The following is a 55,201-nucleotide window of genomic DNA, read 5'->3' on the forward strand; positions in this document are numbered from 1 at the left end:
CGTACGCTGCCGGATGCCGGCAGCGTCAGCGCCTACCAGCAAGCTTATGAGCGTTATCAACAGCACGTGGCATCCCTTTAAGAGCGAACGAATATGTATTTGGTATGTGGCGAAGCGCTGTTTGATTTTTTCAGCGAGGACGATGCCAGCGGCAAGGCGTCGAGGGTCAATTACAAGGCAATCGCTGGCGGCTCGCCGTTCAACGTTGCCGTCGGTTTGCGTCGCCTGGGCATCGATGCGGGCTTTTTCGCCGGTATCTCCGACGACTACCTGGGCCGACGCCTGTTGCAAGTGCTGAAGGACGAAGGCGTGCGCGAGGATTTCCTGCTGGAGTTCGCCGCGCCCACCACCCTGGCAATGGTCGCCGTGGGGGCCAATGGCTCACCCCAGTACAGCTTTCGCGGTGAGGATTGCGCCGACCGCCAGCTGCAACTTGAACACCTGCCGGTTCTGGGCGACGAGGTGCGTGGCGTGCACATCGGGTCGTTCTCACTGGTGGTGCAGCCGATTGGCGACACCTTGCTGGCCCTGGTCCGCCGGGAAAGTGGCAAGCGCCTGATCAGCCTCGACCCCAACGTGCGCCTTAACCCGCAGCCGAACATTGAGCTGTGGCGCGAGCGGGTGGCCGAGTTGGTCAAGCACGCCGACCTGATCAAGGTCAGCGATGAAGACCTGCACCTGCTCTACCCTGGCCAGGCACCGGAAAGCATTCTGCAAGGCTGGTTGCAGCACCGTTGCCAGTTGGTGTTTCTGACCCGTGGCGGCGACGGCGCAACCGTGTTCAGCCGTCAGCATGGCAGTTGGTCCGCGCCCGCCATCAAGGTGGTGATGGCCGATACCGTAGGGGCCGGGGACACTTTCCAGGCTGCCTTGATTGCCTGGCTCACGGAACACCAACTGGACTCCGTCGAGGGCCTGCAACAGCTGTCCCGCGAGCAGATCAGCGGCATGCTCACCTTCGCCATCCGCGCGGCGGCGCTGACCTGCAGCAAGACCGGCCCGGACTTGCCCTACCGTCATCAGCTGGACTGAAAAGCGTCCCGCAAAAACCAATGTGCCATCATGAAAGCCACGTATTACGTGGCTTTCAGCCCTGCTGCCACCGGTCCAAAAAATCTGCACTGTGTCAAAAACTGTACTAGACCGAAAGGCACGTGCAGTTTTTATAACAAAAGCAGGACAGATCCATGGGCAATAGACGGACCTTTCGCAATCGCGCCGTTTTGACTGTCGGCATCCTCTCACTGCATTACATCACGCCCCAACAAGCCCACGCGGCTTGCGTGCTCACCCCGGGCCCGGGCAACGACACCTATACCTGCGACAGCGGCAGCAGCGCCGGCCTCACCGACCTGCTGGGCAACAACACCCTGATTCTGCCGGCAGGCGGCTCCGGCACCATCAATGGCGGCGTCACCTTTGGCGCAGGCCGGGACGCGGTGCAAATCCGCTCGGGGCTGATTACCGGCGCGGTCCAGCAAGGCGCCGGCATCGACGATTTCGTGATGAGTGGCGGGCAGATCCAGTCTCTTGCCCAGGGCGATGGCCGTGACACCTTTTTCATGAGCGGCGGCACCATCGTCGGCGCGTTTGAAGACGGCGACGTCGCGCAACAGACCGGTGGCACCATCGGCCGGGTCGACATGAAGCTGGACAACAACATTTATGACATGTCCGGCGGGGCGATCCTCGGCAACCTGGTGACCGGTTTCGGCACCGACACCATCATTGTTTCCGGCGGATCCATTGGCGGCAATGTCAGTACCAGCGGCGGTGATGACAGCATTAGCGTGAGTGGCGGCGTGATCAATGGCGAGATCCGCGCCAGTGTCGGCAATGACACCTTCAATTGGGTCAATGGCGGCCAGATCAAATCGGCCGTGTTGATGGGCGATGGCAACGACACCGCCCTGCTCAGTGGCCTCAACGAAACCCTGCTCGGCACCACGCCCTCGATTGACGGCGGCCTGGGCAACGACCAGTTGACCTTCGACAACACCACGTCCAGCACCGCCGCGCGTTATATCGGTTGGGAGACGGTGAACCTCAACAACAACTCGCGGTTTGACCTCGCCGGGGACTTTTTCCTCGGCGACAGTGCCAGCAATACCGGCACGTTCAATATTGACGGCAGCAGCACGCTGGGCGTGACCCAAGGCAGTATCCGCCCCTACACCGCAGGCGCGCTGGCGACCCTCAATAACGCTGGCACGCTCGACATGACCAGCCGCAGCAACAGCGCCACGGATACGTTGACGGTGTATGGCAATTACGTCGGCAACAATGGCCAGCTGTGGCTGCAGTCGGTGCTCGGTGACGACAGCTCCGCCAGCGACAAGCTGGTGGTGTCTGACGGGACCATCAGCGGCCATACGCAAATGACCGTGAGCAACCTGGGAGGCCTGGGCGGCCTCACGCAAAACAACGGGATCGAGGTGGTGCAGGCCCTCAACGGCGCCACCAGCAGCACCGACGCCTTTGCCCTGAAAGGCTCGGTGTCGGCCGGGGCCTATGAATACCTGCTGTTCAAGGGTGGCGTCACCGCAGGCACGGAAAACAACTGGTACCTGCGCTCGTCAGTGGTCGCCGTGCAACCACCGGCGGTTCCCCCGGTACCGCCGACGCCTCCGGTGGTGGTGCCGGTGCCTCCCATCCCGCCCGTGCCGCCGGTGGTTGCCCCGGATGAACCCCCCGTCGAACCGCCGACATCACAGCCTGTTGCGCCGGTCGAGCCCCCTGCTCCGCCGCCCAGCCAGGTCGCGGCGGCCAACTCGCCCGAGTCGGCGGCGAGCAATCCGGTGTTGCCCACCGCCATCGCCGGTGCCGAGGCGATCCCGCTGTATCGCCTCGAAGTGCCGGTGTACTCGGTCGTCGTCCCGGCCGCTCAATTAATGACGCTGCAAGCCCTGGGCACCTTCCATGACCGCCAGGGCGAACAGAGCCTGCTCGGCGAGACCGGAGCCGTACCCGCAGGCTGGGGCCGCGCCTATGGCAGTGACTTCAACAAAAGCTGGACCGGCACGGTGTCGCCGAGTTTCGACGGTTCCATCAAAGGCTATCAGGTGGGCCATGACCTCTACGCCTCCGAGACCAGCGGCGGCCAGACTCAACGCTTCGGCCTGTTCATCGGCCAAAGCCGCCTGCAAGGTGACATCAAAGGCTTCGCGATGGGGTTTGAAGACACCCGCTCCGGACGAGTGAAGCTGGATGGCGATAACTTCGGTGCCTACTGGACTCTGACAGACCCCAAAGGCTGGTACGTGGATCTGGTCGCCATGGGCACGCGCTTTGACGGTGACAGCAAATCCGAGCGTGACGTGAAGATCGACAACAAGGGCCATGCACTGGCGTTGTCGGCCGAGGCCGGTTATCCCATTGCCGTGTCCGATCACTGGGTGGTGGAACCGCAGGTGCAGGTGATCAACCAACACATTGATATGGACAACCAGCACGACGGCATTTCCAAGGTCTCATTCGACTCCCAGGACTACTGGACCGGCCGCCTGGGTGCACGCCTGAAGGGGCGTTACCTGGTGCAGAACACCCCCATCGAGCCGTATCTGCGAGTCAACGCCTGGCGCACCTTTGGCGGCAGCGACACGGTGACCTACGACGATGTCGACCGGATTAAAACCGATCACAAGTCATCCACTGCCGACCTGGGCGTAGGGGTTGTCGCCAAGTTGTCGTCCACCGTCAGCGTGTACCTGGCGGCGGACTACAACACCCAACTGGACAGCAATGCGTTTGAAGGCGTCAGCGGCAATGCCGGGGTGCGGGTCAGTTGGTAGGGGTGGACTCTTTCGGGCAGGTCACTGCCCGGGCCACGATGGCACCCACCACAGCCCCGACGATAGGAGCGACCCAGAACATCCACAACTGCATGACGTACTCGCCCCCGGCAAACAACGCCGGCCCGGTGCTGCGTGCCGGGTTGACCGAGGTGTTGGTCACAGGAATGGCCACCAGGTGGATCAGGGTCAGGGTCAGGCCAATCGCAATCGGCGCAAACCCCGCAGCCGAACCGGGACCGGTGACGCGCATGATGATGAACACAAAAAAGAACGTCGCCACTGCCTCAACCACCAGCGCAGCCAGCAAGCTGTATTGCCCCGGGCTCAACTGGCCATAACCGTTGGCGGCGAAAGCGCCTATTTCGAAGCCTGGCCGACCGCTGGCAATCAGCGCCAACACGGCGGCAGCGACAATTGCGCCCGCGACCTGGGCAATGATGTACGGCACCACATCGACGCCCGGCACGCGGCGGCCGACCCACAGGCCGATGGTCACCGCCGGGTTGAAGTGCGCGCCCGAAATGCCGCCCACCGCGTATGCCATGGTCAGCACCGTAAGGCCAAAGGCCAGGGCCACACCGGCAAAACCAATACCCAACTCCGGAAACGCCGCGGCGAGTATCGCGCTGCCACAGCCACCGAACGTCAGCCAGAACGTACCCAAAAACTCTGCTGCGATTTTCTTTTGCAAACCCTACTCCACCTGATGCCAACGCCATCCGATTGATGGACCCGGTGGCGACGGTAGCAAGAGGGATTAACCGGCTCGTATCAGACTTTTCCGGTTAATGGAGCGACATGGCTAACGTATAGAAGATGAAGCTTTTGTCAGTAAAGCCTCAATTAATCCATGGTTAATCCGCCGGGACGAGAGTTGAATCGACCGCACTCGCACGGCTCCGGCCGTTGCCCAGGGCGGCCGCGGCTTGTCACGTTGATAGGCTCGCGAACGACTTGCGGAGAAACACCATGAAACTGCGTACGTTAATGCTCGGTGGCGCCTTTGCCCTGACAGCTGTAACGGGGATGGCGCAGGCTGATACAGCCCCTGTCATCACGCCCTATCACTACGGCGAGAAGATGGATGTGCAGAAGGTACTTGCCATGCACGAAACCGATACCAATGTCTGCAAAGTGATCAACGCTGATATCAAGTACCTGGACAGTGCCGGGAAAGTCCAGGACGTGAGCTATCGCAAAATGTCGGAAGCCTGTGACTTCCAGAACTGAGCCAGAGGCAGCCAATAGTGGGCCTGGCGTTTATCCAGGCCCGCAAGTCTTCACTGACTGAAACTCGGCCGTGCGTTTATTTAATAGAAGGGACGCGCTCCGGCTCTCTTGAGTGCCGGGGTATGGGTGTGTTTGAGGTCTTCGCGCAACTCGGTAATCAAGTTGCAGATCGCCCGACTGCTGTCGAGCTTGTTGGCGCAAATGCCGGTGACCACTAGGTCTACCCGGTCATGGTCGATCTCGTGATAAACCTTGACCGTCAGCGAGGCGTCTGAGGCCTTGGTGACTTCACAACGTTTAGGCAGGAAACTTCCTTCAATAATGCCGCGTAGTTCCAGATCCGAAAGCATGGCCGACCTCTCCTTTTATGAGATTGCCAATCGATTGTTATCAATATTCCTACTGCCGGCGTCCGCGGTGACACGTTCGCCTTTTGCGCCTTACCAGCCCTGGAAGGCGGCTTCACTTACCCAGCCTACTAGGCTCGTTCGAAACGCGTTGGATCCTTTCCTCATAAGCGACAGCGTTACTTATATAAGTTACGTGGCAGACCGCCATTAACCCATCCGTTCGAGGTGTCAGTGGCCGTATGTGTTGCTCATTCAGAGTTGTAACAAGATCTTATTAAGCATTAAACATGCCGCCGGGCGCACCCGGTTGCGTCCCAGCAAGATCACGGCTTGCGGATAAAAAACATCCCGCCGTTTCATGCATCCTGCAAGAAGCTCCATTGGGTTTCATGCAAATTGAAAGGCTGCGACTTATAAGTGCCTGCACCGCACTTTCGCCTGCCTTTTAAAGGGCTATCCAAACGAGTGACCAGCACTCAATTAAACATTCGTTAGGTTAAACGTTTAACCCGCCTGCGCCGCCACTCGTTCTGCAACATGTCGCAAACTATCGAAGTTGATATTGGCTCCCGAATTGATCGCCACCCATGTTTGGCCCTGGATACCGGTCTTCGCGACATGCTTGCAGATACCGGCCACGGCCAGCGCGCCGGAAGGCTCGGTGATCGAGCGGGTATCGTCGTAGATCAGCTTGATGGCGCCGCACAGTTCGTCATTGCTGACGGTGATCACCTCATCAACGTGGTGCCGACAGATTTCAAAACCGTAGGCGCCCATCTGGGCGACGGCGGTGCCATCGGCAAAGCTGTCGACACTCGGCAACACCACACGCTCGCCGGCACGCAAGGCCGCCAGCAGGCAACTGGAGCCTTCGGGCTCGACACCGATGATGCGCACTTCCGGGCGCAGGTATTTGACGTAGGCGGCGATGCCCGCGATCAGGCCGCCACCGCCCACCGGAACAAAGATCGCGTCCAGCGCGCCCTGCTGCTGGCGCAATATTTCCATGGCCACGGTGCCCTGCCCGGCAATCACCTCCGGGTCGTCAAATGGCGAGACAAAGGTGCTGCCCGTGGCCTCAGCCAACTGCAACGCATGGGCCAACGCAAAGGGAAAACTTTCCCCGTGCAACACCGCCTCGCCGCCTCGGGAACGCACACCCAGTACTTTCAGCTCCGGGGTGCTGCACGGCATGACGATGGTCGCCTTGATCCCCAGTTCCCGTGCCGCCAGCGCGACTCCCTGGGCATGATTGCCTGCCGAGGCGGTGACCACACCCCGGGCTTTCTGCTCGGCGCTGAGTTGCACCAGCTTGTTGTAGGCGCCGCGAATCTTGAAGGAAAAGGTCGGTTGCAGGTCCTCACGCTTGAGCAGGATCTGATTGCCCAGCAGCGCCGACAGCGCTGGCGCCGCCTGCAACGGCGTGCGCACCGCCAGGTCGTAGACCGGGGCAGCGAGGATCTTCTTCACGTAGTGCTCAAGCAGCCCCGAGTCGTGGGTGTGGCGCGCCGGGCGGGTACTCATGGATGTCTCCTGGGTGTTTACAGGGCCCTGGAGACGGAAAAACAAAACCCGCCTCTAGGGCGGGTTTGGGTACAGCCGTGCGCTATCCCGCCAAATGAGGAATGGCGGTAATAATGCTTGGCTGGCAACGAAAGGTTTGAAATGTCATGAATCAAAATTAACCGGGGCCACCGGGCAAGTCAATGGCGAAACGCCAGGCTTTACTCGAAGCATACGAAACGTATACGATTTGTATATCCACCCTGCACAGTGAAGCTCATGGGCATAGTCAAGATCACCGACCAATTGCACGAACAACTCCGCCTGGCCAGCGCCACCATGGACCGCTCCATCAACGCTCAGGCCGAGTTCTGGATCAAGATCGGCCTGCTAGCGGAACTCAATCCGCACCTCGCCTATAACGACCTGATCAACAAACTGCTGCTGGACAAGCCAGACCTGATCCGGGGGCGCAGCCAATGATCAAGACCGCCGACCAACTCGTGCTCATGCGCGAAGCCGGCCGCCTGTTGGCCAAGGTATTCACCCTGCTCGATGGCTATGTCGCCGCCGGCCAGTCGACGCTTGAGATCGACAGCGCCGTGGAAGCCTTCATTCGTAACGACCTGCAGTCGCGGCCGGCGAGTCTGGGCCAGTACGACTACCCCTTCTGCATCAACACCTCGATCAACGAGGTAGTGTGCCACGGCATGCCGAGTGCCAAGGACCTGCTCAAGGACGGCGATATCGTCAACATCGACATAACCCTGGAAAAAGGCGGCTATATCGCCGACTCCAGCAAGATGTACATGATTGGCAACGTCGCGCCCAAGGCCCGGCGCCTGGTGGAAATGACCTTTGAAGCCATGTGGGCCGGCATCCGCCAGGTCAAGCCCGGCGCACGCCTGGGGGATATCGGCTACGCCATCCAGAGCCATGCCCAGAGCAACGGCTACAGCGTGGTGCGCGAATACTGCGGGCACGGCATTGGCCGCGAGATGCACGAAGACCCGCAGATCCTGCACTTCGGCCGCCCCGGTACCGGGATGGAACTGCGCGAAGGCATGGTGTTTACCATTGAGCCGATGCTCAACCAGGGCAGCGCCAAGGTGCGCAGCTTGAAGGATGGCTGGACGGTGGTGACGCGGGATAACAGCTTGTCGGCGCAGTGGGAACATACCGTGGCGGTGACGCGGGACGGATTTGAGGTGTTGACGTTGCAAAATTCGGCTGACACCTGACCTTGGGCAGATGGGCCATTGTGGTGAGGGGGCTTGTCCCCCGTTGGAGTGCGCAGCGCTCCCGATTTACGGGGCTGCTGCGCAGCCCAACGGGGGACAAGCCCCCTCACCACAAATAACTTCCCGAATAGAGTCACACCGCCTTGTCGCCATTCCCCGCAATCCGCTTCAACCCCAACACCATCAGCCCCGCCCCCAAGCCCATCGCCGCCATAAACAACGGATACGAAATCCACCACGGCGTGCCCGCCGTCATCATGCTGAACTCCGACATCCCGCCCACGCTGGCGATCAGGTTCAACGGCAGGAACACCACGTTGATCAACGTCAGCTTGCGCAGCAGGTTATTCATGCTGTTGTTCATCAGGTTGCCCCGGGCATCGATCAGCCCGGAGAACACGTTGGAGTAAATCTCCGCCTGCTTGTAGCACTGGTTGTTCTCGATGATCAGGTCATCGATCAGGCCCAGTGTTTCAGCGCTGAAATGTTCCTTCTCCCCATGGTTGCGCAGACGCGTCAGTACCGCGCCGTTGCTGTGCAGGGCGTTGATGTAATAGATCAGGCTTTCGCTGAGGTTGAACATTTGCATCAGATGGCGGTTGCTCATCGACGCGTTGAACTGCTGCTGCAATTCCCGGGCGACCATCTTGATCACCTTGAGGTGGCCCAGGTAGTGATGGATGTTGTTGAGCAGCAGGTCCAGCAACACATCCAGCGGCGTGCGCAATGGCCGGCGCGCCCCCAGCCCGGAAAGCTGGCTGTCGTCGGTGGCGATCACCAGCAGTTGGTCCCCGGAAAACAGCAAGCCGCAGGACGACACTTCAAACACCAGGTTGCCGCCGCCGGAGTAGTTCTCCGGGCGCTTCCAGATCAGGAACAGGTTATCGGGGTGGAACTCGATGCGGGACACTTCGTCCGGGTCCAGCGCCGAGGCCAGGGCATGTTCATCGAGCTTGTAGCAGTCGCGCAGGTACTTGCGCTCGTGGGGGTCCGGATTGCTGAACAGCAGTACATTCGCGTCATCCCCCAGGCTGTTGTACAACTTGCCATCGGCTAATTCAAAGCGCTGCATCATCGCGCGTCACCACACCTGGCCTTGACGCTTCAGCTCCAGGCGTCGCACAAACTCCTCCAGTACCAGGGAATACAAATCGTCTTGCAGGTAGGCGTCTTCGATGCCGGCGTCCATGTTGGGGTTGTCGTTGACCTCGATCACCACCACTTTGTCGCCGGATTGCTTGAGGTCCACGCCGTACAGGCCGTCGCCGATCAGGTTGGCGGTTTTGACCGCCAGTTCCACCACGGCCTTGGGCGCCTCGTGGACCGCCAGGGTGCGGCATTCGCCGTTGATGTCCTGGCCGATGGCCTTGTGGTTGTAGATCTGCCAATGGCCCTTGGACATGAAGTACTGGCAGGCAAAGATCGGTTTGCGGTTGAGAACGCCGATGCGCCAGTCGTACTCGGTGTAGAAAAATTCCTGGGCCAGCAACAACACGGAATGTTCGAACAGTTCGGCGGTGGCGGTCAGCAGCGCTTGCTGGCTTTCGACCTTGATCACCCCGCGAGAGAAACACCCGTCGGGGATCTTCAGCACCAGCGGGAAGCCGAGGCGCTCGCCCACCCGTTCGAAATCTTCGGGTCGCTCCTTGTAGAGAATTTCCGTGGCGGGCATGCCCAGTTGGTGGCTTTTGAGCAGGTCGGTGAGGTAGACCTTGTTGGTGCAGCGCAGGATCGACGCCGGGTCGTCCATCACCACCAGCCCTTCGCTCTCGGCCTTTTTGGCGAAGCGGTAGGTGTGGTTGTCAACGCTGGTGGTCTCGCGGATCAGCAAGGCGTCGTATTCGGCCAGTCGGGCGTAGTCCTTGCGCTCGATCAGTTCCACATCGATGCCCAGCCCCTTGCCAACCCGCACGAAATTTTCCAGGGCGCGGGCGTTGGACGGCGGCAATTGTTCCTGCGGATCGTGCAGGATTGCCAGGTCATAGCGGGCCAATCGTCGGGAGCGCGGTTGACGCCAGATCTTGCGGCTGAAGTTATCCAGCGCATTCGCAAATTGATCTTCCTGGTCATCACGCAACTTATGCAGCACGCCGGATTTTATGCCTTCGATGTGCCAGCCGTTATTCTTGCGGAACTCAACTAACAGGATCGGACAGGGAAACGCTTCAAACAACTGGCGGGCCAAATCCTGCAAGGGTTCAATATTGGTTCGGCCAAAATAAAGTGTCAGGGTAAAGCCTTCGGTGTTGCTGTAGAGATGATGACTCAAGGCTTTATCGAGGGTTTTATCCAGGTCATCCAGGGCCAGGCCGTAGAGGGATTTCCTGGTCAGTTCGCTGATGGTGCGCACCGACGGAATCACCTTGTGCCCCCGCGCCTCGGCCAGCAGCGAGCAGTAGTAGCCGTGGCCGAGGTACTTGTAGCTGCGGCACAGGTTGATCACCTGCACCCGCTTGCCCGTCTCGTTTTCCCGGGTTTGCTCAAGGTATTCCTGGGCGGTGACGATGTCTTCGCTGGGGAAGTACGACGCCCAGTCTTCCTTGCGTTCGACAATGATCACGACTTGACTTGCACTCTTGGGAGGGCTGGAAAAATAACCGCTGGAAGTTATTGTCGCCGCCACTGTTTGCTCGGATACTTCACGCCAATGACCTTGTACCGCTGACATATTGATTGATCCGCTTTAGAGAACTAGACCTTTTCTATTAAGCACGATCTTTTAGAGAAGTCCCGTTTCGTTACGCAACTTTTACGGCGGTCACATGGCTCTTTCCTTTCGCGTTGCAACACCCGATGACGTGCCTGCATTGGTGGCATTGGAACAGCACTGTTTCACCACGGATCGGCTCTCCACCCGCAGCTTCCAGTGGATGGTCAGCCGCGCCCACGGGCACCTGTTGGTGGCGGAAAAACACGGCGATTTGCTCGGCTACGCCCTGGTGCTGTTCCACCGGGGCACCTCCCTGGCGCGCCTGTATTCCATCGCCATCGCCGAGTCCTCACGCGGCCTGGGGTTGGGCAAGCAATTGCTGACGCGCATTGAAGCTTGCGCCGTGGAACATGACTGCGCCTACCTGCGCCTGGAGGTGCGCACCGACAACCCCGGCGCCATTGCCCTGTACGAGCGCAATGGCTACCGGCGCTTTGCCTTGATCAACGACTATTACGAAGACCACGCCCCTGCCCTGCGCCTGGAAAAACGCATCCTCCAGCACCAGGACGCGCGGGCCTTGAGCGTGCCCTATTACCAGCAGACCACCGACTTCACCTGTGGCGCCGCGAGCCTGCTGATGGCCATGGGCGCCCTGGAACCTGCGCGTGTGGCCCAGCGCCGCGAAGAACTGCAGATCTGGCGCGAGGCAACCACCGTATTCATGACCGCAGGCCATGGCGGTTGCAGCCCGCAAGGCCTGGCACTGGCCGCCTGGCGCCGGGGCTTTCGGGTGCGCATGCAGGTGAATGTGCGCGGGCCGTTATTTCTCGATGGTGTTCGCGACCAGCATAAAAAAGACGTCATGCGCCTGGTGCATGAGGCCTTCGAGGAAGAGTTGGCATTGAGTGATGTTGAGCAAGTGCTCGGCGGCCCGCTGGATTTGCCCCAGGTGCTGCGCGACGGCGGGCAACCGCTGGTGCTGATCAGCAGCTACCGGCTGACCCGCTCCAAGTCGCCCCACTGGGTGATCGTCACCGACTGCGACGAAGACTTTGTGTACCTGCACGACCCGGACGTCGACCACAGCCAGCATCGCCACCCCATGGACTGCCAGCATTTGCCGGTCAGCCATGGGGAGTTCGAGCGAATGTGCCGTTTCGGCAACAGCAAATTGCGCGCGGCGGTGGTGGTGTTCAGGCGACTTGCCTGATCCCGGCCTTGGCTTCCAGTTCGCGCACCAGCGGCAGCACGCGCTGGCCGAAGTACTCGACTTCTTCCTGGAAGTGCAGGAAGCCGGCCAGTACCAGGTCCACGCCCACGGCCTTCAAGGCGACGATGCGCTCGGCGATCTGTTGCGGGGTGCCGATCAGGTTGGTCTTGAAGCCGTCGTTGTATTGCACCAGGTCTTCAAAGGTGGACTTGGCCCAGTTGCCCTCGCCTTCCGGTGAAGCCTTGCCTGCCTGTTTCGCCGCGTCGCCAAACGCATTCACGGCTTCCGGGTCGGCCTGCTCGATGATTTGCGCGAGCACGGCGCGGGCTTCTTCCTCGGTGTCACGGGCGATCACAAACGCGTTGACGCCGACTTTCACCGAGTGATTGTTGGCTGCCGCCTTGGCACGAATATCATCGACCTGGGCCTTGATGCCTTCCGGGGTGTTGCCATTGGTGAAGTACCAATCCGACACCCGCGCCGCCATGTCCCGCGCCGCCCGCGAACTGCCGCCCTGGAAGATTTCCGGGTGCGGTTCGCCCAGAGGTTTGGGTTTGAGGCTGTAGTTGTTGAACCGGTAGAAGTCGCCCTTGAAGGTGAAATTGTCCTGGGTCCAGATGCCTTTCAGGGCGCGGATGAATTCCTCGGAACGCCGATAACGCTCGTCGTGCTCCAGCCAGTGTTCGCCAATGGCCTGGAACTCGCCCTTGAACCAGCCGCTGACGATATTCACCGCAACGCGGCCATTGGTGAGTTGGTCGATGGTTGCCAATTGCTTGGCCGCCAGGGCCGGTTGCCATGGGCCAGGCAGGATCGCGGCAATCACCTTGAGTTTGGTGGTGGCCGCCAGCAACGCATGGCTGAACGCGACGGACTCATGCTGGTATTCGGCGCCGTAACCGGCAGTGAAACGAATCTGCGTGAGGGCGTATTCAAAGCCGGCTTCTTCGGCCAGTTGCGCCAGCTTGCGGTTGTAGTCGATGCCCCAATGGGTGCGCTGTTCGATCTTGCTGACCACCAGCCCTCCGCTGACGTTGGGCACCCAGTAGGCAAATTTGACGGCTTGCTGACTCATTGGACTGTACCTCGCGGATTGGCATGTACGAGGTGTGGAGCAGCAAGTGTGCCAGTGACCGTGAGAGGCCCGCGCGACAGGCCTCCGAGCCCGGAAACAGACGAAAAGCAGCCTGCTCCGAGCTGTCACCGATTGCAGCGGTTTGTCGATTTGCTGTTGCAGGGCCAACAGTTGAATCGGCACCCGCCCCGTAAATACGCGCCTTCGCGCCCGGCATGGACCGTGCAATAGCTCACCTATCTCACTGCCCAGGAACCGTCCCCATGACCGAACATCACGTGATCAATCCGCTGTCCACCGGCGTCGATTATCAAGCCTTGGCCGAGCGCTTCCGGCCGATTTTCCAGCGCATCGCCGAGGGTGTCGTAGAGCGCGAACACACCCGCGCACTGCCCCATGAGCCCATCCAGTGGCTCAAGCAAGCCGGCTTCGGTGCCGTGCGTGTGCCGGTGGAATACGGCGGCGGTGGTGCCTCGCTGCCGCAGTTGTTTGAACTGCTGATCGAACTGGCCGAAGCCGACTCCAACGTGCCCCAGGCCCTGCGCGGGCATTTCGCGTTTGCCGAAGACCGCCTGAACGCCGCACCCGGCGCGGCGCGGGACATCTGGTTCAAGCGCTTTGTCGACGGCGACATCGTCGGCTGTGCCTGGACCGAAATCGGCAGCGTGGCCATCGGCGATGTCGTCACCAAGGTCAGTCCGGACGGCGATAAATGGAAACTCAACGGTGAAAAATTCTATAGCACCGGCAGCCTGTTTTCCGACTGGATCGACGTGTACGCCCAACGCAGCGACACCGGCGGCGACGTGATTGCTGCCACCCGCACCCATCAGCCAGGCGTGGTGCAAAGCGATGACTGGGACGGCTTTGGCCAGCGCACCACCGGCAGCGGCACCTCACGCTTTACCGATGCGGTCGTGGAGGCTGAAAACGTCATAGACTTTGCCACCCGCTTCAAATACCAGACCGCGTTTTATCAACTGGTGCTGCTCGCCACCCTGGCCGGCATCGGCCGCGCGGCCCTCAAGGATGTGGCGCATCAGGTGCGCAGCCGCAAGCGCATCTACAGCCACGGCAATGCGGCCCATGTGAGCCAGGATGCGCAAATTCAGCAGGTGGTGGGTGAAGTCGCGGCGCTGGTGTATGCCGCCGAAGCCAGTGCACTGAAGGCTACCCTCCCGGCGCAACGGGCTTACGTGGCAAGGTTCGGCGGGGATGACGCGGTGGAGCGCGAAGCCAATGTGGCCGCTGAAATCGAATCAGCCACGGCGCAGGTGGTGGTCTCGGAACTGATCCAGCGCGCCACCACTGAGCTGTTCAACGCGCTGGGCGCCTCAAATGTGCGCCAGGGCAAAGCCCTCGACCGGCACTGGCGCAACGCCCGCACGGTGTCGTCCCACAACCCGGTGATCTACAAGGCGCGAATCGTTGGCGACTGGGTGATCAACGGCACCGAGCCGCCGTTTGTGTGGCAGATCGGCAATGGCCCGGCGCGTTAAAACGTCAGCTTGAAGCCAATCATCACCAGCATGAACGCCAGGCAAGGACGCAGTATCCCGTCCGGAACCTTGCCGGCCATGTGGCTGCCGACATAAATCCCCGGCAGCGATCCCAGCAACAGGAAGCCCAGCAGCGTCCAGTCCATGTTGCCCATGCTCGCGTGGCCGAGGCCCGCGACCAGGGTCAGCGGCACGGCGTGGGCGATTTCCGTGCCCACCAGGCGCTTGGTGGCCAGGAACGGGTACAGGATAAACAGCGCCACGGTGCCCAGGGCGCCGGCGCCGATGGAGGTCAGGGCCACCATGGTGCCGAGGATCGCGCCGGTGATGATGGTCAGTGCATTGAGGTTGCGCGGCGCCATCTTGTAGTCGTCGCCGGCATGCCGCTGGGCGAAGGCCAACAGCTTGTTCTTGAACAGGATTGCCGTGGCCGTCAGCAGCAACACCACGCCCAGGGACTGCTTGATCACCGCGTTCAGGGCGGCGGGATCAGTGTCCAGGCTCTTGAGGAACCACAAGGTCAGCAACACGGCAGGCACACTGCCCAGGGTCAGCCAGCCGGTGATGGTCCAGTCGATGTTGCGATTCTTGCTGTGAACCAGCACCCCACCGGACTTGGTGATGGCGGCGTACAACAGGTCGGTGCCCACGGCGGTGGCCGGGTTGATGCCGAACCACAGCAGGATCGGCGTCATCAACGAGCCACCGCCTACACCGGTCATTCCCACGATAAATCCAACTATCAGGCCAGCAATCGAGAAACCAAAATTACCTACATCCATTACCACTACCTGCGGCCTTATAAAATTCTGGCCGCAGCATAGCGATTTTTCTTATAACCACTTATATCAAAACGATCTGACTTTATTCCTTTCCTGTCAGCCGCTGGCTGCGATAGGCCTGAGTCTGGTACGGGAATGCCACCGTCTCACGGCCGCGCAACGCTGGATGCGTGTTGATCAGCGACTGCAACTGCTCAGTGACAAGCGCCTTTTCCGCCGGCGGCAATGCGGCGATAAAGCTCACCGAAAGGAAGCGATCCATGATCACTTCCTGGGGGCTGCCGACATGGCTGTAAGGGAAGCAGGTCATTTCGGGGGCGGAAAAATACTCGCCGGTGAACGCCTCGCGCCAACGCCCGGTGTGAAAACGCGGGGTGTCGCCCTCGTAGGGCGTGATGATTTCGGTGATCGCCGCGACCCAGTCCACGGATTCGTCCCGCACGTTCCAGATCAAGCCCAGACGGCCATCCGGCTTCAGCACCCGGTGAATTTCCGCCAGCGCGGCGTGCGTGGAGAACCAGTGGAACGCCTGGGCGCACACCAGCGCATCGGCAGTGGCCGCTTCAAGAGGAATGGCCTCGGCGGTGCCTGACAGCAGGCGCACATCGGGCAGCTGTTTCTTCAACTGCGCGCCCATCGCCTCTACCGGCTCGACCGCGATCAACGTTGGCGCCACGCTGCTGAGCAGCCGGGTGAACTTGCCGGTGCCGGCGCCCAGGTCGATGACCGTGGAGTGCGGGTTGATCTGCAGTGCGTCGGTGAGCCAGCCCGTGAGTTGTCGTGGGTAGTCCGGCCGGCCTTGAGCGTACGTAACGGCCTGGGTAGAGAATCCCTGTTGAGCAGACTTGTGAACACCGGTCATCGTCAATCTCTCCTCTGGTAGTGCGGGGGCCACAGTGTGCGCCCTTGCCGATTTATTTTCTAATCGCTGCATCCGTTTGCGCGTGTCGCGGGTAGTACCGGTAGCAGCGCCTTGCTGCCCTTATGGAGAGACACCCATGAACGCCAAAGCCTTGTTCTGCCTGACCTGCCTGTTCGCCGCTGCACCGGGCGCCTTTGCCCAGACCGGTTTACCCGACAGCATCAAAGTGCCGGACGGTCACAAGGTGGCAATGGAAACCACCGGGGTCGGCGAAATCACCTATGAATGCCGAGACAAGGCCAACGCAGCCGGCCAGACCGAATGGTTCTTTGTCGGGCCCAAGGCCGTGCTCAATGACCGGAGCGGCCAGCAGGTCGGCAGCTACTTCGGCCCGCCCGCCACCTGGCAGGCCAAGGACGGTTCGAAAGTCACTGGTACGCAGTTGGCCGTTGCGCCGTCCAGCCCCGGCAACCTGCCCTATCAACTGGTCAAGGCCAACCCCGCCGAAGGCAAGGGCGCGATGAGTGGTGTCGCGTACATTCAACGGGTAGCCCTCAAGGGCGGCGTGGCGCCGAGCACCGAATGCACGACGGCCAACAAGGGCAAGCAGGAAGTGGTGAAGTACCAGGCCGACTACATCTTCTGGGCGGCCAACTGACCAAAGTCGTCTACGCTGCTGCGAAAGCGCCCCGGGCTCACCACCGGGGCATCCACCTGGAAGCCTTGTCCTTGCCTGACGCCGTTTTTGACTATGAAACCTGCCTGCTGGCCTGCGCCCGGGGCGAACAACCGGCCTTGCGCCGCCTGTATCAGCAGGAAAGCAGCCGGCTGCTCGGGGTCGCGTTGCGCATCGTGCGCGACAAGGCCGTGGCCGAAGACATCGTGCATGACGCCTTTATCAGGATATGGAACGGTGCTGCCGGTTTTGACCCGCAAAAAGGCTCTGCCCGTGGCTGGGTATACAGCGTGACCCGGCACCTGGCGCTTAACGCCGTGCGCAGTACTGGCCGCGAAGTGCCCCTCGGCGAAGAACATGAAACGGGCGAGCACACCGACACCTTCGAGTATCAGGCACGCTCGGGGCGAATCTACAGCTGCCTCGAACAACTGGACCCGGCCCGCCGCAACTGCATCCTGCATGCGTATGTAGACGGTTATTCCCACAGCGAAATCGCGCACAAACTCGGCACCCCGCTGGGCACCGTGAAAGCGTGGATCAAACGCAGCCTCGCGGCATTGCGTGAGTGCATGGCATGAACAGCATCGACGAACTGGCCAGCGAATACGTGCTGGGCACCCTGCCCGCCGAGCAACGCGCCGAGGTAGAAGAACGTCTGGTAACCGACGCCGCGTTGCGCAGCGCGGTGGACGCCTGGGAACAGCGTTTGCTGCCGTTGACCGAACAGGTCGAGCCCGAGACACCTTCGGTGTATTTATGGCGACGCATCGAGCGCAGCCTGGGGCATTCAGCCCTTCAGGACTCACCCGTTTCGTGGTGGAACAAGCTCGCCCTGTGGCGTGGGCTGGCGGGGGCAGGCATCGCGGCGAGCCTTGTTCTGGCGACGCTGCTGCTGACCCGTACGGCGGCCATCAACCCGACCGCCTATGTGGTGGTACTGGTCACCCCGCAAAACCAGGCACCGGGCTGGGTGATTCAGGCGAGTCATGATCAGGAAATCCAGCTGATTCCCCTGGGCATCATGGAAGTACCGGCAGACAAGACCTTGCAGTTCTGGACCAAGGGCGAAGACTGGCAAGGCCCGGTGTCGCTGGGGTTGGTCAAGCCGGGACAATCGCTGTCGGTGCCCCTCGACAAACTGCCGCCGCTGGCCCCCAACCAGTTGTTTGAGCTGACCCTGGAAAACCCCGGCGGATCGAAAACCGGCAAGCCGACAGGTCCGATTCAGGCAATCGGCCGGGCCGTTAAAGTAATCTGAACGTAATGCAATGTTGTGAAACGCCCGTTCGCGTATTTGCATTACACCTCGGGGCTATAACGTCATCATTGCGCTATAGAATCGGCGTCGAAAACCCGGCTCACTGGACCCTCCATGCCCTCAAAGACCCGTTCGCTGCTGATTCTCGCCCTCGTCGTCATCTTCACCGGCATCGGTGCCGGCCTGGGCGGCATGCTCCTGGCCTTGCTGCTGCACGGCATCCAGCACTTGGCGTACGGTTACAGCCTCGACAGCCTGATCAGCCATGAAACCTTTTTGCTCGGCGTCACCGCCGCCTCGCCTGAGCGCCGGGTGTGGGTGCTGATCACCTGCGGCCTGGTAGCGGGCGTGGGTTGGTGGCTGATCTACCGCTATGGCCGCCCGTTGGTGAGCATCAAGCAAGCGGTTTCGGCGGACGCGCCGATCATGCCACCCAAGACCACCCTCGCCCACGCCGTGCTGCAAATCATCACCGTGGCCCTCGGCTCGCCCCTGGGCCGTGAAGTGGCGCCCCGGGAAGTCGGCGCGCTGGCTGCCACCTGGTTGTCACAGCGGGCACGCCTGGCACCGGACATGCACCGGTTGATCGTTGCCTGCGGCGCGGGCGCCGGGTTGGCGGCGGTGTACAACGTGCCGCTGGGGGGCGCGGTGTTTGTGCTCGAAGTGCTGGTGGGTGTGTTCAGTTGGCCGGCGGCGGTAATTGCGTTGGCCACCTCGGCCATCGGCGCCTCGATAGCCTGGATCGGCCTGGGGGCGGAGTCGCAATACGTGGTGCCGCACTTCGTGCTCAGCCCTGGCCTGATCGCCTGGGCGCTGGCCTGCGGGCCGGTGTTTGGGCTGGCTGCCTACGGCTTCACCCGCCTGACCGGCACTGCCCGCAACCATGCGGCCCGGGGCTGGCGCCTGCCGGTGCTGTCGCTGATCAACTTCACCATCATCGGGGGCCTGGCGATTTTCCTGCCGCAAATCCTCGGCAACGGCAAGGGCCCGGCGCAGTTGGGCTTCGACAATGAGCTGACCATCGGCCTCGCCGCCGTGCTGCTGGTGGTCAAGGTGCTGATCACCGCCAGCAGCCTGCGGGCCGGTGCCGAAGGCGGTTTGCTGACCCCGGCGCTGGCCAACGGCGCCCTGCTCGCGATCATCCTCGGCGGCGCCTGGAGCCTGCTGTGGCCCGGCGTGCCGCTGGGGGCGTTCGCAATCATTGGCGCGGCGGCGTTCCTGGCATCGAGCATGAGCATGCCGTTGACGGCGATCGTGCTGGTGGCGGAATTCACCCGCATCGACCACGACTTCCTGGTGCCGATCATCCTCGCGGTCGCGGGTTCGATGTGCATGAGCAAGCTGTGCGTCATGTGGGAAAAGCGTTGAAGAAGCTGGATTAAAACCCCGACACGCGCCATCCTCCGCGCTTTAAGCCGCCCCATCAGCGGCGTTCCACGCACAAAGGATATGCCCATGCACGACCAACCCCTCGCTCCCGCCGATTTCGAGTTCATCGACGAAACCCTGCTCAAGTACGGCGACGACCATTCGGTGCTGAACCTGGCCGAGCTCGACGGCTACTTCACGGCCCTGGTCTCAAGCCCCGCGCAGGTGGATGTGGCCGAATGGTTCCCCGGCATCTTTGGTGGGCAGAACCCGGATTGGGAAAGCCCGGAAGAAGCCAAGCGGTTTCTTGAACTGAGCGTGCGCCATATGAACGCTATCGCCACGCAACTGGCGACCGACGCCCAGGGTTTCAAGGCACGTTTCGAAGAAACCGAGCATCAGGACCAGCCACTGACCCTGGCAGAAGAATGGTGCTTTGGTTATATCCGTGGCGCCGCTATTGGCAACTGGCCAGAGCTGCCTGCCGAACAGGCCGGGCAGTTTGAGAAAATTTCCTGGTGTGCCGAGCAGGACAACTTTGAACTGCCGGCAGACCTGGATGTAAATGCCCATCAGCAACGGGCAGCCGCTATCGAACCGGCCGCCCGTGCGTTGCACGATTATTGGTTGGCCCAGCGCTGATTAAACGCAACACCTGTGGCGAGGGAGCTTGCTCCCTCACCCCAGGTGTTGCCTCCAGGTTCAGTTGCCGCTATTTGAAATCGACGTCAAACGCCTGATAGAACGCATTGCCGGTGTTGGCCACGATCCACATCAACACCAGCACATGCCGGCCCTTCTTGCCCTTGGGCAATGTCACTTGATGTTCAACCTTGGCCTTCAGTTCAGCCGAGTGCTGGTAGTACGGCACCTGGGTGTAGAAGTCCTCGAAGAACGGCTTGGGCTCCAGTTGAGCACGGCTGATGCGCTGCTTGGGGTCCCAGCCGTCCCGGGTGATCAACCAGCGATAACCACGGGTCACGTGTGCAGCGGTGTAGTCCCACTGCACCTTGAACACCTGGCCGGCTTCAACATTCAGCAGCGGCCAGTTAAACGGGGTGTTGAGCTTCTTGCTCATTTCCTCGTCGGTGAAGTTCACGCAGTCCCGGGCATCGGTCTTGCCACCGCTGAGGATGTGCCCGTCGGCGGGTGGCGTGACACTTTGATCGTCGGTTTCATAAGGCGCCGGAAACGGCCCGGCGCTGAGGGCCGGGAAGTTCTTGCCGCCTTCCATTTCGTTGACTTGCCAGTTCTCCAGCAGGCCGCGTTCTACCGCCACCGAGCCACGGCTCGCCGGGGTCACGACGCGACCATGCCTGAGTTGAGTCTGTGGTTTGTTCATTTCAGTCACTCCTTGATTGAAGACTTCCCGTCATGGGAAGCGCCTTGAACTTAGCCCACCCCGCCGGGTTGTCTACCCGACGGTTCTGTCAGACAAATCGCGTCATGTCCTTGTTTTGCGGGGTTTTCGCAGCAGTCCTGCGCCGGACTTGTCGTTGGTCCTACCCTGTAACAGGCGATCGGACTACAGCTGGTGTCAGTGAACACCCCGCCTCACGTGTTGAGGATCATCTCAAACCCGCCGTAGATCATCCGCTGCCCATCAAACGGCATCGGATTGGCGTCCGCCTTCAGGCGCGGGTCCTCCATCACCTTGCGCATCCCGGCATCACGCACCTGCCGTGACGGCCACACGATCCAGGAAAACACCACGGTTTCATCGTCCTTGAGCTTCACCGCCATGGGCAGCGACGTCACCTGCCCCTGGGGCACATCGTCGCCCCAGCACTCGACGATATTCAGCGCACCATGTTCCTTGAACACCACGGCGGCGGCCTTGGCGTGCCTGATGAATTGTTCGCGGTTTGCGGTGGGTACCGCGATCACACAGCCATCTACGTAAGACATGGTCACTCTCCTGATGCGACGGGTTGTTGTGCCTGTAGTCGATCAATCAGGCGCGCAATCGACATCACCGGGGGAAATGTCGACCAGCGGTGTTTTACCGATTGCGATGGTGGGTTCAGGCGCCCCACGCACCAGTGGCATATTGCTGACGATAAACTCAATAAACACCCGCAGCTTGGGCGGCACCTGCCGCCCCGACGGCCACAGCAGGTTGAACTGGCCGCCCTCCCACGTGTAATCCCCGAGCACCTCCACCAGACGTCCGTCCGCCAGCGCATCGCGCACCACGAAGTCGGCGGCGTAGGTCAGGCCCTGGCCTTGCACCGCCAGTTCCATGCGCCCTTCCACCGAACTGCAGATCATCGATCGCGGCAGATCAAGCTCCAGCGCGCGCTCGTCTCGGCGCATCTGCCAAGCCTGGAGTTTGCCGGAGGCGGGAAAACGGAAATGGATGCAGCGATGCCCGTACAGGTCTTCCGGACAGCGCGGCGTGCCGTTCCGGGCAAGGTAATCCGGAGAGCCGACGATCAACATTCGATAAAGACCCAGCGGGCGTGCCGACAATCCCGAATCCTTCGGCGCACCGCTGCGGATCACCGCGTCGAAACCCTCAGCAATCACGTCGGCCAGGCGGTCGTTGAAATCCAGGTCCAGCTGGATCTGTGGGTACAACGCCTGGAATTCACCGAGCATCGCAAGAAACGGCCGGGCAATCATCGGTAACCCAACCCGCAGTGGCCCTTGAGGCGCTGCAAGGGTTTGCGACAGTTCTTCACCCGCCACTTCCAGCTCCGCCAGCACGCGCCGACAACGCTCGACAAACTGCGTGCCCTGGGCCGTGAGGGTGATGCTGCGCGTGCTGCGATGAAACAGCCGCACACCAAACTTTGCTTCCAGCCGGGCGATGCTCTTGCTCACCGCCGACGCCGAGATGCCCAGCGTCCTGCCAGCACCGACAAAGCTGCGGGCTTCGGCCGCCGCGACGAACACGCCGATGGCATTCAGGCTTTCCATACGCGCACCCATTAAGGACTCTAGAGTCCATTCTAAACAGAACTCAAGCCTGTTTTTCCGCTAATTGTTCAAGCCTATGGTGGTGGCTCGTTCCCCAGCCACAGGCTTTTCCCCATGAAGATTTTCCTAACCGGTGCCAATGGTTTCGTCGGCGGCAGTGTCGCCCATCACTTGATCGCCCAAGGGCACAGCGTGCGCGGACTGCTACGCGACCCGCAGAAAGCCGAACGCCTGCAAGCCTTGGGCATTACCCCGGTGATCGGCAGCCTGGATGATCGTCAGCTGCTAATCGACGAAGCACGTCAAGCGGATGCCGTGATCGATGCCGCCAACAGCGACCACGCCGGCGCCGTCGACACGTTTATCGAGGCGCTACGTGGCTCCGGCAAACTGCTGATCCACACCAGCGGCTCCAGCATCATCGGCGATGACGCGTTGGGCAATGTCCTGTCCGAACACATCTTCGACGAAGACACACCCTTCATCATCGAGCCCCCCAAGCAGGCCCGCTACGATATCGATCTGCGCATGATGGCCGCCGCCGAGCTGGGTATTCGTAGCGTGGTGATCTGCCCGAGCAATATCTACGGTGTGGGCCATGGCCTGACGGATCACAGCTTTCAGTTGCCGTTCCTGATGGCTCGTGCCCGGGAAACCGGAGTGATGCGTATCGTCGGGGCTGGCGTTAATCGCTGGTCCAACGTGCACATAGATGACGTCGCACAGCTGTTCCTGCTGGCCGTGGAAAAAGCCCCGGCGGGTGCGTTTTACTTTCTGGAAAACGGTGAAGCGTCCTTTATTGACATGGCCACTGCGTTGGCCAAACGCATGAACCTGGGTGCGGTGCAGTCATGGCCGGCCGAGGAAGCCGAGCAACACTGGGACCCGACGCACGTACATTACACCTTCGGCACCAATAGCCGGGTCAAGGCCAAGCGTGCTCGCGCGCAATTGGGCTGGGCGCCGCGGCATAGTTCGATCCTGGACTGGATCTGCAGTGAGATGCCGCTATGAGTCGGGTCTGGATGATTACCGGCAGTGCCGGTGGCCTTGGGGCGGGGATCGCTCGCGCGGCGCTGGACAATGGCGATCAGGTGGTGGCCACCGACCTGGACCTGGCGCGTCTGGATCAAACGTACAACGGCGACCGCGTAATGACCGCTAGCCTGGATATCCGCGACGAGCAACAGGCCCAAGCGGTGGTAGCAGCTGCGCTGGCGCGTTTCGGACACATCGACGTGCTGGTCAATAACGCCGGCTACGGTCAGTTCGGGCCCTTCGAGGAGGTCGAGCCCGAAGCCGTCGAACGCCAGTTCGCCACCAACGTGTTCGGCACCTTCAACGTCACCCGTGCCGTGCTGCCGGTGATGCGCCGCCAGCGCAGCGGGCATCTGGTGATGATGTCGTCCAATGGCGGATTCAAGGGCGTTCGTGGGGCCTCGATGTATTCAGCGTCCAAGTTTGCAATTGAAGGGTTTTCCGAAGCACTGGCGGAAGAAGTGGCCGAGTTCGGTATCCACGTGACATTACTGGAACCTGGGGCGTTTCGTACCGACTTTCTTGACAGCCGCGCACTCAAACTCGGCACCCGGGCGCTGCACGATTACGCGGAGTTTCGGGCGCGCACCCGGGCGGTTTTTGAGGCCCGTAACCACCAGCAAATCGGTGACCCCAACCGGCTCGGCCTGGCCGTCGTGCAACTAGCGGCACTGGAAGCGCCGCCCTTGCGTTTTATCGCGGGCAGCGATGCCGTCAACGTCGTCGAAGCCAAGCTGGACCAGGTCCGCGTTGACCTGGAGCGCTGGCGCTCGCTATCCACCTCCACCGACTTTCCTCAATAAAGGCCTGTGCCATGACCGACCTCATCACCCGCGTGGAACACCTGGAAACCCGCTTCACCCTTGAGCGCCTGATCAGTGAATACGCGCACGCCTTCGACTCCCGCGACGAAACGTTGCTGCGCAGTATCTGGCACGAAGACGCGCGGCTGGACCTTGGCGCTGCGTTCGGCTGCCATGATGGTGTCGCGGCAATCATTGCTTCGGCCCACCTCAACTGGGCAATCATGCCCCATATGCATCACTGGATGGCCAACCCGCTGATCGACATCAGCGGCGACAGCGCCAGCGCCAGGGTTGCCGTGGATTGCCTGTGCACCCATAACGAACTGGGACAGGTGCAAATCAGCGGCCTGTATCACGACCATTTCGAACGCCGGCAAGGGCGCTGGGCGTTCAGCGAGCGCCGCTTTGAGCTGCACTTTCTGACACCGTTGGCGGGCTGGAAGCCGCTGGCCGGGATGGAGGCGTAGATCCCCGCTCGACAACGGTAGCGTGTTTGGCCGATTATTCGTGTCCGCCAAACGCCACCCGCCCTGAAGCAGGAGCCTTGTACCTTGAGTTCGCAGAAAACCGTGACCGTTACACCGCCCAACTTTCCACTGAACGGCAAGGTAGCGCCCCCCGGCTCCAAATCCATTACCAACCGTGCCCTGCTGCTGGCCGCCCTGGCCAAAGGCACCAGCCGTTTGAGCGGCGCGTTGAAAAGCGATGACACCCGCCACATGTCGGTGGCCCTGCGCCAGATGGGCGTGGTGATTGATGAACCGGACGACACCACGTTCGTCGTCACCAGCGTTGGCAAACTGCAATTGCCGGCGCAACCGCTGTTCCTCGGCAACGCCGGCACCGCGATGCGCTTCCTCACCGCCGCCGTGGCCACCGTTCAAGGCACCGTGGTGCTGGACGGCGACGCCTACATGCAAAAACGCCCGATCGGTCCGCTGCTCGCGACCCTCGGCCAGAATGGCATCAAGGTCGACAGCCCAACCGGTTGCCCGCCGGTGACCGTGCACGGCACCGGCCGCGTGCAGGCCAAGCGTTTCGAGATCGACGGCGGCCTGTCGAGCCAGTACGTGTCGGCACTGTTGATGCTGGCAGCATGCGGCGAAGCCCCGATTGAAGTGGCCCTGACCGGCAAGGACATCGGCGCCCGTGGCTATGTCGACCTGACCCTGGACTGCATGCGCGCCTTCGGTGCCCAGGTGGACATCGTCGACGAAAGCACCTGGCGCGTGGCCCCCACCGGCTACACCGCCCATGACTACCTGATCGAGCCCGACGCTTCCGCCGCCACCTATTTGTGGGCCGCCGAAGTGCTGACCGGTGGCCGCATCGACCTCGGTGTCGCCCCGCAGGATTTCACCCAGCCCGACGCAAAAGCCCAGGCAGTGATCGCACAATTCCCGCAGATGCAGCCGGTGGTCATCGGCTCGCAAATGCAGGATGCGATTCCGACCCTCGCCGTACTGGCCGCGTTCAATAACACGCCAGTACGCTTCACGGAATTGGCCAACCTGCGGGTCAAGGAATGTGACCGGGTGCAGGCCCTGCATGACGGCCTGAATGAAATCCGTGCGGGTTTGGCGACCATTGAAGGTGATGATCTGCTGGTGGCCAGCGATCCGGCCCTGGCGGGCACCTCATGCAACGCGCTGATCGACACCCACGCCGACCACCGCATCGCCATGTGCTTTGCCCTGGCAGGCCTGAAGGTGTCGGGGATCAGGATTCAGGACCCGGATTGCGTCGGCAAGACCTATCCTGAGTACTGGAACGCGCTGGAAAGCCTTGGGGTTCATCTGACCTGGTAAGCCAACGGCGCCGGTAACGGGAGGGAGACTTCATGACGATTCGCCAACCCTGCCCACCCGGCGCCTGCGACTGCAAGCGTGAGCAACTGCTCGACCTTCCCGGCGCCGATGCACGCATCCTGCACCTGACGCGCCAGGAAGAAAAACGCCTGCTCGAACGCCTCGAAAACCTGCAAAGCCTGCCTGACCTTGAGCGCATGCAACAGCTGATGCACCAGCAACTGGGCATCCGCGTGCATATCGCACCCGGGCATACGGAAGTCAAAAGCATGCGCGGGATTCAGATCGTTATCGATGACTTGCCGGGGTTGTGTCGCAAGACCCGGCAGTCGATTCCGGCAGCGATTCGCAAGGGCATGGAGAAGCGGCCGGAGATTGCGTATCGGTTGCTGGATGCCCATGACTTGTTTCGCGAGGGTTGAGTCAGTTCCCTCTGCCACCCGCAAACGACCACTCATCCGCCGCCGTCGTGGTAATCACCACCATCACGTCCTCAGGGCTTAACCCAATGGCAGCCTCCAGCCGCGCCACCAACACCTGGTAAAACCGTCGTTTGGTCTCGGTATCACGGGGTTTGCCGCCGGTGATCGCGATCAGTACATAGTCGTGGCTGCGTGGGCCGCCCAGGTAGTTGGGGTCGATGATCATCTCGCCCACTTCGTGCTGGTGGATTACATGAAAGCGGTCGGCCACAGGAATCTTGAAGCTTTCTACCAGAGCGTCATGCAGTCCCTGGGAAAGGGCTTGCAGATATTCAGGGGATTTCCCGCGATGCAGGGAGATTCGGGCGTAAGGCATGGGGGTTACTCCGCAGGATCGATGGCGGCCAACAGGTTCAACGCTGACGCCGCCGTCGGCCAGCCGGAATAAAACGCCAGGTGGGTGATGACTTCGCCCAGCTCATCGACGCTCACACCGTTGCCCATCGCTCGCTGCAAATGAAACGGCAATTGCTCCAGGCGATACATCGCCACCAATGCCGCCACGGTGATCAGGCTGCGCTCCCGCCGCGACAGGCCATCACGCTCCCAGATGTCGGCGAACAGCACGTCGCGGGTCAGCTCGGTAAATTTGTTGCTCATGGACTCTTGCTCCGACAATTCAGTTGACGGGCAAAAACTAGCAAGCCAGGATCATTCCGAATATCAGATTTAACAGCGACAACCATCCCGCTTTTATGGACTATTAAATGCGTCGCCCGACCTTTGACCTGGATGTATTGCGCACCTTCGTCACCGGCGTTGAGCTGAACAGCTTCGCCAAAGCCGCGGACCGTTTGGGGCGCTCGACCTCCGCCGTCAGCGCACAACTGAAGAAACTCGAAGAACAGGTGGGCACACCCGTGCTGAGCAAATCCGGCCGCGGGCTGGTGCTGACACCTGTGGGCGAAACGCTGCTCAGCCACGCCAGACGATTGCTGGACCTCAACGACGCCGTCTTCAGCAGCCTTCATGAAACCCAGACCGCCGGCACCTTGCGCCTCGGCTTGCAGGAGGATTTTGGCGAGCACGTGCTCAGTGACATCCTGCGGCGCTTCGCCAGGCTGTACCCGATGATCAGCCTTGAGGTGCGGATTGGCCGCAACGCCGAGCTGCTGGCGCTGATCGACAGCGCCAGCCTGGACCTGGCGCTGACCTGGGAAACCGGCCACACCTCGGCTGGCGTTAAACGCCTGGGGCAAACCCCGATGCACTGGATTGGTCCCCGGGACCAACCGCAACTGCCACGCGCCGAGGATGCACCGCTGCCACTGGTGATGTTCGAGGCGCCCTGCGTATTGCGTAGCGCGGCCACCGAGGCGCTGGATCGCGCCGGCATTGCCTGGCGCATTGCCTTGACCAGCCCCAGCGTCGGCGGGATCTGGGCGGCGGTCGATGCCGGACTGGGGGTGACCTTGCGGACCCGGATCGGTTTGCCGGCGCACCTGCGTGTACTCGACGGCCTGCCGCCGGTGCCGTCCCTGGGCTATGAACTGCATTGCAGCCATCCGGCGCCAGGCGCTGCGGTAGCACAGCTGGCAACGCTCATACAGGGCAGCCTGGTTTAGGCGGTTTCGCAAGGTTCCAGGGTGACGAACAGTTGTCGCCCCAACTTCTCCACCGTCTCCAGGTGCTGCTCGGCGGCGCCGCTCTCCGAGTCCAGCAACAGCTCGGAGGTCAGCACCTTGGCGCCACAGTAATCGAAGATCCCATGGTCGATTTGCGTGCGCATCGCGTCGGCATAGCCGTGGCGTTCAAACACACCTTCATCCGCCCCGCCGACGCCCAGCAAGTGCACCTGAAGATGGCCGAGTTTTTTTACCACCTTGGTTTCAAGGCTGTAGTCGATCGCCCAACCGTTGACGAACACCCGGTCGATCCAGCCCTTGAGCAAGGCCGGCATCGACCACCAGAAGATCGGGAACACCAGCACCAGCGCGTCGGCGCGGTCGAGCCGGGCCTGCTCGGCCTGCACATCGGCCGGCGGCGTGGCGCGGGTGCGGTGCACTTTATGGTCGGCAGCGCTGTAGCGCGGGTCGAAACCTTCGGCGGCGAGGTCGGCGATTTCGACGGTGTGGCCGGCGGCCGTGATGCCGGCGGCGGCCTGTTTGGCGAGGCTGTGGGTCAGGGATTGCGGGTCGTGGTGAGCAATAACGATCAGGGCGTGCATGGCAGTGACTCCTTCGGGGGTGGCGACGGGACGGCAAATTGAGTAGGCTTGAGCTAAGTTACCGTTGGTAAGTTACTTTTGGTATATAAGCATGTCAAGCGATCAATCCCCTGCCCCTCGCCGTCGCCTGTCCCGGGATGACCGGCTACGCCAGTTGCTCGACGTGGCCTGGCAACTGGTGCGCGAAGAAGGCACCGACGCCCTGACACTGGGGCATCTGGCTGAGTTGGCCGGCGTGACCAAGCCGGTGGTGTATGACCATTTCGGCGATCGCGCGGGGCTGTTGGCCGCGCTGTATGAAGATTTCGACGCGCGTCAGGACCAGGTGTTTGCCGCCGCGATCGAAGCCAGCGAACCCACCCTGGACGACCGCGCCTGGGTGATCGCCTCGAGTTATGTCGACTGTGTGTTGCTACAGGGGCGAGAAATTCCGGGGGTGATTGCGGCGCTGGCCGGCAGCCCTGAGCTGGAAGCCATCAAGCGCGAGTACGACGTGATTTTCCTCGGCAAGTGCCGGGATGCCCTCGCCCCGTTTGCGCTGGACGGCGTGATCGGCCAGGCCGCTTTACGCGGCATGCTGGGCGCGGCAGATGCCCTGTCCCAGGCCGCCGCCAGCGGTGAAATCAGCCCGCTGGAGGCGCAGGAGGAGCTGTTTGCGAGCATCAAGGCAATGGTCAATCGCGCACGCGTTTAAAAGAATTAAACAAGGGCGGGGAATAAACCGGCGCGGCGGGTGTTTACCTGAGTACGCCTTGTGAATACAGCACAAGGCCAGTACTCAAACCAAGAAAAACCCCCAGGAGTTCGTCATGCTGAAAAAATTCTCCCTTGCTGCCGCTGTCATGATTGCGTGTGCTTCGACCATGGCCTTCGCCGCCCCTGCCCACATCGCCGACAGCGCCAAGGGCAAAGTCCTGGTGGATGGCAAGGGCATGACCCTGTACACCTTCGCCAAGGACAGCGCCGGCAAATCCGCCTGTAACGGCCAATGCCTGGCCAACTGGCCGGCGCTGACCGCCTCGGCAGGTGCCAAGGACGCCGACGGCTACACCGTGATCAGCCGTGACGACGGCAGCCAGCAGTGGGCCTACAAAGGCCAGCCGCTGTACACCTGGGTCAAGGACAGCAAGCCGGGCGACATCACCGGTGACGGCGTTGGCGGCAACTGGAACCTGGCCAAGCCATAAAAGACATACCCATCAAAATGTAGGAGCGGGTTTGCTGTGGCGAGCGGGCTTGCCCCGCGTTGGGCTGCGAAGCAGCCCCATCAAACTGTGGTGAGCCCGACGGGGGACAAGCCCCCTCACCACAGCCAGCCCGCACCCACATTGTTCTGCGTTATCCCAGCCTTGCGTGCACAAACATCCGGGCTTTGTGGGTCATCTGGTCGAAGTGACGATCACGCTGTTTCTCTGCATCGATCATCGCCCGCTTGCCGTGCTTTTGCAGCAGGTAGGTATGGATCTGCCGCACCTCCAGCGAGCTGTAGATCGACGCCACATCCAGCAACCCCATCAAGCCGTCCGTGCTGTAGTCGCGGGTGTTCATCAACACCTGAGTGCCACGCACACCGCGCAGTTGAAAGCCCATGGACTCGAACGCCGGCACCTTCTCCACCGCGCAGGTCAGTTCTGCGTGAGGGTAGCGAGCCAGCATGTCCTGCATCATCGCCCGCGCCACGCCCTTGCGCCGATGGCTGGCGTGAACCGCCATGTAGGCCACGCCGCACGCCTCGGGGTCGTCCTTCACCGGCAGGTACAGCAGGAAGCCAATCACCTGCTCCTGCGCATCCAGCGCGACGATCAATTCAACCGCAATGCCCTTCGACCCGCCCAGCGCTTCCAGGTACAGGTGCACCTCATAGCCGATCGCATACTGGTACACGTTGTACAGCAGGTTGCTCGGCGGGATGGCGACCATGCTGATGTCGGTCAGGTAGTCGACCACCATCTGCAGGATCTGCGCGTTGATCGGCTCGGGGCATGGGGTTTCGTAACGGGTAAGGCTGAACATTCGAATTCCTGGTGTTTCGTGTCATGACGACGCGGAGTGTACCTGTTGGTTCATTGCGCACACACCTCCCGCAGGCAACCGCGCAGCCAGCGATGGGCCAGGTCGGCGTCCAGGCGCGGGTGCCAGAGCATCGACACGGTGAAATCCGGGAACGCGAACGGCAGCGCAAAGCGGTGAAGGTCGCTGTGCAGGTTGGCGGTATGGCGCTCGGGTACGCTGGCGATCAAGTCGGTGCTGCGGGCCAGCGCCAGGGCGGTGGAGAACCCGGCAACGATGGTCACCACGTCCCGTGTCAGCCCCAGCGCTTCCAGGGCTTGATGAATCTGGCCCTGGTCATGGCCGCGCCGGGACACATAGAGATGCTGGCCGCCGGCAAACCGCTGCGGTGTGACTTCGCCTTCACTCAGCGGGTGCCCTTTGCGCACTACCCCAATAAACCGGTCGCGGAACAGCGCCTGGGTCAGCACTTCGGGGCTGGCGCTGCTGTCGACCACGCCGGTTTCCAGGTCGACGCTGCCATCGCGCAGCGGCGTGCTGGCCTTGTCCGGTTTGTGCACGAAACGCAACCGCACGCCCGGCGCTTCCCGGGCAATACGTGCGAGCAACGCCGGGCCGAAGTTTTCAACAAAACCGTCGCTGGTGCGCAAGGTGAAGGTGCGCACCAGTTGGCTCAGGTCCAGCTTCGCCGCCGGTCGCAACACGGCTTCTGCGTCCTGCACCAACTGGCTGACCTGCTCGCGCAGCTCCAAGGCGCGCGGCGTTGGCACCAGGCCACGGCCAGCGCGCACCAATAACGGATCCCCCGTGGTTGCCCGCAGTCGTGCCAGGGCCCGGCTCATTGCCGAAGGGCTCAGGCGCAGGCGTTGGGCGGCGCGGGCGACGCTGCCTTCAGCGAGCAACACATCCAGGGTGACCAGCAAATTCAAATCAGGTGTCGACACGGCAAACCTCATAGGGCGTTTGGCACACGTATACAGTGCAAATGCTGCGCCTTCCGCCATGTTAGGTGACGGCGTAGATTTCTGACAGCGGTCAAATTCAGGAGCCTCTTGATGAAATCACCTACACCCCGTGGCACCCTCGTCGCCCTGTCACTGTCCATGCTGCTGGCGTCGTTGGGCACCAGCATCGCCAATGTCGGCTTGCCGAGCCTGGTGCAGGCGTTTGATGCCTCCTTCCAGACGGTGCAGTGGGTGGTGCTCGCGTATTTGCTGGCGATCACCGCCGTGATCGTCAGCGTCGGGCGACTGGGCGACCTGATGGGCCGCAGCCGCCTGCTGTTGGCGGGGTTGTTACTCTTCACGATTGCCTCCGCCTTGTGCGGCATGGCCCCGTCCCTCGGCCTGTTGATTGCAGCCCGCGCCCTGCAAGGCCTGGGCGCGGCGATCATGATGGCGATGACCATGGCGCTGGTGGGCGAGACCGTCGCCAGGGAACGTACCGGCCGCGCCATGGGTGTGCTGGGCACGATGTCGGCCATGGGCACCGCGCTGGGGCCAAGCATGGGTGGCGTATTGATCGCCGGGTTTGGCTGGCGCGCGCTGTTCTTCATCACCGTGCCGCTGGGGTTGCTGACCTTTGCCCTCGCCCGCCGCTCTCTGCGCGTCGACCGCCGCGAACAGCAGCCCACGTCATCCGGGTACAGTTTCTGGTCGACACTGCGGGATTCATCCCTGAGCACCGGCCTGGCCATGAGCGCACTGGTGTCGGCGGTGATGATGGCGACGTTGGTGGTCGGGCCGTTCTACCTGACCCACGGCGCCGGCCTCGACCCCGCGTGGATGGGGCTGACGATGGCCGTCGGCCCCTGCGTTTCGGCAGTGATGGGCGTGCCGGCCGGCCGCTTGACTGACCGTTTCGGCAGCGGCCCGATGACCGTCGCCGGGCTGCTGGCGATGGTGACCGGCTGCCTGTTGCTTTCACTGACGCCGCTCAACCTCGGGGTTGCCGGGTACATCGCCCCGCTGATCATCCTCACCCTCGGCTACGCCCAGTTTCAGGCTGCCAACAACACCGCCGTAATGAGCGATGTACTGACGGACCGTCGCGGCGTGGTCGCCGGTCTGCTCAACCTCTCACGCAATCTGGGGCTGATCGCGGGCGCCTCGGCATTGGGCGCGGTATTTGCGCAGGTGTCCGGTGACCTCGCCACGGCCAGTCCCTACAACGTAGGACGTGGGATGCAAGCCACGTTCGGCGTGGCATTGGCACTGATTGGCGTAGGCCTTTTCCTGGCACTGCGCAGCCGGCTCGGCGCCACACGAATCTTGACAAGGTAAAATCGTAACGACTATTGTCTGACAACCTGATTACCAAGGTTGTCCCATGCTTGAGCTCCAGCGCCCTGATTCGCTCGTTATGCGCGTTGTCAGCGCCATTCGTGCAGAAATCGATTCCGGCCACCTGGCGCCCGAAGCGCGCCTGCCCACCGAACAGCAACTGGCTGAACAGCTGAACGTCAGCCGCTCGGTGGTGCGCGAAGCGATTGCCCAGCTCAAGGCCGACGGCGTACTCACCGCCCGCCGTGGCCTGGGCTCATTTATCTCCCAGACCCCGGCCGGCACGGTGTTCCGCTTTCCGGAAAAAAACGGCCGCCGCCCGGACCTGGCGCAAATGTTCGAAGTGCGCCTGTGGATCGAAACCCAGGCCGCCTCGATTGCCGCCCAACGCCGCGACGCTGCAGACCTGCAGCGCATGAAAAGCGCCCTGCAGGAAATGCACGACAAACGCGCCGACTTCGAAGCCGCCGCCCTGGCCGATGTGGAATTCCATCGCGCCATCGCCGAGGCCAGCAAGAACGACTATTTCGTGGCCTTCCATGACTTTCTCAGAAGCCAACTGGCCAGCGCCCGCAAAACCGCCTGGGAAAACTCTGCCACCCGCTTCGTCAGCGGCTCGGCCGACGCCACTCAGGAACACACCGCGCTGTACCAGGCCATTGTCGACGGTGACGCCCAAGGCGCCGCCGCCTGTGCCGAGGCCCACTTGCGTGCCGCAGCAAGGCGCCTGCACCTGGAGCTGCCGGCCATCAACTGACAGATCCAGGCTCATTTGAAGCGTGCCGCTGGCGCGCTGTTTTTTTAATAAAACCATTAGTCTGACAACCTGATAAGCAGACTGAAATGCGTAGGTAACCCACACCATGATTTATGACTTTTGCATCATCGGCGGCGGCATCGTCGGCCTGGCCACTGCGATGGAGCTGCTCAAGCGCCAGCCCGACGCGTCCCTGGTGATCCTGGAAAAGGAAAGCCTGCTGGCCAAACACCAGACCGGCCACAACAGCGGCGTGATCCATGCCGGCATCTACTACGCGCCGGGCAGCCTCAAGGCCGATTTGTGCAAGCGTGGCGCCGAAGCCACCAAGCAGTTCTGCACCGAGCACGGGATCAAGTTCGAGGTGTGCGGCAAGCTGCTGGTGGCCTCCACGCCGCTGGAAGTGCAGCGGATGGAAGCGCTCTACGCCCGCTCGCAGCTCAACGGGATGAAGGTCGAACGCCTGGACGCCGACCAGTTACGCCAGCGCGAACCGAACATCGTCGGGCTGGGCGGGCTGTTTCTCGACGCCACCGGCATCGTCGATTACCGCGAAGTCTGCGAAACCATGGCCCGGGTGATCCGCCGCGCCGGCGGCGAAATCTGCCTGGAACGCACCGTCACCGCCATCGTCGAGGACACCGACAAGGTCACCGTCAGCACCCGTGGCGAAAGCTGGCAGGCCAAACACCTGGTGGTGTGCGCGGGCTTGCAGTCGGACCGCCTGGCGGTGATGGCCGGGGTCAAGATCGATCACCAGATCATCCCGTTCCGTGGCGAATACTTCCGCCTGCCGGCATCGAAAAACAACATCGTCAACCACCTGATCTACCCGATTCCCGACCCGGAGCTGCCGTTTCTCGGCGTGCACCTGACCCGCATGATCGACGGCAGCGTCACCGTCGGCCCGAATGCCGTACTGGGCCTGGGCCGCGAAAACTACCGCAAATTCTCGGTGAACTGGCGCGACGTGGCGCAGTACGCGAGCTTCCCGGGCTTCTGGAAAACCATCTGGCAGAACCTCGGTTCCGGCAGCGTCGAGATGAAGAACTCGCTGTTCAAGTCCGGCTACCTGGAGCAGTGCCGCAAGTACTGCCCCTCGCTGAACATCGAAGACCTGCTGCCCTACGAGGCCGGTATCCGCGCCCAGGCCGTGATGCGCGACGGCACCCTGGTGCACGACTTCCTGTTCGCCCAGACCCCGCGAATGCTCCACGTGTGCAATGCGCCCTCACCCGCTGCCACCTCCGCGATTCCCATCGGCGCGATGATCGCCGACCGCATGTTCACGCCCCACTGATACCCGCGACACGCCGCACTTTGACAATAAATATAATGACCAGGAAGGAACAACAGCATGACGGCAACAGCCCGCACCCCGGACTCTGAAACCCCCGAGCAAACCAGGAAACGCCTGCGCAAAGTCGCGGCCGCGACGATCTTCGGCTCGATGCTGGAGTGGTATGACTTTTACCTGTACGCCACCATGGCGGCCATTGTGTTCTCGAAGATCTTCTTCGATAACAGCGACCCGAAAGCCGCCACGCTGATGGCGTTTTCCACCTTTGCCATCGGCTTTATCGCACGCCCGTTTGGCGGCATTCTGTTCGGCTACCTGGGCGACAAGTTCGGGCGCAAGCAAGTGCTGGTGCTGACCTTCTGCATGATGGGCGTGTGCACCACGCTGATCGGGCTGATCCCCAGCTACGCCTCCATCGGCATCTGGGCGCCAATCGTGCTGGTGTTTATCCGCATCATCCAGGGCCTGGGTGCCGGGGCGGAATTATCCGGTGCGGCGGTCACCTCCTACGAGCACGCCAGCGAAGGCAAGCGCGGCAGCCAGGGCGCATGGCCCGCGCTGGGCTTGAACCTGGGGTTGCTGCTGTCGTCGCTGACCGTGTACCTGCTGACCATCAACGGCAACGAATTCCTGCTGGCCGGCGGCTGGCGGATTCCGTTCATTTGCAGCATCGCCCTGGTGGGCGTGGGCCTGTGGGTGCGCAACAGCATTCCGGAAACCCCGGAGTTCAAGGAACTGAGCAAGGAAACCGCGAAAGCCAAGGCCTCGCCGCTCAAGGCGCTGTTCAAGAACGACCTCAAGGGGTTGGCGGTGGTGTTCTTCGTGGCGATTGGCTACAACGCGCTGAGCTACATCTTCAAGACCTTTTCCCTGGCGTACCTGACCCAGTTCAAGGGCGTCGATGTGCACGTCACCTCGCTGTCGGTGACCATCGCCAGCCTGATCGCCATCGTCGCCGTGCCGTGCTTCGGCTGGTTGTGCGACAAGTGGAGCAGCAAGACCGTGCTGATGCTCGGCGGCCTGCTCTCGCTGCTGTTCGCCTACCCGTTCCTTGCGCTGCTGAATACCGGCGAGAGCCTGATGATCTACGTCGCCATCGGCGTGGGTACCGGCATCCTCGCCCCGATGATGTTTGCGCCCCAGGGCTCGTTCCTGAGCCGCCAGTTCCCGACCCAAACCCGCTCTTCAGGCTTTGGCACCGGACGGGAAATCGGTACGGCCATCGCAGGTGGCCTGGCGCCATTAGGGGCGTTGTCGATGGTGGCGGCGTCGGCCACCCACTCCACTGATGGCGTTGTGATAATCCTCGCGATCTCGTCCCTGCTGGTGGTGGTGTTCGCCTTGTGCGATCAGGGCCGTAAACACTCGGCATTCAAGAACTGAGGCAAAAAGTTCGGACCAACGGGTGCATGGATGCCCCTTCATCGCGCATCATGGGCACTTTCAAGCTCAAGGGAAACGTCCATGCGCGTTCTGTCATTGATGATGGGTCTTACGACGCTGGCCGCCAGTCTGGTGTTCAGCGCCCAGGCGCAGGCGGGTGAAGAAAGCCTGTTGGTCGACTCGATCAATCAATATCGCAGCCAGGTTCAACGCTGCGGCAACCAGGGTTCCCAGGAACTGCCACCGCTGGCCAGCGACACCCGGCTGGTATTGCCCGTCAACAGCGTCGGCGACTTGCAACAGGCGCTGGCGCGGGCGGCCTACCCGATGGTCAACGTCCAGGCCATCAGCCTGTCCGGGCCCAAAAACGCCGAAGCGGCGATGAAAGCCGTGCGCGAAAGTTTTTGCCGGGTGGTGCTCGACCCGCAATTCATTGATATCGGCGTGAGCAACAGCGGCCAGGACTGGCGCATCGTGCTCGCCCGCCCGCTGCTGACCAGTGGCCTGGGTGAGACCCAGACCGAAGGCAAGAAGGTGCTCGACCTGATCAACGCCGCCCGCCAGCAACCCCATCAGTGCGGCGGGCAGGCGTTTGCCGCCACCACGCCCCTGAGCTGGAACGAAGCGCTCGCCACAGCCGCCGCCGGCCACGCGCGCAACATGGCCAACGGCAACTTCTTCGATCACCTGGACCACGATGGCCGCACCCCGGGCGACCGGGCTGAACTGGCAGGCTACATCGGCCAGCAGATCGGCGAGAACATCGCCGCCGGCATGGACACCCCGCGCAAGGTGGTCGACGGCTGGCTGGCCAGCCCCGGGCACTGCGCCAACCTGATGAACCCGCAGTTCCGCGAAATGGGCGCCGCCTACGCCATGGACCCGAAGAGTGACGCGGGCATCTACTGGACGGGGTTGTTTGGCGTGCAGCAGCAATAACGGTTTGTATCCCAACGTATCATCCCGGTGCGGCGACACACTGCGAGGTGCACGCCCCCTGGCGATGACACATTGCGGATACGCCGGCGCGGTTTCCTGTGCACACCGGCCCATCCCGGGCCACCTGCAAGGAAACCGTCATGTCCCAGAACAGCACCGTGCTCTACACCGGCAAAACCCACACCACTGGCGGGCGTGAAGGCGCGTCCCACAGCGATGACCGGCAACTGGACATCAAGCTGTCGCCACCCGGCTCAAAAGCGCCCGGCACCAACCCCGAGCAACTGTTCGGTGCCGGCTGGTCCGCCTGCTTTATCGGCGCGATGGGCAAGGCCGCACAAAGCCTGCAGATTCGCCTGCCAGCCGACACGGCCGTGAGCGCCGAAGTGGACCTGGTGAACAGCCCCGAAAATGGCTATTACCTGCAAGCCCGCCTGCGGGTCAGCCTGCCGGGTATCGAACACTCGGCGGCCCTGGCGCTGGTGGAACGTGCCCACCAGACGTGCCCGTATTCCAAGGCAACCCGCGGCAACATCGAGGTGGAAATCACCGTGGTCTGAACGAGGTTTGCCGGGTGATTATTTGGCGGCGACATTAGATTGCCATCTAGTGGATAATCCCGCTGAACTGGCTGAATCCTGGGATGTCTGTAGCTTGGCATCCCTACTCAGCAAACCGTGGCAAAGAAGGCGTTCACCGAATGACAAACTGGCTGCAAGGCGGCGGCGAAATGGGCGAAAGGGTCCGGCATCACGACTGGGCCACTACGCCGCTGGGGCCGCTGGATCAATGGCCGGACGTGTTGAAGACCACTGTTGCCCTGTGCCTTGCCTCCAGTTTCCCCCAGGCGATCGTCTGGGGACCTTCGCTGATCACACTGTACAACGACGGCTTCATCCCGATTCTTGGCGACAAACCCGACGCACTCGGGCGACCTTTCAGCGAGATCTGGCAGGAAGCGTGGCCCGAGATCAGCCCGATCGCCAACGCCGCCTTCGCGGGTGAAGCCACCTTTATCGAAAATTTCCCGTTGCGGGTCGAACGCGGCGGCGCACCGGAGCAGGCGTACTTCACCTTTTGCTACAGCCCGATTCGCGACGTGCAAGGCAACGTGGTCGGCATGCTCGACACCGTGACCGAAACCACCGCCACCGTCGTACTGTCCCGGCGGCTGGCCGAGTTGAATGCGAGCCTGGAGCAGCGCGTCAACGAACGAACCACCCTGCTGACCCAGACCGAAGCCGCCTTGCGCCAATCGCAAAAACTCGAAGCCATTGGCCAGTTGACCGGTGGCGTGGCGCACGACTTCAACAACCTGCTGACCATCATTCGCTCCTCCGTCGACTTCCTGCGCATGCCTGCCTTGTCCGAAGAACGTCGCCAGCGCTACATGAGCGCCGTCAGCGACACCGTGGAGCGGGCCGGCAAATTGACCAGCCAGTTGCTCGCGTTTGCGCGTCGCCAGCCACTGAACCCGGAAGTGTTCGACGCCGGCCAGCGGGTGAACAACATTGGCGAGATGCTCGAAACCGTCACTGGCGCGCGGATCAAGGTGCGGGTCGAGTTGCCCGGGCTGCCGTGTTACATCCGCGCCGACTCCAGCCAGTTTGAAACCGCGTTGATCAACATCGCCCTCAACGCCCGGGACGCCATGAACGGCCAGGGCACCCTGACCCTGAGCGTGGTTGCCGACCAAGCGCTGCCGAGCATCCGGGGTGACGCCGGTTCGCGCCAGGCGTTTATCGCGATTTCGCTCACCGACACCGGCAGCGGGATTCCCGGCGAGACCTTCGAGCGCATCTTCGAACCCTTCTTCACCACCAAGGAAGTCGGCAAGGGCACGGGCCTTGGGCTGTCCCAGGTGTTTGGCTTCGCCAAGCAATCGGGCGGTAACGTCGATGTGGCCAGCAAGGTTGGCCAGGGCACGGTGTTCACCCTGTACCTGCCGCAGGTGGTGCCTGAAGAAGGCGTTGAAAACCCCGCGCAGGAGGTTTGCGGGCTGGTCGCAGAAAGCGCTCAGCGCCACATTCTGGTGGTGGAAGACAACCTCGAAGTGGGCCGCTTTGCCAACCAGATTCTCCAGGACCTGGGGTACCAGACCACCTGGGCGACCAACGCCGAACAGGCGCTGGAGCTGGCCGGCGCGGATGCAATGGGGTTCGACGCGGTGTTTTCCGATGTGGTGATGCCCGGCATCACTGGCGTGGCACTGGCCAGGGAACTGCGCCGGCGCAGGCCCGGCCTGCCGGTGGTGCTGACTTCCGGCTACAGCGAGGAACTGGCGGAAAGCGGCTACGAAGGCCTGGTGTTCCTGCCCAAACCCTACTCGGCCGACCAGGTTTCACAGGTGCTGGCCAGGGCGTTGTTCAAGGGCTGAGCCCTACTCGGCCACGGCCACCTGATTGCGACCGAGGGCTTTGGCGCGGTACAGGGCCTTGTCGGCGGTGTTCATCAACCCGTGCAGGTCTTGATCCACCGCGCGGGCCCAGGCCACGCCAAGGCTGGCAGTGAGCCCATGGACCGGCTCGCTGGCCAGCCCGGCAATCGCCTTGATCAACTGCTCGGCAATGTCCCGCCCGGTCTCCAGGGACGTGTCCGGCAACAACACCGCAAACTCCTCGCCACCCAGCCGCCCGTACACGTCGGCCTGGCGAAACGACGCGCTGATCACCCCGCCGATCTGCCGCAGCACTTGGTCCCCGGCCTGGTGGCCGTAGGTGTCATTGATGTCCTTGAAGTGGTCCATGTCCATCATCAGCGCGCACAACGGCTGCTGATTATGCCGGCACTGCTCGTAGAGCAACTGCGCATGCTCGAAGAACGCCCGGCGGTTCATCAGGCCGGTGAGCTCGTCGGTTTGTGCGGCGCGGGTAGAAATATTGTGGGCACGTTCCATTTGCCGGGTCAGGCGAAACGCCTTTTCCAGGGCGTCGGACAGCTTGCGCGTGGCGCCACCGACAAACGAGGAAAACACCAGCACCGCCAGCGCCATGCCGACCTGCATCGACGACGGTTGAAACAGCAGCCACACGGTGCACGGCAGCAACACCAGGCCCATGGAGACCAGGGTCATGTAGCGATAGGCCGAATAACAGGAGACGGCGCTGACCGACATGCCCACCGTGAACAACATCACCAAGGCCTGGGAGAGTCGATCGTCGGTGGGCATCAGCGCCAGTGCGCCAAGCCCCCACACGCCGGCAGACAACATCAGCGTCACCCAGTAACGCCGCTCCCAGCGCGCAGGGGTGCGATCACTGTTGGGGCAGCGAAACCAGGCCATGAACATCCAGACCCGCAGCAGTGACGTCCCCGCCAGCACCACCAGCCAGACCAGCATTACCCGGTGATCAAAACGCTCCCAGCACAGCCAGCACAACATGGCGGCCGCCATATAACTGCCGAAAACCGCCGAAAATGACTGGCGAAACAGCTGATGCAATCGATCTGTTCGTACCTGCTCCTCGATGAAGCAATCCTGGTCCTGCCCACGCCCAAGGCCATTCATTTGGTCCGCCTGATCATACTGCTGCGACAAAGTGCCATTGTGGCATCCTGCCAGTAGCCCTAACAACTGAATCGAGCGTGCTAGAGCGCCGAAAGCAGGATAAATATAGGTGAACACCTTCTGTCTCGCCCCAAGGATCAAACGCCATCCATGAATACCCGCCCAATCACCACCCCACGCCTGATGCTCAGGCCCGTCACGGTCGACGATGCGGCCAGTGTATTCGCCATCTATGGCGATCCCGAGACCAACCGCTACAACCCGTCCGGCCCCTTGACCGACCCGGGTCAAGCCAGGGCCGCCCTGGATCGCTGGCTGAAACACTGGGCAGAACATGGCTTTGGCCAATGGGCGATTGCTACACAACAGGCGCCGGAGTGCGTGATCGGCTTTGGGGGCATCACCTTGTACCCCTACAACGACGTTGAGCGAATCAACCTGGGCTACCGCTTTGCGGTCAGCGCCTGGGGCCAGGGCTTTGCAACAGAGCTTGCCAGGGCTGCGTTGCAATTTGGTTTTGTCGAACTGGACCAGCCGCAGGTGTACGGCGTGGTGCGTCCGGCGCATACAGCGTCAATCAAGGTGCTGGAGAAAATCGGCATGCAGCACATCGGCGAACTGGATGATGTGCCGGGGCAGGCGCCGAGCCTGGTGTACGTGGCCACCCGGCCCCTCTGAGCCGTGTATCGCAGTGTGTCCAAACACCCCTGCGATACAAAACCTTTAACCCAACCGTTTTCTCGAAACAGACGGGATACACAACTACGTTCAACTGTGAGCCAGGCACACAACCCGCCGCCGGAGACTCACCATGCACACACAGTTGAACACCCCACCCCGCCGCCTGATGGGCGCGTCGCTGCTGGCCTTTGCGCTGTTGCAGTTCGGTGCCTTCGGCGCAGCCCATGCACAGGACACGCCAGCACCTGCGGTTGCCAGCGCCAGTGCCCACGCCACGCTCGGCCCGTTGAAGCAGGTGAAAGCCGGCTTGCTGGAGGTGGCCTACGCCGAAGTCGGCCCGGCCGATGGCCCGGTGGTGATCCTGCTGCACGGCTGGCCCTACGACATTGACAGCTATTCCGAGGTAGCGCCGCTGCTGGCCGCCCAGGGCTACCGCGTGCTGGTGCCTTACGCCCGTGGCTACGGCGACACCCGTTTCCTCTCGGCAAAGACCCTGCGCAACGGCCAGCCGGCCGCGCTTGCGGTCGACCTGATCGACTTCATGGACGCACTGAACATCAAGCAGGCCGTGCTCGGCGGCTACGACTGGGGCGCCCGCACCGCCGACATCGTCTCGGCGTTGTGGCCTGCGCGGGTCAAGGCGCTGGTGTCGGTCAGCGGCTACCTGATCGGCAACCAGGCCGCCGGCAAGAACCCCTTGCCGCCCAAGGCTGAGTTGCAGTGGTGGTACCAGTTCTACTTCGCCACCGATCGCGGCGCCGCCGGTTATGCAAAAAACACCCACGACTTCGCCAAGCTGATCTGGCAGATCGCCTCGCCGAAATGGGCGTTTGACGACGCCACCTTCGACCGCAGCGCCAAAGGCCTGGACAACCCCGACCACGTCGCTGTGTCGATCTTCAACTACCGCTGGCGCCTGGGCCTGGTCCAGGGCGAGAAGAGATACGCTGCGCTGGAACAGAAACTCGCCACCGCCCCGTCCATCAGCGTGCCCACTATCACGATGGAAGGCGACGCCAACGGCGCACCGCACCCGGCGGCGGAAGACTACGCCAAGCGCTTTACCGGCAAGTACGAGTACCGGCTGATCACCGGCGGGATTGGCCACAACCTGCCACAGGAAGCGCCCCAAGCCTTTGCCAAGGCTGTGATTGATGCGGACCACTTGTGATGAAGCGCCTGCACCTTGCTGCACTCATCGCTGCGACAGCCGCCGTCGTCGCCACCGCTACCGGGTTCGCTTTTGGCGGCCCTGGTGGCACGAGCGAGCCTTCGCCGATCTACGGTGTGACGATTCCCGACGGCTACCGCCAATGGGAGCTGATCGCCCCGGCCCAGGAAGCCGACCCCCTGAATGAACTGCGGGTGGTGCTGGGCAACCAGGTCGCGCTCAAGGCTTACCGCGACGGTACGTTGCCTTTCCCTGACGGCACCGTGCTGGCCAAACTGGCCTGGAAACATGTGCAGTCGCCCGAGTCCAAGACCGCCTCGATTCCCGGCGCGGCAACCACCGTGCAGTTCATGGTCAAGGACTCAAAGAAATACGCAGCGACGGGAGGCTGGGGGTTTGGGCGGTTCATCAACGGCAAGCCGGCGGACCAGGCGCAGCATGAGACGTGCTTCGCCTGCCATCAGGCGTTGGTGAAGAACCATGATTATGTGTTCACGCGGCTGGCGCCTTGAAGCAATCCATTGCGGCGAGGGAAACGCGGTTTGATCTGCCTACCGTTTCCCTGTCATTCTGCGGCGCGATCTACTTGCCACTCAACACTTACGCCGCATGGAAGCCCGTCTATGTTTGTTTATCGCTGGAGCGCCCTGCTCCTCGGCTGCCTGCTGTCGCAGCTGTGTATTGCCAGCACACTGCCTATCGACCCTCGCGGCGAGAGCCTGTATCAACAGGCGCTCCCGTACCTGCAACAAGCGAACGCCAAGATGGAAGCGGTGCCCGCCAACTTTCCCACGGCAAGTGCGCAGGAAAGAGAACGGGCGATGGTGCTGATGCAGGAAGCCGGCGAGTTACTCAAGCCAGCCGTTGCCCTGCTTGAGCAAGCAGCAGCGCTTGATCACCCGGTGGCGCAGCATCGCCTCGCGATGATCTACATCCTCTTGCTTTCGCCGACCGAAGTGATCAAGGAAAAGGCTTGCCCGCTGATGGAAAGAAGCCTGGCTCAAGGCTTCGCACCGCCGGCACTGGGAATATCATCCTTTTGTTGGGAATTCACCGATACGCCCCAGTACAAAACTGCGCTGCTGGCGATTGAAGCCAGCGCGCCCCTGTATGAGGCGTACTTTCCACAACCGGTTGTGAAGCTCGAGTGCAAAAACGAAATGCCCCAAGGCATGGCGATGCAATGGGGCAGCAGTCGCGATTATCAGGCTGAAACGTATCGACTGCTGGGAGACTACGACCGCGCAAGGCGCACGGAGTATTACCAAAAGGCGATTGAGATCAACGACTGCTACAAGGCGAAAAGACGCCTGGCGATGCGTTCGTAGTCGCAGGCGCGGCGGCTTATCAGGCCGGCACACCCAAAATGATATGGGACGCCTTGATCACCGCCGTGGCACTCACACCCGGCTTCAGGCCCAACTCGGCCACCGCATCGCGGGTCACGATGGAAAACACCTTTGAGCCGCCCGCCAATTCGATCACAACCTCAGCATTTACCGCGCCGTCATTCACGCTCAGCACTTTGCCTTCCAGGCAGTTGCGGGCCGAGAGGCGGATGTCGCTGGACTCAGTCATCAACATCACCCACGGCGCCTTGATCAGCGCGACCGCTTCCTTGCCCACGGCGATGCCGAGGTTGCGGATGCTTTCCAGGGTCACCACGGCTACCAACTGCTCGCCGCCTGGCAGGGTCAACACGACTTCAGCGTTGACCGCGCCTTCCTGGACCTGGCTGACCTGGCCTTTGAATACGTTGCGTGCACTGACTTTCATGGGAACGGTCCTTTTCTTGACTTATAGGTTAGGAATTGCCGGGCATCATCAAACGCAGCGTTGTGTAAAAACAACTATAGCGCCCTGCTCTGCCGGCAAGCCGCTGAAAAAGTCCTGCCCAAAAAAAGGCCGCCTAACAGGCGGCCTTCATTCAAAGCATTTACCCGCGACTGATTAAAACAGCGCGTAGGTGTAGTTGAAGATCAGGCGGGTTTGATCCTGGTCGGCCGTGCCGGTGTTGTGGCCGTGGTAGCTACCGGTACGGAAGGTAGTACCGAAGCCTTTCAGCGGGCCCTCTTGCACGACGTAATCAAGACGGAAATCGGTTTCGCGTTCCGACTGATCGCTGCCACCGGCAACCTTGGCCTTGATGTCGCTGCCGTTGAGGTAAGCAACGGAGGCTTTCAGGCCTGGCACCAGGGTTCTGAAGTCATACAGGTACTGACCGAAATTGACTTGCTCGCCCGCGCGGGAGAACTGGCCAACCACCGCATCCGTGAACAGGTAGAAGTCGGAACCGGCCGCGCCTTGTGCAGTGGGGTCGGCGATGCTGCCCTGGTTGACCCACACGAAGCCACCGTCGTCACTCACGCCAATGTGGCCGAGCATCAACTGGCTGCCGCCCAACTGGTAGGTGAATGCAGCACTGTAGGTTTTGTTGTCGACTTCACCGGCGTGCTTGGCATAACCGCCGTTGTTGTTGAACGCGTAGCCGGCCGAACCGTTTTTGCCGTCGCTGGTGCTGTCGAAATAGCGCAGGTCGGTCTTGAACGATTGGTCATTGCCCAACGGCAGTACGTGCACCAGGCCGAAGTAGTTCTGTTTGTAGAAGTCTTCCAGGTCAGCGTAGTAGTACTGCAACGTCAGGTTTTTAGCGATGGCGTTATCGGAAGAACCAAACGGCTGGTAGTCAACGCCGCCGAAACGGAAGCTGTCGCTGTCACGCGTGGCGCCGGCGACGCTCAGGCCAGTGGAGTTACTCGATGCGCGACCTTCAGCCTTGTTCAACTCGCCGCCGGTGAAGGTGACGTTGGGAATGTCCTTGGAGGTCAGGATGCCGCCGTCAAAGGTTTGCGGCGCGGCACGGCTGTCGTTGGACACCAGGATCGGCAGGATCGGGGCCAGGCCACCGCCTACGTGCAATTCAGTCTGGGAAATACGGAATTTAACGTTGCCGGCTGCGCGACCAAAGCTGTCAGCAGGCTCGGTGCCGTTGTTCTTGACCGGAAAGAAACTGTTGCCGTTACCCGACAGGCCATTGCCCGCGGCGTGGCCATCGCCACCGTCCAGGCGCAAGGCGCCGAACGCCATCACGTCGAACCCGATGCCTACGGTGCCTTGGGTGTAACCGGATTTGTAGTCGAAACGCAGTACTTGAGCCGCTTCGCGCAGGTCATTCGCGGTGCCGGAGTGAACGTCGGCGTTGTAGTACATGGTGCGCGAACTGATCGATGAGTGGCTGTCTTCAAGAAAGCCACTGTGACCGTTACCCGTGCCGAGTGAGCCAAGACCAAAATCATCTGCGCAGGCTTGTTGTGCGAGGACAGCCGCGGTGATGGCCAAAGCTAATGTAGAGAGTTTCATTTACTGCGCCCCTATGAACATTATTTTTTTACTGTCCTTCGAGCGAATACCGTTGCGGCCCTGCAAACGCTGCGGATTGTGGCATGGGGCCTAGGGCGCAGAATGTGAAATTTTTGTCATGTAGCGATGAAAAAACCGTCACATAAAGGCCGTACAGGCCGGCCTTTTTTGAGGGCTGATTGCCGTTGAGTTGTATGACGACTGCTAGATCGCTGTGCGCTGATCAGGCTGGAGTCGGCTGCGAAAATGCGAGAAATGGTAGGCAACTGCCAGCCACACAAACCAGGCCGGCATCACGCAAAGTGCCAGGCGGGTGTCTGGGCGAAGTGCCAGTAGGCAAAGTACAAACGCCAGGAACCCAAGTGAAACCCAGGCCATCGGCACACCACCGGGCATTTTGTAGAGCGATTTTTCATGTAGCTGCGGGCACTTTTTCCGATAGGCGATGTAGGACGCCAGGATCGTCGACCAGGTAAAGATCACCAGAATCGCCGACACGGTTGAGACGATGGTAAAGGCGGTCATCACTTCCGGGACTATAAAGAGCAGCAACAAGCCGAGCAGCATCAGGAAGGTGGTAAACGCCAGGCTGATAAATGGCACGCTGTTGTTCGACAGTCGCCGAAAGATCCCCGGTGCATCCCCCAGGTCCGCCAGGCCGAACAACATGCGGCTGGCCGAGAACACCCCACTGTTGGCCGACGAAGCTGCCGAGGTCAGCACCACGAAATTCACAATCCCGGCTGCCGCAGGAAACCCGGCCACCAGGAACAGCTCGACAAACGGACTCTTGCTGGGCGACACCTGCTGCCACGACGTCACGGCGATGATGCACGCCAGGGCCAGCACGTAAAACAGGATGATCCGCAGCGGAATCGAGTTGATCGCCTTGGGCAGCGTCTTCTCCGGCGAGCGGGTTTCTGCGGCCGCCGTGCCGATCAGTTCCGTACCGGCGAACGAGAAGATCGCCATCTGGAACCCGGCAAAGAAGCCAAACAACCCATTGGGAAACGCCGCCTGTTTATCCAGCAAATGGTTCAGGGAGGCCGTGACGCCGATGGGTGACACAAACGAACTGGCAATCAGCACCACGCTCACGCCGATCAAGGTCACCACGGCGATGATCTTGATGATCGCAAACCAGAACTCCACCTCACCAAACAGCCGCACCGTGAGCACATTCAAGGCAAACAGGGTCAGCAGCATCGCAATCGCCGGGATCCAGGCCGGCACGTCCGGGAACCAGTACTGGAAAAAACCGCCGACCACCACCGCGTCCCCCACCACCGCAACGCTCCAGCTCAGCCAATACGACCAGCCGAGAAAAAACGCCGCACGCGGCCCCAGGTACGCACCGGCGAAGTCGGCGAAGCTTTTGAAGTTCAGGTTGGATAACAGCAGCTCGCCCATGGCGCGCATCACGAAATACACAAACAGCCCGATGATCATGTAGATCAGGATGATCGAGGTGCCGGACAGCGCAATGATCTTGCCCGAGCCCATGAACAGGCCGGTGCCAATCGCACCGCCCATGGCCATCAGTTGAATGTGTCGGTTGTTGAGGGTGCGTTGCAAAGCGGGCTTTTCAATAAGCCCGGGCGCGGTTGTTTTCATCACAAAACCTCTTGTTATGTTTTTGAGTTTTGGCAGAAAAAAGTCAGGCGGCTTTTATTGTTGGAATGGCGTCGGGATCAGGCGTGTTTGTTCTCGAAACCATGCAGCACATTGACGGCGTTGATGCCGATTTCATCGACCATGTAGCCGCCCTCCATCACAAACAGCGTGGGCACGCCGACGCTGGCGATGATCTCGCCGATGCCCAGGAAGTCGCGGCTTTCGAGGAGGAAATGGCTGATGGGGTCGTCCTTGAAGGTGTCGACGCCGAGGGAAATCACCAGCACTTGCGGCGAGAACTTTCTGAGTTGATTGCAGGCGTCGAGCAACGCTTCTTTATAGGTGGCCCAACCAGTGTTTTTCGCCAGCGGGTAATTCAGGTTGAACCCCTCGCCTGCCCCGGCGCCACGCTCGTCCCTGAAGCCCGAATAGTAGGGATACGACACGGACGGATCGCCATGCAGCGAGACGAACATCACGTCGCTGCGGTCGTAGAAAATGTTCTGCGTGCCATTGCCGTGGTGGAAGTCCACGTCCAGCACCGCGACACGCCTGGCCCCTTGGGTGATCGCCTGTTGCGCGGCGATGGCCGCGTTATTCAGGTAGCAATAACCGCCCATGTATTCCCGCGCCGCATGGTGGCCCGGTGGCCGGCACAGGGCGAAGGCACTGCTGTGGCCCTCGTCAATGACCGCCAGGCCGGTGAGCGCGATGTCGGCGCTGGTCTTCACCGCTTCCCAGGTGGTGCGAGTGATCGGCGAACCGGCGTCCATCGCGAAAAAGCCGAGTTTGCCGTCGATGAATGCCGGCAACTGGTCATTGGCCAAATCACGCACAGGCCACACCAGCGGCAACGCATCATGGGCACGGCCGATCGCGGTCCATTCGGCCCAGGCGGTTTCGAGGAAGGACACGTAGCGTTCGCTGTGGGCGTTGACGTAACAGGCCCGGTCGAACGTGCGCGGCACGATGATATCGCCCAGCCCCACGTGCTTGACCCGGTCACGCACCGTGTCGGCGCGGCTGGGTTGTTCAAAGGACGGCTTGAGCACGCCATCCTTGAGTTCGGTGCCATGGTGCAAACGATGAGAGTCGCTAAAAACAGTCAGCATGAAAGACATCCACCCGTAAAAGACAGGTGATTATTTTGTTCTGGCTGCGGTGGGCTTTCTTTGCTTTTACGTGCGCCGATGCTAGCGTAAACGGGCATTTTTACCCCAACGAGCCGTCATGAAGAAAAATAAAACCAAACAGGTCGCACTTGACGACACCGATCTCGCCATCCTCGCGTTGCTGCAGGAAGACGCGAGTATTTCCAACGCCGAACTCAGTGAGCGCCTTTCCCTCAGCCTCACCCCGTGCTGGCGTCGGCGTAAACGTCTGGAGGAAGAAGGTGTGATCAAGGACTACCAGGCCAACCTGGATCGCAAGATGCTAGGCCTGGAAATCATGGCGTTTGTGCATGTGCGGTTTGCGGTGCATTCCGACCATACGCCGGAGGATTTTGAAGCGGTGATCAAGGAGCTGCCGCAGGTGCAGTCCTGCCACAAGATCACCGGCGATGCGGATTATCTGCTGCAGGTGCTGGCGGAGGATCTGGACGCTTACAGTGATTTTGTGGAGAGCGTATTGCGGCGGCAGTTAGGGATTGCGTCGATCCAGTCGAGTTTGGCGTTGCGGGAGGTGAAGGCGACGAGTCGGGTAGCGATTCCGGGGCGGGTGGGGAAGTGATCCCTGGCCACAGGTAAAGCCATACCCCTGTAGTGTTTCCTACAAACAGCTGAAATCCGCCTTTACATGTAGCATTTACTACCAATACACTCATTCTCGCCAAGCCGTAGCAAAAACAACAAGGCGAGATATGACCAACCTACGCGACAAACTCACCGACGCCGCACTCAGCCCTACGCCTTCCGAGCGCAAGGTGATCCGTGCCCTGCTCGATCATTATCCGCGCAGCGGCCTCGGTTCCATGGCGCGCCTGGCGGAACACGCCGGGGTCAGCGACCCGACCATCATGCGGCTGGTGAAGAAGCTCGGTTTCGGGGGCTACGCCGAATTCCAGGACGCGCTGCTCAGCGAAATGGACCACCGCCTGCGCTCGCCGATCACCCTGCTGCAACCCCGGGCGCACTCGTCCCAGGATGACGCCTGGACCACCTACCTGGAGGACTGCAATCGCGCCCTTCAGGACACCCAGGCCCTGACCCAGCCCGAAGACGTGCGGGTGCTGACCGAATGGGTGCTGGATACCAAACATCAGGTGTTCGGCTTCGGCGGCCGGCTCAGCAGTTTTCTCGCCGGCTATCTGGTGAATCACTTGCGCCTGTTGCGCCCGGGTTGTCATGCCCTCGAAGACAACGCCCAGTTGCCCGACCGCATCCATGACATCCAGCGCCAGGACCTGGTGCTGCTCTTCGACTATCGCCGCTACCAGACCCAGGCCTTGCGCGTGGCCGCCGCCGCCAAGGCCCGGGGCGCGCGGGTGGTGTTGTTCACTGATATCTACGCCTCGCCGCTGCGGGAATTGGCCGACCTGATCATCAGTTCCCCGGTGGAGTCGGTGTCGGCCTTCGACACCATGGTGCCCGCCCTCGCACAGGTGGAGGCCCTGATCGCCACCCTCACCCAACACAGCAATGGCCTGGATGCCCGCCTGGAAGGGATCGACGCCCTTCGCACGGAATTCGCCGCTCACCTTTTGGAGGAAAAATAACCATGTTCACGCTCCCCCATCATTCGCCCCGCGACATTCCCTTCACGCGGGACACTACCGCCTTGCTGCTGGTGGACATGCAACGCGCCTGGCTCGATCCGGCGCTCGACCCGCACTTGCATGGACCGCAGGCGGCGTACTTCCTGAACCGCGCCCGGGACACGGTAATTCCCAATCAGGTCAAGCTGTTGAATGCGGTGCGTGAAGCCAAACAGAACGTGCTGCACACCATCATCGAAAGCCTGACGGCGGATGGCCGTGATCGCTCGCTTGATCACAAGCTGTCGGACATGCATCTGCCCAAGGGCAGCTATCAGGCCGGCGTGATTGACGAACTGACGCCGGTGGAGAATGAAATCGTGTTGCCCAAGACGTCGTCCGGAGTCTTCAACTCCACCAACATCGACTACGTGCTGCGCAACCTGGAAACCCGGCACCTGATCATCGCCGGCATCGTCACCGACCAATGCGTCGACATGGCGGTGCGTGACGCGGCGGACCGGGGCTATCTGGTGACGTTGATTGAAGACGCCTGCGCGACCTACACCCCGGAGCGTCATCACGCTTGCCTGGAAGCGATCAAGGGTTATTGCTGGATCACCGACACTCAAACCGTGATCAACCGTTTGCAGGAGTGGCGCCCGTGAGCCTGATCCAGCCAACGCCCATGACCACCATCGTCACCACCGACCTGATTGGCGTGACGCGCGGACGCTCGTTTCCCGCTGACGAGCTTGAGAGTTATCAGCAGGCCGGTGTGGGCTGGGTGCCGGCCAACAGCGCACTGACGCCGCAAGACCGGGTGGCCGAGAATAATCCATGGGGCTCCTGCGGCGATTTGCGCCTGATCCCCGACATGACTACCCGCGTGCAGGTGCCCAACGGACCGGACGCCACGGCACCCGCGCTGGACTTTATTCACGCCGATATTTGCGAGACCGATGGCCAGCCCTGGGCCGCCTGCCCACGCACATTGCTGCGTAACGAGATCCAGCGGTATCGCGACGAGCTGGGGCTTGAAGTCACGGCGGCGTTCGAGCACGAGTTCAACCTGGGCTACAAAGACCCGGGTAACGCTCACCACGCCTTCTCGCTTTCGGCCCAGCATCACGCCGCGTCATTTGGTGGCTGGTTGTTAAGCGCGCTGAAAGCTGCCGGCGTCGAACCGGAGATGTTTTTGCCCGAATACGGCAAGGCGCAATACGAAGTCACCTGCCGCCCCACTCAGGGTGTGGCCGCTGCGGATCGTGCGGTGAATGTGCGGGAGATCACCCGGGAAATCGCCCGGCAGATGGGCCTGGATATCAGCTTCTCGCCCAAGCTGGAAGCCGACGGTGTGAGCAACGGTGTGCACCTGCATATCAGCCTGCAGGACCCGGCCGGCAATGCGGTGATGTACGACGCGCAAAGCAGCAACGGGCTGTCCGAAACAGGCCGGCAATGGGCCGCAGGCGTGTTGAAATTCCTGCCGGCGTTATGCGCCTTCAGTGCGCCCACGCCGATTTCCTATCTGCGTCTGAAGCCTCATCACTGGAGTGCGTCCTACGCCAACCTCGGCCAGCGCAATCGCGAAGCGTCACTGCGGATCTGCCCGACGATCACCCTCGGCGGCAAGTCCCCGGCCAAGCAATACAACCTGGAATTCCGTCCGCTGGATGCAACCGCCTCGCCGCACCTGAGCATGGCCACCGTGCTGATCGCCGGCCGGCTCGGCATCCAGCAAAAGCTCACGCTGGACAGTTCCTCCGATGAAGACCCGGAGGCCATGAGCGAAGCACAACGCCAGGCACGCAACATCCGCGCCCTGCCCGGCACCCTCGCCGATGCACTGGCCAGTCTGCGCAATAACCCGCAACTGCTGGAACAACTGCCGCCCTTGATGATGGAGGCCTACTTCGCGCTGAAAGCCGAAGAGCTCAACTCCACCGAGAAACTGACGCCTGCCGAATTGTGTGATCACTATGCCCGCCTCTACTGAAACCGCCGAACACGGCCTGTACAAGAAGCCCGTGTACCGGGTCAGCCGAGAAGATTCCGAACACCCGGTGATTCTGGTGTGCGAACACGCCAGCTCCTATATCCCGGATCAGTTGAATGCCCTGGGGTTGAGCCCCGAGGCGGCAAAGGAACACATCGCCTGGGACATCGGCGCGCTGAAGCTGGCGGAGCGGCTGTCAAAAGCCCTCGGTGCAACGTTGATCTCGGCGGCCTATTCGCGGCTTTTGATCGACCTCAACCGCCCGCTGGAAGCCCCGGACAGCATTCCGCCGCGCAGTGAGATCTACGACGTACCGGGCAACCGGGAGCTGCCCGAGAGCGTTCGCCGGTACCGCCAGCAGACCTTGTTCACGCCCTTTCACCAGCGCCTGGATGAACTGATCGACGCGCGCCTGGCCGCGGGCCGCGAAGTGCGCATCGTCGCGGTTCACAGCTTCACCCCGGTGTACCACGGCCAGCCACGCCGCCTGGAAGCCGGTGTGTTGTATGCCCGGGCCGCCACCTACGCCCAAGGCATGCTCGATGGCCTGGCCGCTCACGGCCTGAACGTCGCGGCCAATCAACCTTATGAAATCGATGTGCTGGGCGACATGACGGTGCCGTTCCATGGCGACCGGCGCGGCATCGACGCGGCACTGCTTGAGGTGCGCAACGACTTGCTGCGCACACCCGAAGCACTTGAGTCATGGACCGACTATTTGGCCCCCCTGCTGTAACTGCTGCTGTTGGCTGGACCGGTCTTACAACTATAAAAAAACCGCCTGGGCGTCTTTTAACCTGCCGGGTTCAAGAACATGTTCGGCCGCTTTGGCGGCTGCGCATTCGCCTTACTTCATACGGAAGTACCCCATCATGGCAATTGAAGAGTTTGGCTATAAACAAGAATTGAAGCGCAGCTTGTCCCTCACGGATCTGGTGATCTACGGGATGATCTTCATGATCCCCATCGCGCCCTTCGGTGTGTATGGCTACGTGAACAGCGAGGCGCCCGGCATGGTGCCGCTGGCCTACATCATCGGCATGGTCGCGATGCTGTTCACCGCCTTGAGCTACGGCAGCATGGCGCGGGCGTTTCCGATTGCGGGCTCGGTGTATTCCTATGCCCAGCGCGGGTTGAATCCCGGTGTCGGTTTTATTGCCGGCTGGTTGCTGTTGCTCGACTACTTGCTGATTCCGCCGCTGCTGTACATCTACGCGGCGATTGCGCTGAACCACTTGTACCCCGAGATTCCAAAAACGGTGTTTATCCTGGCGTTCCTGATCAGCGCCACGCTGGTCAACCTGCGCGGCATGACGTTCACCGCACGCATGAACATCGTCTTCCTGCTGGCGCAACTGGTGGTGCTGGGGATTTTCCTGGTGTGTGCCTGGAAGGCCCTGCACGGTGGCGCCGGCAATGGCCACCTGACGCTCGCGCCGCTGTATAACCCCGGCGGATTCAACGTGGGGTTGCTGATGCAGGGCGTTTCAATCGCGGTGCTGTCGTTCCTGGGCTTTGATGCGATTTCCACCCTGGCGGAAGAAACCAAGGGCGATGCCGGGCGCAGCGTGGGCCGGGCGGCGCTGATCAGTTTGCTGGTGATGGGCGCGATCTTTGTGGCGCAAACCTGGCTGGCCACCGACCTGGCGGCGGGCATGGGTTTCAGCTCCGCCGACTCGGCGTTTTATGAAATCGCCGCGATCGCCGGAGGCAACTGGCTGGCGTCACTGACGGCGATTGCCACGGCGTTGGCGTGGGGTGTGGCGGTGTCCATCACCTCACAGGCCGCGGTCTCGCGGTTGCTGTTCGGCATGGCCCGGGATGGCAAGCTGCCGGGGATTTTGGCCCGGGTCCACCCGAAATACAGCACGCCGTACCTGAGCATTTACCTGGTGGGCGTGCTGTCGCTGATCATCTGCTACTTCTTCATCGACACCGTGGACACCCTCACCTCGCTGGTGAACTTCGGTGCCCTGAGCGGCTTCATGATCCTGCACATCACGGTGATCAACTACTTCTGGCGGCGCATGAAGTCGCGCAATGTGTGGCGGCACCTGATCACGCCAGTGCTGGGGTTTGTCATCACCTTCGCGATCATGTTCAACATGGGTTTGCAGGCACAGAAACTCGGGATTGCCTGGGTAGTCATCGGGCTGGCCTACCTGTGGTTTCTGAGCCGCAAGGGCGCGAACCTGGTGTTGTCCAAGGACATCTGACGGCTAGTGCAGGGACTGCTGCAAAAACTCACTGATCAACGTGAGTACCTGCTGCTGGATCTGCGGTTTGGGACGAGCGCCCTTGGCATCCAGGCAGATGAAGCCTTCGCCGGGGTCGCTCTGTTCAATCCGCTCCACCGCGCCGGGCTTGCAGATGGGCAGGAAAGTGAAGTGGGTGGCGTCGCTGATTTCCACGTAGCGTGAAGTCTTCTGCGGCAGGCGTTTGGCCAGGTCAGCCGACTCCAGTTTTGCCGGTAATTCCGGCGACGGCGTGCCCGCCGCAATCACCAGCGTGGGCCGATGCAGCGCCGCGAGGCTGTCGTCGCTGAAGCCACGGGCGAAGCCCAGGTCCAGGGAAACAATGGCCGCCACGCGCGGGTCGCTCACGTCCTCGGCCAGGCGTTGCTTTGCCTGCTCGGTACGGCCGGCCTCGATCAGTTCATACGCCTTGCACGGCGCAATCTCGGAATGCACCTTGCAGTCCTCGGTAAAGCGCTGCGGATCAAAACGGGCACCGCCGACTTCCAGTGCGGTCCAGCCACCGAGCGAGTGCCCCACT

General features: G+C 61.6%; 58 protein-coding genes and 1 pseudogene (1 of these 59 cut by a window edge). 37 read left to right on the top strand and 22 right to left on the bottom strand.

Features of this window, described 5'->3' with window-relative positions; genetic code table 11:
* The first annotated feature begins 93 nt into the window (after positions 1 to 93).
* The gene (locus MUM_RS0110310; RefSeq protein ID WP_010169625.1) at positions 94 to 1,032 is read left to right on the top strand and encodes a carbohydrate kinase family protein; all 939 of its coding nucleotides are present in this window, start codon (positions 94 to 96) and stop codon (positions 1,030 to 1,032) included.
* A 155-nt stretch (positions 1,033 to 1,187) separates the two neighbouring features.
* Positions 1,188 to 3,791 carry an autotransporter family protein gene (locus MUM_RS0110315; protein ID WP_010169629.1) on the top strand — a complete coding sequence of 868 codons (2,604 nt, stop codon included), beginning with the start codon at positions 1,188 to 1,190 and terminating at the stop codon, positions 3,789 to 3,791.
* Here MUM_RS0110315 and aqpZ read toward each other — a convergent pair.
* Entirely contained in the window at positions 3,781 to 4,485 is a 705-nt protein-coding gene (aqpZ, locus tag MUM_RS0110320) for an aquaporin Z (protein ID WP_010169631.1), read from the bottom strand. The two genes, MUM_RS0110315 and aqpZ, sit on opposite strands and share 11 nt — an antisense overlap.
* Before the next feature lie 278 nt (positions 4,486 to 4,763).
* Here aqpZ and MUM_RS0110325 point away from each other — a divergent pair, with 278 nt between their 5' ends.
* On the top strand, positions 4,764 to 5,024 hold the full coding sequence (locus MUM_RS0110325; protein ID WP_010169633.1) for a DUF2790 domain-containing protein: 261 nt from the start codon (positions 4,764 to 4,766) through the stop codon (positions 5,022 to 5,024).
* A gap of 80 nt (positions 5,025 to 5,104) precedes the next feature.
* Here the strand turns inward: MUM_RS0110325 and MUM_RS0110330 are convergent, their stop codons facing one another.
* Positions 5,105 to 5,374, bottom strand: coding sequence for a DUF1652 domain-containing protein (locus tag MUM_RS0110330; RefSeq protein WP_010169634.1), 270 nt, complete (start codon positions 5,372 to 5,374; stop codon positions 5,105 to 5,107).
* A gap of 525 nt (positions 5,375 to 5,899) precedes the next feature.
* Positions 5,900 to 6,898, bottom strand: a pseudogene (gene ilvA, locus MUM_RS01000000132485) (threonine ammonia-lyase, biosynthetic); the annotation flags it as partial.
* Between the two features lie 258 nt (positions 6,899 to 7,156).
* Between ilvA and MUM_RS0110340 the strand changes: the two are divergent.
* Both MUM_RS0110340 and map read left to right on the top strand, forming a co-directional pair.
* On the top strand, positions 7,157 to 7,360 hold the full coding sequence (locus tag MUM_RS0110340) for a ParD-like family protein (protein WP_010169638.1): 204 nt from the start codon (positions 7,157 to 7,159) through the stop codon (positions 7,358 to 7,360).
* Positions 7,357 to 8,118 (top strand): type I methionyl aminopeptidase, encoded by a 762-nt coding sequence (gene map, locus MUM_RS0110345; protein WP_010169640.1) that lies wholly within the window; start codon positions 7,357 to 7,359, stop codon positions 8,116 to 8,118. The genes MUM_RS0110340 and map overlap by 4 nt, the downstream gene beginning before the upstream one ends.
* 133 nt (positions 8,119 to 8,251) lie before the next feature.
* Here the strand turns inward: map and MUM_RS0110350 are convergent, their stop codons facing one another.
* Both MUM_RS0110350 and MUM_RS0110355 read right to left on the bottom strand, forming a co-directional pair.
* Positions 8,252 to 9,193, bottom strand: a complete 942-nt coding sequence (locus tag MUM_RS0110350) for a magnesium transporter CorA family protein (protein ID WP_010169642.1) — start codon at positions 9,191 to 9,193, stop codon at positions 8,252 to 8,254.
* A gap of 6 nt (positions 9,194 to 9,199) precedes the next feature.
* Positions 9,200 to 10,786, bottom strand: a complete 1,587-nt coding sequence (locus MUM_RS0110355; RefSeq protein ID WP_010169643.1) for a RimK family protein — start codon at positions 10,784 to 10,786, stop codon at positions 9,200 to 9,202.
* Positions 10,787 to 10,880: 94 nt separating this feature from the next.
* Here MUM_RS0110355 and MUM_RS0110360 point away from each other — a divergent pair, with 94 nt between their 5' ends.
* The gene (locus tag MUM_RS0110360; protein ID WP_010169644.1) at positions 10,881 to 11,981 is read left to right on the top strand and encodes a GNAT family N-acetyltransferase/peptidase C39 family protein; all 1,101 of its coding nucleotides are present in this window, start codon (positions 10,881 to 10,883) and stop codon (positions 11,979 to 11,981) included.
* Here MUM_RS0110360 and sfnG read toward each other — a convergent pair.
* Complete coding sequence (sfnG, locus tag MUM_RS0110365) at positions 11,965 to 13,056, bottom strand: dimethylsulfone monooxygenase SfnG (protein WP_010169645.1); 1,092 nt, start codon at positions 13,054 to 13,056, stop codon at positions 11,965 to 11,967. The two genes, MUM_RS0110360 and sfnG, sit on opposite strands and share 17 nt — an antisense overlap.
* A 263-nt stretch (positions 13,057 to 13,319) precedes the next feature.
* On the opposite strand from sfnG, the gene MUM_RS0110370 reads away from it, so the two are divergent.
* Positions 13,320 to 14,555: an acyl-CoA dehydrogenase family protein gene (locus tag MUM_RS0110370; protein WP_010169646.1), complete on the top strand. Its 1,236-nt coding sequence runs from the start codon at positions 13,320 to 13,322 to the stop codon at positions 14,553 to 14,555.
* On the opposite strand, the gene MUM_RS0110375 is transcribed toward MUM_RS0110370, so the two are convergent.
* Both MUM_RS0110375 and MUM_RS0110380 read right to left on the bottom strand, forming a co-directional pair.
* Positions 14,552 to 15,337, bottom strand: coding sequence for a sulfite exporter TauE/SafE family protein (locus tag MUM_RS0110375; RefSeq protein WP_010169647.1), 786 nt, complete (start codon positions 15,335 to 15,337; stop codon positions 14,552 to 14,554). The two genes, MUM_RS0110370 and MUM_RS0110375, sit on opposite strands and share 4 nt — an antisense overlap.
* A gap of 82 nt (positions 15,338 to 15,419) precedes the next feature.
* Positions 15,420 to 16,199, bottom strand: a complete 780-nt coding sequence (locus tag MUM_RS0110380) for a class I SAM-dependent methyltransferase (RefSeq protein ID WP_010169648.1) — start codon at positions 16,197 to 16,199, stop codon at positions 15,420 to 15,422.
* 136 nt (positions 16,200 to 16,335) lie between these two features.
* Between MUM_RS0110380 and MUM_RS0110385 the strand changes: the two genes are divergently transcribed.
* From MUM_RS0110385 to MUM_RS0110405, 5 genes are all read left to right on the top strand, one after another.
* Positions 16,336 to 16,857 carry a DUF3455 domain-containing protein gene (locus tag MUM_RS0110385; protein ID WP_010169649.1) on the top strand — a complete coding sequence of 174 codons (522 nt, stop codon included), beginning with the start codon at positions 16,336 to 16,338 and terminating at the stop codon, positions 16,855 to 16,857.
* A gap of 71 nt (positions 16,858 to 16,928) precedes the next feature.
* A complete protein-coding gene (locus tag MUM_RS0110390; RefSeq protein ID WP_010169650.1) occupies positions 16,929 to 17,456 on the top strand; it encodes a sigma-70 family RNA polymerase sigma factor in 528 nt (175 codons plus the stop codon).
* Positions 17,453 to 18,136, top strand: a complete 684-nt coding sequence (locus tag MUM_RS0110395; RefSeq protein WP_010169651.1) for an anti-sigma factor — start codon at positions 17,453 to 17,455, stop codon at positions 18,134 to 18,136. The genes MUM_RS0110390 and MUM_RS0110395 overlap by 4 nt, the downstream gene beginning before the upstream one ends.
* Before the next feature lie 114 nt (positions 18,137 to 18,250).
* On the top strand, positions 18,251 to 19,504 hold the full coding sequence (locus MUM_RS0110400; protein WP_010169652.1) for a chloride channel protein: 1,254 nt from the start codon (positions 18,251 to 18,253) through the stop codon (positions 19,502 to 19,504).
* An 87-nt stretch (positions 19,505 to 19,591) separates the two neighbouring features.
* On the top strand, positions 19,592 to 20,146 hold the full coding sequence (locus MUM_RS0110405; protein ID WP_010169653.1) for a UPF0149 family protein: 555 nt from the start codon (positions 19,592 to 19,594) through the stop codon (positions 20,144 to 20,146).
* A 70-nt stretch (positions 20,147 to 20,216) separates the two neighbouring features.
* Here MUM_RS0110405 and MUM_RS0110410 read toward each other — a convergent pair whose 3' ends face one another.
* From MUM_RS0110410 to MUM_RS01000000132490, 3 genes are all read right to left on the bottom strand, one after another.
* On the bottom strand, positions 20,217 to 20,846 hold the full coding sequence (locus tag MUM_RS0110410) for a lytic polysaccharide monooxygenase auxiliary activity family 9 protein (protein ID WP_010169654.1): 630 nt from the start codon (positions 20,844 to 20,846) through the stop codon (positions 20,217 to 20,219).
* A 212-nt stretch (positions 20,847 to 21,058) separates the two neighbouring features.
* Positions 21,059 to 21,412 carry a DUF1428 domain-containing protein gene (locus tag MUM_RS0110415; RefSeq protein WP_010169655.1) on the bottom strand — a complete coding sequence of 118 codons (354 nt, stop codon included), beginning with the start codon at positions 21,410 to 21,412 and terminating at the stop codon, positions 21,059 to 21,061.
* Between the two features lie 42 nt (positions 21,413 to 21,454).
* Positions 21,455 to 22,426 carry a LysR family transcriptional regulator gene (locus MUM_RS01000000132490; RefSeq protein WP_238535527.1) on the bottom strand — a complete coding sequence of 324 codons (972 nt, stop codon included), beginning with the start codon at positions 22,424 to 22,426 and terminating at the stop codon, positions 21,455 to 21,457.
* A gap of 114 nt (positions 22,427 to 22,540) precedes the next feature.
* On the opposite strand from MUM_RS01000000132490, the gene MUM_RS0110425 reads away from it, so the two are divergent.
* From MUM_RS0110425 to MUM_RS0110445, 5 genes are all read left to right on the top strand, one after another.
* The gene (locus MUM_RS0110425; RefSeq protein ID WP_010169657.1) at positions 22,541 to 23,440 is read left to right on the top strand and encodes an NAD-dependent epimerase/dehydratase family protein; all 900 of its coding nucleotides are present in this window, start codon (positions 22,541 to 22,543) and stop codon (positions 23,438 to 23,440) included.
* Positions 23,437 to 24,267 (top strand): SDR family NAD(P)-dependent oxidoreductase, encoded by an 831-nt coding sequence (locus tag MUM_RS0110430; protein ID WP_010169658.1) that lies wholly within the window; start codon positions 23,437 to 23,439, stop codon positions 24,265 to 24,267. The genes MUM_RS0110425 and MUM_RS0110430 overlap by 4 nt, the downstream gene beginning before the upstream one ends.
* A gap of 11 nt (positions 24,268 to 24,278) precedes the next feature.
* Complete coding sequence (locus tag MUM_RS0110435; RefSeq protein ID WP_010169659.1) at positions 24,279 to 24,737, top strand: nuclear transport factor 2 family protein; 459 nt, start codon at positions 24,279 to 24,281, stop codon at positions 24,735 to 24,737.
* 84 nt (positions 24,738 to 24,821) lie between these two features.
* Complete coding sequence (gene aroA, locus MUM_RS0110440; protein ID WP_010169660.1) at positions 24,822 to 26,078, top strand: 3-phosphoshikimate 1-carboxyvinyltransferase; 1,257 nt, start codon at positions 24,822 to 24,824, stop codon at positions 26,076 to 26,078.
* 32 nt (positions 26,079 to 26,110) lie between these two features.
* Positions 26,111 to 26,500 carry a hypothetical protein gene (locus MUM_RS0110445; RefSeq protein ID WP_010169661.1) on the top strand — a complete coding sequence of 130 codons (390 nt, stop codon included), beginning with the start codon at positions 26,111 to 26,113 and terminating at the stop codon, positions 26,498 to 26,500.
* Between the two features lies 1 nt (position 26,501).
* Here MUM_RS0110445 and MUM_RS0110450 read toward each other — a convergent pair whose 3' ends face one another.
* Entirely contained in the window at positions 26,502 to 26,876 is a 375-nt protein-coding gene (locus tag MUM_RS0110450) for a tautomerase family protein (protein ID WP_010169662.1), read from the bottom strand.
* Positions 26,877 to 26,881: 5 nt separating this feature from the next.
* A complete protein-coding gene (locus MUM_RS0110455) occupies positions 26,882 to 27,160 on the bottom strand; it encodes a carboxymuconolactone decarboxylase family protein (protein WP_010169663.1) in 279 nt (92 codons plus the stop codon).
* A 107-nt stretch (positions 27,161 to 27,267) separates the two neighbouring features.
* On the opposite strand from MUM_RS0110455, the gene MUM_RS0110460 reads away from it, so the two are divergent.
* Positions 27,268 to 28,125: a LysR substrate-binding domain-containing protein gene (locus MUM_RS0110460; protein ID WP_010169664.1), complete on the top strand. Its 858-nt coding sequence runs from the start codon at positions 27,268 to 27,270 to the stop codon at positions 28,123 to 28,125.
* On the opposite strand, the gene MUM_RS0110465 is transcribed toward MUM_RS0110460, so the two are convergent.
* Complete coding sequence (locus MUM_RS0110465) at positions 28,122 to 28,727, bottom strand: NAD(P)H-dependent oxidoreductase (RefSeq protein ID WP_010169665.1); 606 nt, start codon at positions 28,725 to 28,727, stop codon at positions 28,122 to 28,124. The genes MUM_RS0110460 and MUM_RS0110465 overlap by 4 nt on opposite strands.
* A gap of 91 nt (positions 28,728 to 28,818) precedes the next feature.
* On the opposite strand from MUM_RS0110465, the gene MUM_RS0110470 reads away from it, so the two are divergent.
* A complete protein-coding gene (locus MUM_RS0110470; RefSeq protein WP_029615838.1) occupies positions 28,819 to 29,421 on the top strand; it encodes a TetR/AcrR family transcriptional regulator in 603 nt (200 codons plus the stop codon).
* A 115-nt stretch (positions 29,422 to 29,536) separates the two neighbouring features.
* Positions 29,537 to 29,914 carry a COG4315 family predicted lipoprotein gene (locus tag MUM_RS0110475; protein WP_010169667.1) on the top strand — a complete coding sequence of 126 codons (378 nt, stop codon included), beginning with the start codon at positions 29,537 to 29,539 and terminating at the stop codon, positions 29,912 to 29,914.
* A 151-nt stretch (positions 29,915 to 30,065) separates the two neighbouring features.
* On the opposite strand, the gene MUM_RS0110480 is transcribed toward MUM_RS0110475, so the two are convergent.
* Both MUM_RS0110480 and MUM_RS0110485 read right to left on the bottom strand, forming a co-directional pair.
* Positions 30,066 to 30,740 (bottom strand): GNAT family N-acetyltransferase, encoded by a 675-nt coding sequence (locus MUM_RS0110480; protein ID WP_010169668.1) that lies wholly within the window; start codon positions 30,738 to 30,740, stop codon positions 30,066 to 30,068.
* 50 nt (positions 30,741 to 30,790) lie between these two features.
* A complete protein-coding gene (locus MUM_RS0110485; RefSeq protein ID WP_010169669.1) occupies positions 30,791 to 31,681 on the bottom strand; it encodes a LysR family transcriptional regulator in 891 nt (296 codons plus the stop codon).
* A 111-nt stretch (positions 31,682 to 31,792) separates the two neighbouring features.
* On the opposite strand from MUM_RS0110485, the gene MUM_RS0110490 reads away from it, so the two are divergent.
* The 7 genes from MUM_RS0110490 (at position 31,793) to MUM_RS0110520 (ending at position 39,775) form a co-directional block, all read left to right on the top strand.
* Positions 31,793 to 33,019, top strand: a complete 1,227-nt coding sequence (locus MUM_RS0110490) for an MFS transporter (protein WP_010169670.1) — start codon at positions 31,793 to 31,795, stop codon at positions 33,017 to 33,019.
* Between the two features lie 46 nt (positions 33,020 to 33,065).
* Positions 33,066 to 33,776 (top strand): FadR/GntR family transcriptional regulator, encoded by a 711-nt coding sequence (locus MUM_RS0110495; RefSeq protein ID WP_029615839.1) that lies wholly within the window; start codon positions 33,066 to 33,068, stop codon positions 33,774 to 33,776.
* Positions 33,777 to 33,882: 106 nt separating this feature from the next.
* Positions 33,883 to 35,076: an L-2-hydroxyglutarate oxidase gene (lhgO, locus tag MUM_RS0110500; RefSeq protein ID WP_010169672.1), complete on the top strand. Its 1,194-nt coding sequence runs from the start codon at positions 33,883 to 33,885 to the stop codon at positions 35,074 to 35,076.
* 57 nt (positions 35,077 to 35,133) lie between these two features.
* Entirely contained in the window at positions 35,134 to 36,459 is a 1,326-nt protein-coding gene (locus MUM_RS0110505; RefSeq protein ID WP_010169673.1) for an MFS transporter, read from the top strand.
* Positions 36,460 to 36,540: 81 nt separating this feature from the next.
* Positions 36,541 to 37,398, top strand: a complete 858-nt coding sequence (locus MUM_RS0110510; protein ID WP_010169674.1) for a CAP domain-containing protein — start codon at positions 36,541 to 36,543, stop codon at positions 37,396 to 37,398.
* 140 nt (positions 37,399 to 37,538) lie between these two features.
* Positions 37,539 to 37,958, top strand: coding sequence for an organic hydroperoxide resistance protein (locus MUM_RS0110515; RefSeq protein ID WP_010169675.1), 420 nt, complete (start codon positions 37,539 to 37,541; stop codon positions 37,956 to 37,958).
* A 140-nt stretch (positions 37,959 to 38,098) separates the two neighbouring features.
* Positions 38,099 to 39,775, top strand: a complete 1,677-nt coding sequence (locus MUM_RS0110520; RefSeq protein ID WP_010169676.1) for an ATP-binding protein — start codon at positions 38,099 to 38,101, stop codon at positions 39,773 to 39,775.
* Positions 39,776 to 39,778: 3 nt separating this feature from the next.
* Here MUM_RS0110520 and MUM_RS0110525 read toward each other — a convergent pair whose 3' ends face one another.
* Positions 39,779 to 40,906, bottom strand: coding sequence for a sensor domain-containing diguanylate cyclase (locus tag MUM_RS0110525; RefSeq protein WP_032881879.1), 1,128 nt, complete (start codon positions 40,904 to 40,906; stop codon positions 39,779 to 39,781).
* 150 nt (positions 40,907 to 41,056) lie between these two features.
* Between MUM_RS0110525 and MUM_RS0110530 the strand changes: the two genes are divergently transcribed.
* The 4 genes from MUM_RS0110530 (at position 41,057) to MUM_RS0110545 (ending at position 44,086) form a co-directional block, all read left to right on the top strand.
* Positions 41,057 to 41,584 (top strand): GNAT family N-acetyltransferase, encoded by a 528-nt coding sequence (locus MUM_RS0110530; RefSeq protein ID WP_010169678.1) that lies wholly within the window; start codon positions 41,057 to 41,059, stop codon positions 41,582 to 41,584.
* Between the two features lie 133 nt (positions 41,585 to 41,717).
* Positions 41,718 to 42,758, top strand: coding sequence for an alpha/beta fold hydrolase (locus tag MUM_RS0110535; RefSeq protein WP_010169679.1), 1,041 nt, complete (start codon positions 41,718 to 41,720; stop codon positions 42,756 to 42,758).
* Positions 42,758 to 43,270 (top strand): cytochrome P460 family protein, encoded by a 513-nt coding sequence (locus MUM_RS0110540; protein WP_010169680.1) that lies wholly within the window; start codon positions 42,758 to 42,760, stop codon positions 43,268 to 43,270. Before MUM_RS0110535 ends, MUM_RS0110540 begins: the two co-directional genes overlap by 1 nt.
* Before the next feature lie 111 nt (positions 43,271 to 43,381).
* Entirely contained in the window at positions 43,382 to 44,086 is a 705-nt protein-coding gene (locus MUM_RS0110545) for a hypothetical protein (RefSeq protein WP_010169681.1), read from the top strand.
* 19 nt (positions 44,087 to 44,105) lie between these two features.
* On the opposite strand, the gene MUM_RS0110550 is transcribed toward MUM_RS0110545, so the two are convergent.
* The 4 genes from MUM_RS0110550 to MUM_RS0110565 all read right to left on the bottom strand — a co-directional run bounded on the left by MUM_RS0110550 (position 44,106) and on the right by MUM_RS0110565 (position 48,844).
* On the bottom strand, positions 44,106 to 44,534 hold the full coding sequence (locus MUM_RS0110550) for a TOBE domain-containing protein (RefSeq protein ID WP_010169682.1): 429 nt from the start codon (positions 44,532 to 44,534) through the stop codon (positions 44,106 to 44,108).
* A 174-nt stretch (positions 44,535 to 44,708) separates the two neighbouring features.
* Positions 44,709 to 46,118 carry an OprD family outer membrane porin gene (locus MUM_RS0110555; RefSeq protein WP_029615841.1) on the bottom strand — a complete coding sequence of 470 codons (1,410 nt, stop codon included), beginning with the start codon at positions 46,116 to 46,118 and terminating at the stop codon, positions 44,709 to 44,711.
* Positions 46,119 to 46,322: 204 nt separating this feature from the next.
* On the bottom strand, positions 46,323 to 47,732 hold the full coding sequence (locus tag MUM_RS0110560) for an amino acid permease (protein WP_010169684.1): 1,410 nt from the start codon (positions 47,730 to 47,732) through the stop codon (positions 46,323 to 46,325).
* Positions 47,733 to 47,809: 77 nt separating this feature from the next.
* On the bottom strand, positions 47,810 to 48,844 hold the full coding sequence (locus tag MUM_RS0110565) for a histone deacetylase family protein (protein WP_010169685.1): 1,035 nt from the start codon (positions 48,842 to 48,844) through the stop codon (positions 47,810 to 47,812).
* A 118-nt stretch (positions 48,845 to 48,962) separates the two neighbouring features.
* Between MUM_RS0110565 and MUM_RS0110570 the strand changes: the two genes are divergently transcribed.
* From MUM_RS0110570 to MUM_RS0110595, 6 genes are all read left to right on the top strand, one after another.
* Positions 48,963 to 49,463 carry an Lrp/AsnC family transcriptional regulator gene (locus MUM_RS0110570; protein WP_010169686.1) on the top strand — a complete coding sequence of 167 codons (501 nt, stop codon included), beginning with the start codon at positions 48,963 to 48,965 and terminating at the stop codon, positions 49,461 to 49,463.
* Between the two features lie 130 nt (positions 49,464 to 49,593).
* The gene (locus tag MUM_RS0110575; RefSeq protein WP_010169687.1) at positions 49,594 to 50,448 is read left to right on the top strand and encodes a MurR/RpiR family transcriptional regulator; all 855 of its coding nucleotides are present in this window, start codon (positions 49,594 to 49,596) and stop codon (positions 50,446 to 50,448) included.
* 2 nt (positions 50,449 to 50,450) lie between these two features.
* Positions 50,451 to 51,095, top strand: coding sequence for an isochorismatase family cysteine hydrolase (locus MUM_RS0110580; protein ID WP_010169688.1), 645 nt, complete (start codon positions 50,451 to 50,453; stop codon positions 51,093 to 51,095).
* Positions 51,092 to 52,426, top strand: a complete 1,335-nt coding sequence (locus tag MUM_RS0110585) for a glutamine synthetase family protein (RefSeq protein WP_010169689.1) — start codon at positions 51,092 to 51,094, stop codon at positions 52,424 to 52,426. The genes MUM_RS0110580 and MUM_RS0110585 overlap by 4 nt, the downstream gene beginning before the upstream one ends.
* On the top strand, positions 52,410 to 53,162 hold the full coding sequence (locus MUM_RS0110590) for an N-formylglutamate amidohydrolase (RefSeq protein ID WP_010169690.1): 753 nt from the start codon (positions 52,410 to 52,412) through the stop codon (positions 53,160 to 53,162). The genes MUM_RS0110585 and MUM_RS0110590 overlap by 17 nt, the downstream gene beginning before the upstream one ends.
* A 136-nt stretch (positions 53,163 to 53,298) precedes the next feature.
* Positions 53,299 to 54,642, top strand: coding sequence for an APC family permease (locus MUM_RS0110595; RefSeq protein WP_010169691.1), 1,344 nt, complete (start codon positions 53,299 to 53,301; stop codon positions 54,640 to 54,642).
* Between the two features lie 3 nt (positions 54,643 to 54,645).
* Here the strand turns inward: MUM_RS0110595 and MUM_RS0110600 are convergent, their stop codons facing one another.
* On the bottom strand, positions 54,646 to 55,201 hold the 3' portion of the coding sequence (locus MUM_RS0110600; RefSeq protein WP_010169692.1) for an alpha/beta hydrolase family protein. It continues 482 nt past the right edge of the window; 556 of the gene's 1,038 nt are visible here — the last part of the coding sequence; its start codon lies off the right edge, out of view — the gene reads right to left on this strand; it ends in the stop codon at positions 54,646 to 54,648.

The organism is Pseudomonas sp. PAMC 25886, from assembly GCF_000242655.1.
Taxonomy (GTDB): Bacteria; Pseudomonadota; Gammaproteobacteria; order Pseudomonadales; family Pseudomonadaceae; genus Aquipseudomonas.

Coding starts and splice junctions, on each gene's coding strand:
- MUM_RS0110310 (WP_010169625.1), top strand. CDS start 94: ATGTATTTGGTATGTGGCGAAGCGCTGTTTGATTTTTTCAGCGAGGAC.
- MUM_RS0110315 (WP_010169629.1), top strand. CDS start 1,188: ATGGGCAATAGACGGACCTTTCGCAATCGCGCCGTTTTGACTGTCGGC.
- MUM_RS0110325 (WP_010169633.1), top strand. CDS start 4,764: ATGAAACTGCGTACGTTAATGCTCGGTGGCGCCTTTGCCCTGACAGCT.
- MUM_RS0110330 (WP_010169634.1), bottom strand. CDS start 5,374: ATGCTTTCGGATCTGGAACTACGCGGCATTATTGAAGGAAGTTTCCTG.
- MUM_RS0110340 (WP_010169638.1), top strand. CDS start 7,157: ATGGGCATAGTCAAGATCACCGACCAATTGCACGAACAACTCCGCCTG.
- map (WP_010169640.1), top strand. CDS start 7,357: ATGATCAAGACCGCCGACCAACTCGTGCTCATGCGCGAAGCCGGCCGC.
- MUM_RS0110350 (WP_010169642.1), bottom strand. CDS start 9,193: ATGATGCAGCGCTTTGAATTAGCCGATGGCAAGTTGTACAACAGCCTG.
- MUM_RS0110355 (WP_010169643.1), bottom strand. CDS start 10,786: ATGTCAGCGGTACAAGGTCATTGGCGTGAAGTATCCGAGCAAACAGTG.
- MUM_RS0110360 (WP_010169644.1), top strand. CDS start 10,881: ATGGCTCTTTCCTTTCGCGTTGCAACACCCGATGACGTGCCTGCATTG.
- sfnG (WP_010169645.1), bottom strand. CDS start 13,056: ATGAGTCAGCAAGCCGTCAAATTTGCCTACTGGGTGCCCAACGTCAGC.
- MUM_RS0110370 (WP_010169646.1), top strand. CDS start 13,320: ATGACCGAACATCACGTGATCAATCCGCTGTCCACCGGCGTCGATTAT.
- MUM_RS0110375 (WP_010169647.1), bottom strand. CDS start 15,337: ATGGATGTAGGTAATTTTGGTTTCTCGATTGCTGGCCTGATAGTTGGA.
- MUM_RS0110380 (WP_010169648.1), bottom strand. CDS start 16,199: ATGACCGGTGTTCACAAGTCTGCTCAACAGGGATTCTCTACCCAGGCC.
- MUM_RS0110385 (WP_010169649.1), top strand. CDS start 16,336: ATGAACGCCAAAGCCTTGTTCTGCCTGACCTGCCTGTTCGCCGCTGCA.
- MUM_RS0110395 (WP_010169651.1), top strand. CDS start 17,453: ATGAACAGCATCGACGAACTGGCCAGCGAATACGTGCTGGGCACCCTG.
- MUM_RS0110400 (WP_010169652.1), top strand. CDS start 18,251: ATGCCCTCAAAGACCCGTTCGCTGCTGATTCTCGCCCTCGTCGTCATC.
- MUM_RS0110405 (WP_010169653.1), top strand. CDS start 19,592: ATGCACGACCAACCCCTCGCTCCCGCCGATTTCGAGTTCATCGACGAA.
- MUM_RS0110410 (WP_010169654.1), bottom strand. CDS start 20,846: ATGAACAAACCACAGACTCAACTCAGGCATGGTCGCGTCGTGACCCCG.
- MUM_RS0110415 (WP_010169655.1), bottom strand. CDS start 21,412: ATGTCTTACGTAGATGGCTGTGTGATCGCGGTACCCACCGCAAACCGC.
- MUM_RS01000000132490 (WP_238535527.1), bottom strand. CDS start 22,426: ATGGAAAGCCTGAATGCCATCGGCGTGTTCGTCGCGGCGGCCGAAGCC.
- MUM_RS0110425 (WP_010169657.1), top strand. CDS start 22,541: ATGAAGATTTTCCTAACCGGTGCCAATGGTTTCGTCGGCGGCAGTGTC.
- MUM_RS0110430 (WP_010169658.1), top strand. CDS start 23,437: ATGAGTCGGGTCTGGATGATTACCGGCAGTGCCGGTGGCCTTGGGGCG.
- MUM_RS0110435 (WP_010169659.1), top strand. CDS start 24,279: ATGACCGACCTCATCACCCGCGTGGAACACCTGGAAACCCGCTTCACC.
- MUM_RS0110445 (WP_010169661.1), top strand. CDS start 26,111: ATGACGATTCGCCAACCCTGCCCACCCGGCGCCTGCGACTGCAAGCGT.
- MUM_RS0110450 (WP_010169662.1), bottom strand. CDS start 26,876: ATGCCTTACGCCCGAATCTCCCTGCATCGCGGGAAATCCCCTGAATAT.
- MUM_RS0110455 (WP_010169663.1), bottom strand. CDS start 27,160: ATGAGCAACAAATTTACCGAGCTGACCCGCGACGTGCTGTTCGCCGAC.
- MUM_RS0110460 (WP_010169664.1), top strand. CDS start 27,268: ATGCGTCGCCCGACCTTTGACCTGGATGTATTGCGCACCTTCGTCACC.
- MUM_RS0110465 (WP_010169665.1), bottom strand. CDS start 28,727: ATGCACGCCCTGATCGTTATTGCTCACCACGACCCGCAATCCCTGACC.
- MUM_RS0110470 (WP_029615838.1), top strand. CDS start 28,819: ATGTCAAGCGATCAATCCCCTGCCCCTCGCCGTCGCCTGTCCCGGGAT.
- MUM_RS0110475 (WP_010169667.1), top strand. CDS start 29,537: ATGCTGAAAAAATTCTCCCTTGCTGCCGCTGTCATGATTGCGTGTGCT.
- MUM_RS0110480 (WP_010169668.1), bottom strand. CDS start 30,740: ATGTTCAGCCTTACCCGTTACGAAACCCCATGCCCCGAGCCGATCAAC.
- MUM_RS0110490 (WP_010169670.1), top strand. CDS start 31,793: ATGAAATCACCTACACCCCGTGGCACCCTCGTCGCCCTGTCACTGTCC.
- MUM_RS0110495 (WP_029615839.1), top strand. CDS start 33,066: ATGCTTGAGCTCCAGCGCCCTGATTCGCTCGTTATGCGCGTTGTCAGC.
- lhgO (WP_010169672.1), top strand. CDS start 33,883: ATGATTTATGACTTTTGCATCATCGGCGGCGGCATCGTCGGCCTGGCC.
- MUM_RS0110505 (WP_010169673.1), top strand. CDS start 35,134: ATGACGGCAACAGCCCGCACCCCGGACTCTGAAACCCCCGAGCAAACC.
- MUM_RS0110510 (WP_010169674.1), top strand. CDS start 36,541: ATGCGCGTTCTGTCATTGATGATGGGTCTTACGACGCTGGCCGCCAGT.
- MUM_RS0110515 (WP_010169675.1), top strand. CDS start 37,539: ATGTCCCAGAACAGCACCGTGCTCTACACCGGCAAAACCCACACCACT.
- MUM_RS0110520 (WP_010169676.1), top strand. CDS start 38,099: ATGACAAACTGGCTGCAAGGCGGCGGCGAAATGGGCGAAAGGGTCCGG.
- MUM_RS0110525 (WP_032881879.1), bottom strand. CDS start 40,906: ATGAATGGCCTTGGGCGTGGGCAGGACCAGGATTGCTTCATCGAGGAG.
- MUM_RS0110530 (WP_010169678.1), top strand. CDS start 41,057: ATGAATACCCGCCCAATCACCACCCCACGCCTGATGCTCAGGCCCGTC.
- MUM_RS0110535 (WP_010169679.1), top strand. CDS start 41,718: ATGCACACACAGTTGAACACCCCACCCCGCCGCCTGATGGGCGCGTCG.
- MUM_RS0110540 (WP_010169680.1), top strand. CDS start 42,758: ATGAAGCGCCTGCACCTTGCTGCACTCATCGCTGCGACAGCCGCCGTC.
- MUM_RS0110545 (WP_010169681.1), top strand. CDS start 43,382: ATGTTTGTTTATCGCTGGAGCGCCCTGCTCCTCGGCTGCCTGCTGTCG.
- MUM_RS0110550 (WP_010169682.1), bottom strand. CDS start 44,534: ATGAAAGTCAGTGCACGCAACGTATTCAAAGGCCAGGTCAGCCAGGTC.
- MUM_RS0110555 (WP_029615841.1), bottom strand. CDS start 46,118: ATGAAACTCTCTACATTAGCTTTGGCCATCACCGCGGCTGTCCTCGCA.
- MUM_RS0110560 (WP_010169684.1), bottom strand. CDS start 47,732: ATGAAAACAACCGCGCCCGGGCTTATTGAAAAGCCCGCTTTGCAACGC.
- MUM_RS0110565 (WP_010169685.1), bottom strand. CDS start 48,844: ATGCTGACTGTTTTTAGCGACTCTCATCGTTTGCACCATGGCACCGAA.
- MUM_RS0110570 (WP_010169686.1), top strand. CDS start 48,963: ATGAAGAAAAATAAAACCAAACAGGTCGCACTTGACGACACCGATCTC.
- MUM_RS0110575 (WP_010169687.1), top strand. CDS start 49,594: ATGACCAACCTACGCGACAAACTCACCGACGCCGCACTCAGCCCTACG.
- MUM_RS0110580 (WP_010169688.1), top strand. CDS start 50,451: ATGTTCACGCTCCCCCATCATTCGCCCCGCGACATTCCCTTCACGCGG.
- MUM_RS0110590 (WP_010169690.1), top strand. CDS start 52,410: ATGCCCGCCTCTACTGAAACCGCCGAACACGGCCTGTACAAGAAGCCC.
- MUM_RS0110595 (WP_010169691.1), top strand. CDS start 53,299: ATGGCAATTGAAGAGTTTGGCTATAAACAAGAATTGAAGCGCAGCTTG.